Origin of the sequence: Bradyrhizobium cenepequi (assembly GCF_020329485.1) — a bacterium.
GTDB lineage: Bacteria > Pseudomonadota > Alphaproteobacteria > Rhizobiales > Xanthobacteraceae > Bradyrhizobium > Bradyrhizobium cenepequi.
In genome coordinates this window covers 1-55,262 of sequence record NZ_JAGKJI010000030.1, presented here as the reverse complement: position 1 = coordinate 55,262, position 55,262 = coordinate 1, and the positions used below count along the sequence as shown (strand labels likewise).

Genomic DNA, 55,262 nt, shown 5'->3' with positions numbered 1-55,262 from the left:
CAGTCCAGATGGGCCATCTGGCAGGGATGATGGGCGACGTCTCCGGTGAGCAGCCCTTCCTCGCCGTCGGAGCGGATATGGATGCTCATATGACCCGGGCTGTGGCCGGGCGTCGGGATCAGCATGATCTCGTCCGTCAGGCGATGGTCGGACGGCACGAGGTCCGCCCGGTCGGCATCCGCGATGGGCTCCACGGAATCGGTAAACACCGCGATGTGATCGGGCGATTTGCCGTGGTCGCGCCAATGCTCGAATTCGGTCCGGCCGAACACGTAGCGGGCCTTGGGGAAGGTCGGCACCCATCGGCCGTCGACGAGCTTCGTGTTCCAGCCGACGTGGTCGACATGCAGGTGCGTGCACAGCACGGTGTCGATGCTCTCAGGCGGAAAGCCCGCCGCTGTCAGGGTCTCCAGGAAGGGATGCTTGCGGTTGTTCCAGGTGGGCACGTTGCGGCCCTGCTTGTCATTGCCGAGCCCGGTATCGACAATAATCCGCCGCGTCGGCGTCTCCAACAACAGCGAATGGATCGACATTTTCAGCCGGCCTTCGTCAGTGGCGAAATGGGGAATGAGCCAGGGCAGCTTCTGGATTTCTTCAGAGGTCGCGAGCGGCAGGATGAAGCGGGTATGCCCGACCGTCTCCAATTCGACGACCTTCGTGATCTTGACCCCGCCTACTTTCCACGCCATCCGCCGCTTCCTTCTTTTTGTGACGCTTTGTTACCGCGGAAGATGCTGGTTTCCGCTGGCCCGCGCAATGGATCATCCCGCACGATCCGGCGTTATCGGATCGATAAAGCAGGAGCGCGCGTAATGCCGGAACTGTCAATATCGACCGATAAAGTCGGCTTTTTGATCGAGAAAGCGCGGGAATTCGATGTCAAGGAAGCGGCGTCGGACCCGGACTCCGGCTCGAATGCCGCCGATGACGAGATGGTCGATGTGCTGGAAGACAATGGTCGCGACCCGGTCGAGCGGGAAATCAGGGGCTTCATCCGCGCGCTTTCCGAAGACGAGCAGATCGATCTCGTCGCCCTGATGCGGCTTGGCCGTGGCGATCGTCGGATCGAGGAATGGGACGAGCTGCGGCGAGAGGCCGCCGATCAATATAACGATCGTACCGCGCGCTATCTGCTCGGCGAGCCCATGCTGGGCGATTTGTTGGCGGAAGGTCTGGAAGCGTTCGGCCGTCCATGGGATGGCGAGCATACCTCAGCCGATTCCTCCAGCGAGAGCGAGCGTTCGGTCAACGAGCGCAATCAACAATAACCGTGCCGAGCTTATCGCCCTTTTCGACCGCCAGGTGAGCCTGCGCCGTCTGCGACAGTGCAAATTGCCCGGCGATGTTATGAAGGCGCGATGCGGCCGCGAGCCATTTGGTGATGTCGGCCTGCGCCGCGGCGAGCAGCGGTGGCGGCAGCGCGAACAGCACCAGGGCGCGCAAGGCGATGCACTTCTCCATCAATTCGCGCATCGGCACGATCGGGTTGCGATTGCCGTTGGTGGCGTAGACCGCGATCGTGGAATTGACCGCCATCAGCTTTAGCGTGGTTGCAAGATTGCCGCCGAAATCGACATCGACCATGCGGTCGACGCCACGCTGATGGGTGAACGCCATCGCCTTCGCAACGACGTCTTCCTCTTTGTAGTTGATCACGAGATCGGCGCCCGCGCGCCGCGCCTGCTCGGCCTTGAACGATGAACTGACAGTCGCGATCACCTCGGCGCCGCCCCATTTCGCCAGTTGTACAGCGTAGTGGCCGACTGCACCGGCGCCACCGGTGACCAGCACCGTCTTGCCCATGATCGGTCCATCCGCAAACAGGCAGCACCATGCGGTCATGCAGGGGATGCCGAGGGTGGCGCCTTCCGCGAATGAGAGATCATCCGGCAGCGGCATCACGAGGTGCTCGGCGAGGGCGATATATTCCGCGGCGGTGCCAAAGGCGCGGCCGTTGCGCTGGCCGTTGAACAGCCAGACCCGGTCACCGACCTTGAACCGCTTCACGCCGTCGCCGATCTGATCGACGATCCCTGCGCCGTCGCTGTTCGGGATCACGCGCGGATATTCCATCGCCCGATAATTGCCGCCGCGGCGGCCGACATCGGCGGGATTGACGCCGGAGGCTTCCAGGCGGATCCGCACCTCGCCCGCGGCTGCCGCCGGCGTCGGCATCTCGCCAAAGGTCAGGACCTCCGCCGCCGGCCCGGTCCGCTCGTACCAGACCGCTCTCACAGCGTGACCATCTTCACAGCGTACCTGGGAAGGCGCCGCCGTCGAGCAGGATGTTCTGGCCTGTGATGAAGCCGGCCTTGGCGCCGCACAGGAACGCGCAGGCGTAACCGAACTCCTCGGGATCGCCGAAGCGGCCGGCGGGATTGAGCTTGGCGCGCTCGGCCAGCAGTTGCTGGGGCGTGATGCCGCGCTTGTCGGCTTCAGCTTTCGCTGTGCCCAGCAGGCGGTCGGTCTCAAACGGCCCTGGCAGCAGCGCATTGATGGTGACGTTGTTGATGACGGTCTTGCGCGAAAGGCCGGCGATGAAACCGGTGAGGCCGGCACGCGCGCCGTTGGAAAGCCCAAGGATCTCGATCGGCGCCTTCACCGCGGCCGAGGTGATGTTGACGATGCGGCCGAATTTCCGTGCCATCATGCCGTCGACGGTGGCCTTGATCAGCTCGATCGGGGTCAGCATGTTGGCGTCGATCGCCTTGATCCAGTCGTCGCGGGTCCAGTTGCGGAAATCGCCAGGCGGCGGGCCGCCGGCATTGTTGATCAGGATGTCCGGATCGGGGCAGGCCTTCAGCACGGCCTCGCGGCCCGCGGGCGTCGTGATGTCGCCGACGATCTCGGTGACAGTGATAGCAGGGTTCGCCTTGCGGATCTCATCCGCCGTCTTCTTCAGCGCTTCGGCGCCGCGCGCCGTCAACGTGACGTGGACGCCCTCATTGGCGAGCGCGATGGCGCAAGCGCGGCCCAGACCCTTGCTTGAAGCGCAGACGATGGCACGGCGGCCTTTGATCCCAAGATCCACTGTTTCACTCCCGTGATGTCAGGTGAGTTTCTGAAAGGTTCGATGCGGCCAGTTTAGCCAACGCCGCGCGGCCTGATAAGTCCTGCGGCGTTGCGCCGGCCGAAATCGTAGGTATCAATGTGCGCATATCAAAGTTTGGGAAGCACAGCATGTCCGATCTGTTCGATGTCAGCCAGGAAACCATCTTGATCACGGGCGCGAGCCAGGGGCTCGGGCGGCAATTCGCCCGCGTCCTTTCCGCGCATGGCGCGGCCGTCGTCCTGGCGGCGCGTCACACCGGCAAGCTGAAGAGCCTGGAGGAGGAGATCAGGGGGAAGGGCGGCCGCGCCGCCGCGGTGCAGATGGACGTCACTGACATCACCGGCATCGGCAAGGCACTGGACGTCGCCGAAGCCGCATTCGGCCCGGTCAGCGTGCTGATCAACAACGCCGGCATCGCCATCGAGAAACTGTCGACCGAGCAGACCGAGGCGGATTGGGATGCCGTGATCAACGCCAATCTCAAGGGCGCCTATTTCCTGGCGACCGAACTGGCGCGGCGCATGATCGCGCGCAAGCAGGAAGGCAACATCGTCAACATCGCCTCCGTGCTCGGCCTCGGCGTGATGAAATTCCTCTCGCCCTACACGGTCTCGAAGGCCGGCATCATCCAAGCTACCAAGGTGATGGCACTGGAGCTCGCCGGCAACAACATCCGCGTCAACGCGCTGGCCCCCGGCTATATCGACACCGAGATGAACCACGATTTCTGGGCGACTCCGGCAGGTGAGAAACTGACCAAGCGGATTCCGCAGCGCCGGGTCGGCGCCGAATCCGATCTCGATGGCGCGATCCTGCTGCTGGCCTCAAAAGCCTCGCGGTACATGGCCGGCAGCGTGGTGACGGTCGACGGCGGATTCTTGCTGAATTGAACCTTCCAGCCTGCTGTGCCTCCACTTTTGCGGCCTTTCTGGCAAGATTGGTTCCCAAGGCCGGTTTCGCGCGAATCCGGTCCATTTGGCCGTCACAAAACCTCAAAAAACCTGTGTCGAAGGGCTTTCCAAAGCGGATGAGCATTGATACATACGCCTCGCGCCCGGGTTGCCCTCGGCCCCGGGTCGCCTTCTCAGGAAGTCTTCGAACGGATCGAGCGGCGCCTCTTCAAGCGTTGTCCGCTTTACGTTCGGCCTCTCTCCATGCAAGGCGGATATTCAGTTTAACGCGGGGTGGAGCAGCCCGGTAGCTCGTCAGGCTCATAACCTGAAGGTCATAGGTTCAAATCCTATCCCCGCAACCAAGTTCGACAAAACCCCAGCAATCTCGGTAGATTGTTGGGGTTTTGTTTTGGCGTTGGAATCATCCCAACAATATCAACCACTTGATTGTAGGTTCAAATCGCCCACCCACCAATTGTAATTGGTGTAAGCGCGGGTGGCGAATGATTGCGCCTTTTTTCACGTCAACGAGGCGGTCCTAATACCATCGCCGAATTTCATCAGGATCGATGCGGCGTGACAAACAATGGAATCGCCGTTGTTTTTATATTGCACCTAGAAGCTCGAAACAGCGGGTCAGGAGTTCGAAGCAGCAGGCTGCAGCTTATGTCTCGAAAGGAAAACGGCAGCGTGCCGTATCAGCCGGTTAGACCTGCCCTGCGTAACCCATCGAGGAAGTGTTCGCGGTCGGCGGGATCCCTGTACCTTCCGGCTCGCGCCTGAGCAAGATCAAGCGTGTTCGCGGGTAAGGCGTCACCATTCTCGTTCAGTTCACGAGAGCGTTCCCTCACGAATGCCTCCGCTTCAAACCGCGCCTCGCCGAGCCGGCCCATCTGCGCATAGCAGGCCGCAAGGAGTCCGTGCGACCACCTATCGAGGGATCGCGCCTCCATCAACGCTTTGACCGCCCGCTCGTACTCGTGCCCCGAATAAAGCGCGAGCGCGTGATACCAATGGTACAGGTTGGGCGGAAAGGGGTTGAGCCGTTTGGCCGCCCCGATCCGTGTGAGCGCCTCGCGCCACCGCCCCCAGTAGACCAGGATATTGGCGAAAACGGCGGCGACATCGGCGTCGTTTGGATTGAGCGCGAGAGCCCGGCTGAAATGGATTTCGGCCTTGGCGTCCTCGTTTCGCAGGAACAGCAGCTGCGCGAAGACGCCATGAGACCAGGCGTCGCCGTCGTCGATATCGAGCGCGGTTTCGATCTCGCGAAGCGCCTCGTCCAATGTCGCGGTGGCGGGTGATTCGAGAAACACGTCGCAGACGATCGTCCAGGCGATGTTGACGTGGGCGCGGGCATATTGGGGGTCAAGCGCGACGGCGTTCCGGAAATACTCCCTGGCCTCCGCCATACCCTTCATGGTCAACTGACGCCACCGCGCGTTCCCCAGCAGAACCAAATCATAAGCGGTAATGCTCGAAGTCCGCTTGCGTCTGGCGGTCTCGCGGCCAGCGTCCTCCAGTCGGCCCGGCAGGGCCGCGACGATCGCCCGGACGATCTCGTCCTGCAGGGAGAAGATGTTTTCGAGTTCACGGTCGTAGCGTTCGGTCCAGAGATTATAACCGCTCCCGGCATCGAGAAGCTGGACGGTCACTCGCACCCGGCTGCCGATCTTGCGCACACTCCCTTCGGCCACGTACCGGACGCCGAGCTCGCGGCCGACCCGTTTGATCTCGGCCGACCTGCCCCTGTAGGCGAAGCTGGAGTGGCGGGCGACGACGAACAGCGACCTGAACCGCGACAATTCGGCGATGATGTCTCCCGTGATCCCGTCGGAAAAATAATCCTGCGCGGGATCTCCGCTGAGATTGGAAAACGGAAGCACCGCGAGCGACGGCCTATCGGACGCTGCATGTGCCGGTGACGTGGGCAGGTCGGCACCGGATTCGGCGGTGACCACCGGCGGCCCGACATAACGGTAGCCGCGGCGCGGCAGCGTCTCGATCCAGGTCGCGCCCCCGTCGACCTCGGCAAATATCCGCCGCAGGGCGGCGATCTGCACCGTCAGATTGCTCTCCTCGACGGCAAGCCCCGGCCATGCCGCCTGCATCAGTGCGTCCTTGGAAACTGGCGTTCCGGCCCGTTCGACAAGCAGCCGAAGCAGCATCACCGCGCGCCGTCCGAGCGCGATCGGTTCGGACTCTTGAAAGAGCATCTCGGCCTCCGCGTCGAGGCGGTAGGAACCGAATTCGTGGATCGTCATGGCTTGGAGATTACATTTTTTGCAACTTTTTCGGAACGGATTCAGGACCGCCCGGAAACGGACGATCATGCTGCGCCGGCCTAAGAAAACGTCGAGGACTGCCTAATGCGCGATTCCTGCGATGCGATGGAGACGGACGACCTAGTGGCCCGTCCCGGTGCGGACGTGATTGCCGGTGCCTCGGACCCGGGGTGCCGCCTGCTCGAGGCCGTCCAGGCGCTAGCCCCGCTGACCGCTGCGCAACGCAGCGAGTTCGACGGCGGCCGGCGCTTGCCCGACGCCGTTTTCGCAGCGCTCGCCGATGCAGGCCTGTTTCGCCTGTGGCTACCCGAAGCGCTCGGCGGGCCCGAGCTGTCTCCCTTCGAGTTCATGAGCGTCGTCGAGGCCGCCTCGGCGCTCGACGGCTCGGTCGGCTGGCTCGTCGGCAACGGCGGCGGCATGAGCCGGATCGGCGGCTACCTCAGTGAGGCCGTCGCACGCGATTGGTTTGCCGACCGGCATAGCTTTGTCGCCAGCTCGACCGGTGCGGTCGGCACAGCGATCCCCGTCGATGGCGGTTATTGCGTTTCCGGGCGCTGGCCGTTTGGCAGCGGCGCGCATCACGCGACCCGATTCATGGTGCTGGCCAGCGTCAATCCCGAGGATCCGGACTCGCCCCTCATCTGCTGCTATCCCGGCCGGGGCGACGTGACGATCCTCGACAACTGGCATGTGTCCGGACTGCGCGGCACCGGAAGTTGCGATTTCGAGGCACGGGATATTTTCGTGCCAGCCGCTCACGCCCATCCCTTTCTCGGATTGCAACCGACCCAGGCCGGACTGCTGTATCGCATGCCGCCGTCATCGGTGTTCGCGTGGAGTATCTGCGGGGTGCCGCTCGGCATCGCGTCGGGCGCCATTGCCTCGTTCGCGGAGCTTGCCTGCCGGAAAAGCCGCCTGGGCACCCGGGCGTTGCTGCGCGATCGTGAAACCGTTCAGGCGACGGTCGGGCGGACGAGAGCGATGCTTCGCGCCGCCCGCGCCTTCCTGATCGATGCCATGAGGGGCTTGATGGCTGCGACCGAGATGGACGGCGAACGGCTGGTGGAGGCGCGCGCGACCATTCGGATCGCCAACGCCCATGCTGCCGAGACTGCGATGTCCATCACCGACATGCTGGCGGCCAGCGCGGGCGCGGCCGCCATCTTCGAGACCTGCGCCCTGGAGCGTGCGGTCCGCGATGTGCACGCTGCAGCGAAGCACATCGCGATGAGCCCGAACAATTACATTATCGCCGGACGGCTGGCGCTTGGGCTCGATCCCGGCACGGCGAGGTTTTGAACGTTACGCAACCATCCAACGGAGTTGCCCGATGTCTGTGGTTTGCCGGCCGGCACGTGCGCAGGATCTGGAATTCGCAGACACCCTCGTCGTCTCCAGCATCAACGATCTCACGGAACGGCATGGCTTCGGGTCCATGGCCGTTTCCTCTCCTCCCAGGTTTCAGTTGTTTTCCTTGGAGGACGATGCCGACGGCTTGTGGGTGGCGGAAGAGGACGGCCGGATCCTCGGCTTCGCCTGGAGTTGGGTCTGCGGTGACATGTGGTTTCTGGCGCAGCTGTTCGTGTCGCCCGATCACCAGGGGCGGAGCGTGGGCAACGAGCTGATCAAGCGCACTCTGGAGCACGCCAAGACATCGGGCGCTTCGAACAGGGTGCTCATCACCTTCAGCTTCAACACGGTCTCGCAAGGGCTCTACATCCGCCACGGACTGCTTCCGCGATTTCCGATCTACAGCGTCAGCGCATCGCGAGAGCATTTGATCGGCCGCTTGCAGGGCCCGCAATTCGACTTCACGCTGATCGAGGAAGAAGCTTCGACCCTGCGTCGCCTCGCGCAAGCGGACGAGCGGGTTCTTGGCGTGTCGCGCGAAAAGCATCACCGCTATCTGATCAACGATAGCGGGACGAGAGGGTTCAATCTCTACGACGGAAGCGATTGGGTAGGCTACGCTTACGTGGACGCCGGCGGACACATCGGACCGCTCGCCGTCACGGAGTCCCGCGCCGTCGCTCCTGCGTTGAGAACGGCGATGCGCCTGGCGGCAGAGAGCGGCTCGTCGCGGATATCGGCATTCTTGCCTGGCGCAAGCGAGGCGGCTCTCAACACCGCGATGGAGCATGGAATGCGCATCAAGTTTCCGATGTTGCTGATGTCGTCGCGTGAATTCGGCAACTGGGTCCAGTATCTACCGCGCAACCCGGGCTTCATGTGATCGCGAAGGATCCCTCACCGGCGCAGTCAAATCGCAACTTGAACCGAATGTCGGTATCGGTGGTTGCGCCTCCCCGCAACCAAGTTGGCAGAGCCCCAGCAATTTCAGTGAATTGCAGGGGCTTTCTTTTGGCGACCGAGTTGACCCGAATGGTCTGACCCGGCCCCCAGGTTCAATCATCTCGCAACTACGCTGCGCACAGTCGGAAGCTTCTTCGACGCACGGGCGGACGTTGCGTGTGAACGGTCAGCCCGCTAAGGCGGATTAGCCGGGGCGCCGCTTTCATCCCCCGATAACATCCTTTGGAGGATTTCCTCGATCGAATGTGGGGAAATGCCAAGCTCGGCAAATCCAGCCATCTTTGGTGATGGCACGGTGTCGATCTGCATCAGCTCCACCTGATGAGGAGCAAGGGGTGGGGCAGGGAGCATTTCGGAGGCCCATGCCAGCGCATGCCAAACGACAAACGGGACTGGAATCAGGAGAGGGGCGAAGCCGGCTTGATGGGCGATCGCTCTGAGCAGTTGCTCGTAAGAGTAGGGGGTCGGGCCGCCGAACTCGAAGATGGTCGGGTGGGTCTCGGCTCGCGCCATGAGCCGGGCAACCGCTTCCGCAACATCTTCCACATAGACCGGTTGCAATCTGGTCTGGCCGCGGCCGAACATCGGATAGATCGGAAGCCGACGAAGGAGGTTGAGGATGGTGTTGAGAAACGCGTCGTCCAGTCCAAACATCACAGCCGGGCGAATGAGATAAGCATCGCGGAATTCTGCGCGGACCGCCCGTTCGCCTTCGCCGCGCTTGCGGACATAGCGGGACGGCGCGGCGGCATCGGCGCCGATCCCCGAAACGTGAACAAGCCGTTTGACTCCAGCCCGGTGGGCCTCGGCTGCTACCCGTTGAGCCGCCTCGACGTGAACGGAGTGAAAAGTCTCTGTCCCGCGCTCGCGATAAAGGCTGACCGCGTTTATGGCGCCGTAGGCGCCGATCAGCGCATCGGCGACTGATCGCGCATCGTGAATGTTGGCCTCTACGAATTGAAGCTGCGGCTTCTCAGCACCAGGCTGCCTGTGTCCCCGGTCCGGATGCCTTGACGCGATCCGGACCGGAAATTGGTGATTGGAGAGATGGCGAACGATGCGGCTGCCGACAAAGCCGGTTCCGCCGAACACGGTGATGGTGTGACCGTTCGTGGTTGCTTCGGCTAGCGTTCGTGACTCCACGGGAAGAGGGATGCCGGGAAATCTGCCGCATAGCGGTGACCTATCGGCGTGCGGGGCTGCTCGTGTGCGGGATTCGGGTCGGGCTCCACCACCTTCCGATAGAGATGCCAGGTGGCATGACCGAGCACCGGCAGCACGACAGCGAGGCCGAGGAACAGCGGCAGCGAACCGATCACCAGGAGTGCCGCAACAATCAGCCCCCATGCGGCCATTACAAATGGATTCTCCTTCACGACCCGCAGCGATGTCCGGATGGCGTCTATCGCAGTGGCATGTCTGTCCAGCATCAACGGAAACGATACAACACTGACGCACAGGGACACGACGGCGAACAGGAAGCCGACGCCGCAGCCGATGATGATGAGCGACCAACCTTCCGGCGTCGTCAACACGCGTGTTGCGAAATCAGGGATGCTTGCGGCCGCGGCATGGCCGAACGTGGCAACGTAGATGGCGTCCGCGGCAGCGATCCAGACCCCGAACAGAACTAGCAGGAGCACGCCTAGTCCGAGAATGGCGCCGAACGATGGTGCACTCAGCACGCGCATCGCGTGCCATGCGGCGGCTTCCTCGCCTCGCTCGCGGCGACGGCTGAGTTCGTAGAGGCCGAGCGCGGCAAAAGGACCGATCAACGTGAAACCGGCGGCCAGTGGAAAGAGCAGCGGCAGCACGGAATAGCCAACGACTAGTCTGAACAGGACAAGACCAAGAACGGGATAAATTGCGCACAGGACGACAGCGTGAGTTGGGATGGCCTGGAAATCTTCCCAGCCCAGGCGCAACGCGTCGCGCAAGTCGGAAAGGCTGACCTTGCGAACGACATATGCGGTGGAGACGCCGAAGAATTGCAGGTGAGGTCTTGCAAAATACTGAGTGGCCATGGTGCCGGTCTCCTTGCTCGTGGTCGCAGGAGGAACGGCGCGGCCTTCAACTCGCGCGCATTCGCCTCATGCGCGAAAATCGCGATCGAGCCCGGCGAACCAATTCAGAAGGAGCTTTGCCGGACAACACCTGTCGCGACCAGTGCAGGAAGCTTAGCGCGATGAGCGCAAGACAACAATGCTCACGGTTGGGTGAATTGTGCGTCTGCACAATCCTTTTGTTGCGCTGCACCGCCAAACCAGCGGAGCCAGCGACAATTGCCGGTTGGCGCAGCGTCGGTAACGCACGGGACGAGGCCGCGGCTTCCTCCACTATTGACGCCCGGCTCAACGCGTACCATGTTGCTTTCGACGCCCCCAGCTCCGATGAGACTTGCGGCCGTGGCGTGCACTCGGCGTCGCGACCGGTGGAATGGGCGAGGTAAGAGGCACGACGACAGCGGACGTGAGTCCGCCATCGCGACAGACGTGAGCTCCGCCCTCCGGTTCGTATCCGCAGCCTTTAGCGGCAAGGATGCATGAGGGATGGCTGTAGCAATCATACTGCTTTTGGTCGCGATCGCCTCGGTGGTGTTTCACCTTTTCAGCCCGTGGTGGTGGACGCCACTTGCCTCAAACTGGGGCTACATCGACCACACCATCACCCTGACGTTCTGGATCACCGGAGCGGTCTTCGTCGCGGTCGTCGGGTTCATGGCCTACTGCGTCTTCCGCTTTCGCCATCAGGAAGGAAGGCAGGCGGACTACAATCCCGAAAACAAGCGGCTCGAATGGTGGCTCAGCGTCGGGACTGCAATCGGCGTTGCGGCGATGTTGGCACCCGGACTGTTCGTCTGGCACCAGTTCGTCACCGTTCCGGCCGGCGCGACCGAGGTCGAGGTCATGGGACAGCAGTGGCAATGGAGCTACCGGCTTCCTGGAAAAGACGGCCGGCTTGGGACCTCCGATGCCCGCCTTGTCAGTGCCGACAATCCGATGGGGTTGAATCCCGACGATCCAAACGGAAAAGACGACGTCGTTATTCAAAACGACGATCTGCACCTGCCGATCGGGAAACCGGTGAAGGTGCTGCTCCGCTCAATTGACGTGCTGCATGATTTCTATGTGCCTGAGTTCCGGGCGAAGATGGACATGATACCGGGCTCGGTTACCTATTACTGGTTCACGCCCACCCGCACCGGAACATTCGATGTTCTCTGTGCAGAGCTCTGCGGTGCCGCGCACGCGCAAATGCGCAGCAAGGTCATCGTCGAGGAAGAGAAAGAATATCACGCGTGGCTGGAGAAGCAGCGGACGTTCGCCGGGTTGTCGGAGCAGGGCAATGTATCGAAGGCGGCGTACAAGACAGGTCGCGAATGAACACACCGACGGGAATAGGCCGGATTTCGTGAGCCAAACTCGTCGCTGAACAGAAGACCAAGGAGGGTATTCCGATGGTCGATGTCCCGTTTGACACAGTCGCAGGCGTCCCGCCCGCCGAAGTGGGTGAGGTCGAGCTCTATCACCCGAAGAGCTGGTGGACGAGGTACGTTTTTTCGCAGGACGCCAAGGTTATCGCCGTCCAGTACTCGATCACAGCAATGGCGATCGGAATGGTCGCGCTGGTGCTGTCTTGGCTGATGCGACTGCAGCTGGGATTTCCCGGCACATTCTCCTTCATCGATGCCAACCAATATCTCCAGTTCATCACCATGCATGGCATGATCATGGTGATCTACCTGCTGACCGCGTTGTTCCTTGGAGGGTTCGGCAACTATCTCATCCCGCTCATGGTCGGCGCCCGGGACATGGTGTTCCCCTATGTGAACATGCTGAGCTATTGGGTCTACCTGCTCGCGGTCCTGGTGCTGGCCTCGACCTTCTTCGTGCCTGGCGGGCCCACCGGCGCCGGCTGGACGCTCTATCCGCCGCAGGCAATTCTCTCCGGCTCCCCCGGGCAGGATTGGGGCATCATTCTCATGCTGGCTTCTCTGATCCTGTTCATCATCGGCTTCACCATGGGCGGGCTCAACTATGTGGTGACGGTGCTGCAGGCGCGTACGCGCGGCATGACGTTGATGCGGATGCCGTTGACGGTGTGGGGCATTTTCACTGCCACCGTCATGGCGTTGTTGGCCTTCCCCGCGCTATTCGTCGCCTCGGTGATGCTGCTGCTCGACCGTCTGTTGGGGACCAGCTTCTTCATGCCGACACTCGTCGAGATGGGCGAGCTGACGAAATATGGCGGCGGCAGCCCAATCCTGTTCCAGCACCTTTTCTGGTTCTTCGGCCATCCCGAAGTCTATATTGTCGCCTTGCCGGCCTTCGGCATCATTTCCGATCTGATCAGCACCCACGCGCGGAAGAACATCTTCGGCTATCGCATGATGGTCTGGGCCATCGTGGCAATCGGCGCTCTCAGCTTCATCGTATGGGCGCACCACATGTATGTGAGCGGCATGCACCCGTATTTCGGGTTCTTCTTCGCCACCACGACGCTCATCATCGCCATCCCGACCGCGATCAAGGTTTACAACTGGGTGCTGACGCTCTGGCGCGGCGATATTCATCTCACCATCCCGATGCTGTTCGCGCTGGCGTTCATCATCACGTTCGTGAACGGCGGACTGACCGGCCTGTTTCTCGGCAACGTGGTCGTGGACGTTCCGCTGTCAGACACGATGTTTGTCGTGGCACACTTTCACATGGTGATGGGCATTGCACCGATCTTGGCCGTGTTCGGCGGGATCTACCATTGGTATCCGAAAGTCACGGGACGAATGCTCAATGAGGTGCTCGGACGATTCCACTTCTGGGTCACGTTCCTCGGTGCCTATGCGGTTTTCTTCCCGATGCACTATCTGGGCCTTTTGGGCATGCCCCGCCGCTATCACGACATTGGCGAAACGTCTTTCATCCCGGCATCTGCTCATGATCTCAATGCGTTCATGAGCGTGGCGGCCCTGATTGTCGGCTTTGCCCAGCTTGTCTTCATATTCAATCTGATCTGGAGCCTGTTCAAAGGCAAAGAGGCGGGCGGCAATCCCTGGGGAGCCACGTCGCTGGAATGGCAGACACCAGAGACCCCGCCGGGGCATGGCAACTGGGGCAAGGAGCTCCCGATCGTCTATCGCTGGGCCTACGATTACAGCGTACCCGGCGCCGCCAGGGACTTCGTGCCGCAAAATGAACCGCCGACCAGACTGTCGGCGCAGGGGGCCCATCCGTGAGCGCCATTATCCTGTTCATGGCTGGAGTCGCGGCAATTGCGGGATGGTGGCTCTCGCAGCAACGGCTGACTGCCAAACCCTGGCTGGAGGAGGGAGTGATCGTCGACCTTCGCGAGGAGAGCGGATCGTCGCCGCAGGCGGCGAAGATCGGATTAGGGGTGTTTCTCGCGGTCGTCGGCTCGCTGTTTGCACTTTTCATCAGCGCTTACTCCATGCGCATGAACATGGTGGACTGGCGGACGCTGCCGCTGCCGGCGCTGCTGTGGTTCAATACGGGCGTGCTGGTGTTGAGCAGTGTCGCGCTGCAATGGGCGTACATCGCCGCGCGCCGCGACAATATGGACGGCGTAATTCTCGGCTTGGTCGGTGGGGGAGCCTCCGCCGTTACGTTCCTGGTTGGGCAGCTTCTGGCGTGGCGACAGCTGAATGCTGCTGGATATTTCGTGGCGTCCAACCCGGCCAATTCTTTCTTCTACCTAATAACGGCGGCGCATGGGTTGCATCTGATGGGCGGTCTCGTGGCACTCGGCAGAACGACTGCCAAGGTGTGGCGCGGAGCTGAGGTCGCGCAGGTGCGCGTGAGCGTGGAGCTCTGCGCGATCTATTGGCATTTCCTGCTGCTGGTCTGGCTGGTCTTGCTTGGCGTGCTGACGGGCTGGACCGACAATTTCGTCGACATCTGTCGCCAGTTGCTCAGTTAGGGAGGGCGCGGACCGATGGCGGAAGCTGCACTGACAAACATTGGAGCATCCCCTGCGCGGCTTTCGGGCTGGCGGGGGATCGCCGCCGACTGGTCCTCGGATCAGCGCGCTTTCAAGAATGTCTCCTGGGGGAAGGCCATGATGTGGATCTTCCTCCTGAGCGACACCTTCATCTTCAGCTGTTTCCTGCTGTCGTACATGACGGCGCGAATGTCCACCACAGTGCCGTGGCCCAACCCCAGCGAAGTCTTTGCGCTCAATATCGGGGGAGCGCATATCCCGCTCATCCTGATTGCCATCATGACGTTCATCCTGATCAGCAGCAGCGGCACGATGGCGATGGCGGTCAATTTCGGTTACCGCCGCGATCGCGTCAGAACGGCAGCCTTGATGCTGGCGACCGCCGCATTCGGCGCCACGTTTGTCGGAATGCAGGCCTTCGAATGGACCAAGCTGATCATCGAGGGTGTCCGGCCCTGGGGCAACCCGTGGGGCGCGCCGCAGTTCGGTGCCAGCTTCTTCATGATCACCGGCTTTCACGGCACCCACGTGACCATCGGCGTGATTTTCCTGATCGCCATCGCACGAAAGGTTTGGCGGGGAGACTTCGATGTCGAAAGGCGTGGCTTTTTCACAAGCCGGAAAGGCTATTACGAGATCGTCGAAATCACGGGCCTGTACTGGCACTTCGTCGATCTTGTGTGGGTTTTCATTTTTGCCCTTTTCTATCTTTGGTGAGGTCGGCGCATGACAGAAGCCGCGATACATGTAGAAGCCCAACAACCTTCGCTGCAGCTTCACGCCCATGCGCCGGGAGCCACGCAGGCAAAGGGCCAGCAGCACCCGATCAGACTCTATCTCGTGGTCTGGGGATGGCTGTTCGTCCTTAGTGCCTGCTCCTATCTCGTCGACTACTTTGGCATCCATGGCCATCTCAGATGGTCGCTGATTCTGCTGTTCATGATCTTGAAGGCCGGTCTGATCGTCGCCGTGTTCATGCACATGGCCTGGGAACGGTTGGCCTTGGCCTATGCCATCCTGCTTCCGCCGGCGCTGGTGCTGGTGTTCGTGGGTATCATGGTGTTCGAATCCGAGTACACGCATCTGCTGCGGGTCGTATTTTTCGCTCCCACGGCGTAGCTGCTATTGCTTCGCAGCGAAGGAGAACGGCAATGACGAGGGACACCGTAGCGGCACAAGAGGAGATTTGGGGATGCAGTTTACCGTTGGGTTTAAGCTAAGAGAAAAAACGGACCATGTCGTCCTGGATGGAGAGGACGCGCTCGCGGCCGCGCTGAAGGTGAAGACAGAGCTTCCGGAAGCAGTCATCATGTACGTGCGTCCACAAAATCGGCGTGGTGACACACGTCATCCGTCACGTGCGCTCGCCGAAGACGTTCTTCGATGAGAGGTCAGCGGATTCGTTACGCCTCCCCGCAGTCAGCTTTCTCCAGCGATTTCAATAATTTTGGCCCGCCTCTGGCGGGGCCTTTCGATGTCAAGCGTTCCCCCGGGCCATTACGGCGCACCTTCGCATCGGTCATGTCACGCCGCATCCTAGACGACGGAGCGGAACGCGTTGAGTAGATCACCGTCGAGCTTGTTTCCCATGTCCTGCATGATGCTGAGCGCCTTCATTGGCGGCAGCGACCGGCGGTACGGCCGATCTTCCACCAGTGCAGAAAAAATCGGCAATTGTGATTACGCGTACGAGATCTGCGATTTGCGCGGCACGAAGCTGATCCGGATAACCCGATCCATCGAGCAGTTCGTGGTGATGAAGCACGCAGTCAAGGATCTCGGCTGGAAAGCCACCTTGTTGCGTGAGCAGGTCATATCCGTATCGGGGATGCTTTTTTATCTGCTCCATCTCGTCGTCGGTCAATTTTCCCGGCTTGTCGAGAGTATCGGGTGGAATGAACGATTTTCCGACGTCGTGCAGCAGCGCCGCGTGCGCGATACGTCGTTGGTCTTTGGACCGCATCTTTAGCTTCTGCGCGAACGCAACGGCAAAGCCGGTCACCAACAGGCTGTGTCTGTAAGTGCCGCCATGATGCCTCCGCACGGTTTCCATCCAAGGACCAATTCCCCAGGCTTCGAGCGCCTCGAGGATCAGCGGAGTGTTGGCTTCGAGAGTTTCGAATGGAGACGAGCTTCTATTGTGCGGCGGAGGCAGCACATCTGGAGCTTACATCTTCGGACGACATTCTGCCTGTCCATGAGGTCGCCCTGAAATGGGGCTTCACGCATATGGGACGCTTTGCGGAGATATATCGCAAGACTTACGGTCTCCTTCCATCTCAGCTTGCCGGACTGCGAAAGCGGAATGGCTGATCGGTGCCGGTGGCGACATTGGTCCGCATCGCGCCATCTCCGCTTTCGATTTCAGGGCAAGAATCGGAGTTTGGTTTCCTTCGGTCAAGCGTAGGTCTTTGTCGAGATCACCGATTGATCTCGGTGATCCCCTTCGAGACACAAGGAGTCATTCCAATGAGCAAGGAAGAAGATAACAAGGCCGTCGTCGGTCGCTGGTTCACGGAATTCTGGGGCAAGGACGTCAACCTTGCGGTCGTCGACGAGATCGCCGCGCCGGACATGCTGCTCAAATACTCGCTGCATGAGCCCCGCCGCGGCCGCGCCGACATCAAGGCGTTCATGACCGATTTCCGTGCTGCATTCCCCGATCTCAGTTTCTGGGGCACGGCGGATCTGATCGCCGAGGGCGACTATGTCGTCGGCCAATGGGAAGGCGGCGGCACCCACAAGGGGCCAGCCTTCAACGACTTCCTGATTGGTGGTCTGCCGGCTGCAACGGGCCGCAAGATGCACTTCACCGGCACCACAGTGCTTAAGGTGATCGACGGCAAGATCGTCGAGGAGATCGGTCTCGACGACGGCGTGACCGCGCTGACCCAGCTCGGGTTGCTTAAGGCCGCCTGATCGGAACAGGCATCTGCGCATCCGCCAACGAGGTCCGCACGCCCCGTGCGGACCTCGTTTCGCCCGCTGGCGGAAATCGGGTGGCATTGCCCGGTATCGTCGCCGACAATCGGGCAATGCGTGACTTACGCGCCGCAGCCAGGATTCGGGCACAAGAATCGGAGTGTGATCGGCGGGAATTGGCGGCATCCTCGATTCCGGCACAATACAGGGCATGAAAGAAGATGACGGCGACGCCCGCTAAGACCCCGAAGTCAACGCCCCCATCGATGGCGGATGATCCTCGATGGGCGCGGATTGTCGCGCGTGACAAGACAGCCGATGGCCATCTCTGGTACTCGGTTGCGACGACAGGCGTCTATTGCCGGCCGTCGTGTCCCTCGCGCATTGCCAACCCCAGGAACGTGCAGCTCCACGACAGCCTGGAAAGCGCCAGGGCGACAGGTTTCCGGCCTTGCAGGCGCTGCAATCCTGACGGCCTTTCGACCGAATCCGAAAACGCGGCCTTGATAGCGAAGGTGTGTCGGATCATCGAGCAGAGCGAAGAAGAGCCTTCACTGGAGCAATTGGCAGCCGCAATCCGCCGGAGCCCGAGCTATTTCCATCGCGTGTTCAAGGCGGCCACCGGGCTGACACCGAAGGAATACGCCGCCGCCCATCGTGCAGGCAAAGTGCGTCAGGGGCTGGCCTCCGGCAACAGCGTCACCGAGGCGATCTATGACGCCGGCTTTAATTCCAGCGGGCGCTTCTATGAGAAGTCCACGGACATGCTCGGCATGACTCCATCGCAATACCGCGCCGGGGGTACGAACGAGGAGATCAAGTTCGCTGTCGGGCAGACCTCGCTCGGCGCCATCCTGGTCGCCTCGAGCACGAAGGGCGTGGCCGCGATCCTGCTGGGCGACGATCCGGACGAGCTGGTCCGCAATCTCCAGGATCGTTTTCCGAAAGCACATATCATTGGTGCAGACCGCGACTACGAGACGCTGGTTGCCCGGGTTGTCGGCCTTGTTGAAGCGCCGGAGATCGGCCTGGACCTTCCCCTCGACGTCCGCGGCACCGCCTTCGAGCAACGCGTGTGGCAGGCCCTGCAGGCGATTCCCGTGGGCGAAGCCGTTTCCTATGCCGAAATCGCTGAGCGTATCGGCTCTCCAAAGGCCGTGCGCGCGGTGGCGGGCGCATGCGCGGCGAACAAGCTTGCGGTTGCCATTCCCTGTCATCGCGTCGTTCGGAAAGATGGCTCGCTCTCGGGCTATGCCTGGGGTGTCGAACGCAAGCGCGTTCTGCTCGACCGGGAATCCGCGCAGGGCACATGAACATCGCCGACGCCAAACACGTAGGTCTCGCTTACGCCGATCCGGCGAAGGCTCGCGTGATGGCCTATTTCCGGCGGCTCGTGGCCGACGGCTATGCCGAATGGCAGATGCTCGAGAACGGAGACATTCGGCTCCGCTTTCGCAGCGGCGAGACCTATCTTCTCGCGCAAACGGCGGTCATCCGCATCGCATGAACCGGCTGAAGCTCTGATGAAAGCTTTCTCGATTTGAGAGCAAGCATCGGAGTTCCGGCCAGCGCGTCGCGGATTACTTTTCGCTCGAACTGATCAGGAAGGACGCCATGGCATGACAGCCCGTTCATCCACCATCTCCCGTGCCTCTGCGGTTACGTCTGCAGAGGCGCGGATTGCCGCTTACGACTGGCAGGTGCTCGCAGGCGAACTCGACAATTATGGCTGCGCCGTCCTGCCGAAGCTGCTTTCGCCGGAGGAGTGCCGCGCCATCGCTGGCCTCTATCCCGACGAGAGCCATTTCCGAAGCCACATCCACATGGCGCGGCACGGCTTCGGCAAGGGCGAGTATCGCTACTTCAAATACCCATTGCCCGACCTCGTCGGCTCCTTGCGAACCGCCCTCTATCCGCGCCTTGCGGGCGTTGCCAATGAATGGAACGGTCGAATGGGAATTGACGGGCGCTATCCGGGCGACCACGCATCCTTCCTCAAGCAATGCCACGACGCCGGCCAGACGCGCCCGACGCCACTTCTGCTGCAGTATGTCCCGGGTGACTTCAATTGCCTCCACCAGGATCTCTACGGCGATCTCGCATTCCCGATCCAGGTCGCAATTCTGCTCTCGCAGCCCGCCACGGACTTCACAGGTGGCGAGTTCGTTCTGACCGAGCAGCGGCCGCGGATGCAGAGCCGCGCTGAGGTCGTGCCGCTCCGGCAGGGCGACGCCGTGGCCTTTGCGGTCCATAACCGGCCAGTGCAGGGATCAAGGGGCAATTACCGCGTGAACCTTCGCCACGGTGTGAGCCGCGTGCGTTCCGGCATGCGGCACACGGTCGGGATTATCTTTCACGACGCGACCTAGCGGTACGGCGGATAATACTCCTGCCCGAATGGAGAAAGCCATGAAGCTAGTCAGGATGAGCGAGGAGAAAGTCGGCCTCCTGGTGCTTCTTCCCGGTGGCCTGCATATGATCGACATCGCGAACAGTCTCGGTGTATTTGCGCCGCATGATCCCCTGTCGAACGGCCTTCTGAACGGCGCGCTCAAGGACGGTTGCAATTGGTCCCTGATCGTTAAGCATTGGGCTCACTTGCGGTCGCCGCTCAAAAAGCTGGCGAACGTCGCTACAGCCACTCCAGACCATCCGTGCCTGGCCATGCAGCCGCTTACGGAACAGCCGCAAATAAGAGATGCCATCGACCAGATCGTTGCGATCGACATAACTGACACTGAACGCCTCGAAGAGCAGGATCCGACAGGCCGGCGCGCCATGGCGCGGCAGTTCAGGGAGCTTCCCGAGAACAAGATCCAGCGCGATGCGCCTTCGGCAGCAGGAGCCGCGCAGGTCATCGACTTCTCGCATCACAAACTGATTGGCGACGCCTGAGTTCTGCCGCTCCGCCGTTTTTCGATTTGAAAGCAAGGACCGGATCGGCCGCGCCATCGCCGGCTCTTAATCTCGCCGCAGACAAATTCAAAAGGAGCGCAAGATGCGCGAGATCATCCGCTTTGCATGGGGCAACAGTTCCCTCGGCGACTTCTTGGTGGCCATGTCCGGCAAGGGGCTTGTGGCCCTCGAATTCAGCTCGAACCGCTCTAGGGCGGAGGACGCATTGCGCGGCCGCTTTCCGGAGGCCGACATCATCGGCAGCGAGCACGAATTGACCGATGTCCTGGAGAAGGTGCAACGCGCGATCGAAGCGCCAGGTTTCGATCCCGCGATTCCGCTCGACTTGCGCGGGACGCCGTATGAAATCGAAGTCTGGTCGATGCTGCGTGCAATACCCGTCGGCGAGACGACCAATTACGGCGCCCTGGCGGCCAAACTAGGTACCCGCGACGCACGCGATGTGACCGAGGCGATCGCCTGCAATCCTGTCGCGGTCCTCGTGCCGTGCCATCGCGTCGTCAAGAAGGACGGCGCGATTTCCGGCTATCGCTGGGGCGTCAAGCGCAAACGCGAGCTATTGGCTCGCGAACGGCGTTTCGGGACGGTCCGACCTGTCTGAAAACCGTATTGCAACGAAGCTGGGTCAGGCCGCTTCGTTGGCGTGCTTCCAGGCAGGAAACGGATCGGTCAGGCTGGCCAGGCCTGCGTATTCATGCCGGGCTTTCCTTTGACGAGGCAGGCATCGAGGCGTGCACGGATGGCGGCCTCATCCATGTTCGTGCCGATGAAGACGAGTTCTTGGCGACGGTCGCCATAGAGATCGTTCCAGCTCTTCTTCAACATTCGTTGCCACTCGGCATCCCGGGGCCATCGTTCGCGCGGGATCGCCGCCCACCAGAATCCCAGGGCCTCGGTCTTGGTGATGGCGCCCGCCTGGCTCATTTCGCCGACCCACTGCGGACGCGTGGCAATCCAGAAATGCCCCTTGGCGCGAATGACACCTGGCCAGGCGTCATGAAGGAAGTGATGAAATTTCATGGGCTCGAACGGCCGCCGTGCACGATAGACGAAGCTCTTGATGCCGTATTCCTCGCTCTCCGGCACATGGTCGGCGAAGCCGTACAATTCCCTGAACCACAGCGGATGCTGTTGCGCCTTCTGGAAATCGAAGCGCCCGGTATCGAGGGTCCGATCGAACGGAACCTTGCCGTGATTGGCCTCCAGGATCTCGGCTTCAGGATTGAGCGTCCGGATGATCTTGCGGGCGGCATCACGCTGCGCGGGTGTTGCGTCATCCACCTTGTTCAGCACGACGACATCGGCAAATTCGATCTGTTCGACAAGCAAGTCGACCAGCGTGCGCTGGTCGTTGTCGAGGGCTTCGCCGCGCTCGCTAAGGAAATCGGTGGAGGAATAGTCCTTCAAGAGATTCACCGCATCGACGACCGTGACCATCGTGTCGAGCCGCGCAATGTCGGACAGACTCTCGCCCTGCTCGGTCCGGAAATCGAATGTGGCCGCGATCGGCAGCGGCTCGGAGATGCCGGTCGATTCGATCAGCAGATAATCGAACCTTCCGCTTTCGGCCAGTGCTCGCACTTCTCTCAGCAGGTCGTCGCGCAGGGTGCAGCAGATGCACCCGTTGGTCATTTCAACCAGCTTCTCGTTCGTCCGGGAAAGATTCGCACCGCCATCGCGAACCAGGTCCGCATCGATGTTCACCTCGCTCATGTCGTTCACAATCACGGCCACCTTCAGGCCGTGACGGTTGTTGAGCACGTGGTTCAGCAAAGTGGTCTTTCCAGCCCCGAGGAAGCCGGACAAGACGGTGACGGGCAGTTTTTGCATGGAGGTCGAACAGCCTTTGCAGCTTGAGGAAGTTTCGCCCGGGAGAGGGCATCAGGTAACATTATGTAATGTTATAACATTACATAAGCGCGGCCGTTTTCGATTGTCAAGCTGCGCTGGCTGGAGGTGACGTTTGATGCGCGTTGCCCTCGATTACATGGCGTCTGTGCGCGCTTTCGCCGCAATGGCGACGGTGCCATGCGAGGTTATGTTGGATGCGTTATGACATATGCACCCGACATCGATCCGCGCATCGCGCGCTTCTGTCTACATGCCGGCCGCCTGCACGCAGGCACTTAGCCGGACGGCCGATTGAGCCGTCCGGATTCTGTTCTCATCGATATCTGAGTTCGTGGCTTCTATGCAGGAGCCCGATTCATCTTGAACAGAAGGAACGAGCCGTGCTGCCTCCATCAAAGACCCACGCCGCATCCGATGATCGCCGCTGCGAGCGCACGCGCGAAAGCGCCAAGCAAACCAAGCCGAATGTCGTGCCGCTGTTCCGCGCGCCAGTGGTCGCGAAAGGTGACGCGATCGACGACGATTCAGGGCCTACCGCTGCATGAACGCCAAGGTGACAGCAATGAGCAAGAAGACCGAACCCGATCTGCCGCCGATCCTCGTCACAACGGAGGAGAAGCGGCGGCTGAGCGGGCTTGCGAACTCCAGCATGGAGCTTTTTCCGCGCGTGGCACACTTCCTCGCGCGCGAGATGGAGCGTGCGAGCATCGCACCTGACGACGCAGATTTGCAAGACGTGGTCCGGATGGGCTCCCAGGTCGGTTATCGTGACGATAGCAACGGCGAGGCGAGGGAGGTGGTGCTGGTCTATCCGCACGAAGCCGACATCTCGCGCAAGCGCATTTCGGTGCTGACCCCTGTCGGCGCCGCGCTGATCGGCCTGTCAGTCGGCCAGACCATCGAATTTCAAACGCCGGATCGCCGAACGCGAGCACTGACTGTATTGCGCGTTTCACCTTGAGCGGGAGCCTTGTAGCCATGCGCGACCGTTTGTTTGAGCAAGCGGGGCTGATCGTGATCTGCATCACAATCGGGCTGATCGGGCTCGTCGGCGGCGTGGCTTACCTCGCGCGGCTGTTCATGTGAGGCTTGGCCATGCCACAATCCAGTGACGCTCGATCAAGGCGCCCGGGTTCGATCCTGCAATCGAACGCGTTATAGTTGCGTATCGCTTCGGGTGAGAACCTTGTCATGCCGCAGCAGTGGTACTTCGTCTGGATCGAAGGTCCGCGCGGACCCATGCCACAAAAGTGGTCTTCGGAAGGACTCTGGGGGCAGGTCAATCGTCAGGACGTCATCGTACGCTTCGCGCTGACGGAACGCGAAGCGGAACTTTCGCTCGATCAATTGGCCAGGTTGCATCCTGTTCCCGACGAATGAACCTTTACGGAGCTCGCGAATTTAATGCGGGTGAGGGGTTGAACCGGTGAACTCGGACCCAATGTCCCGGACTTCACGTTCGTTGAACTGCGATCGAGAGGGGTCGTGTTCGGCGAAGAGCCGGCGGCAGGATGGCAATTCCAAGAAAATCATCCTGCGACGGCACAAGTGAAGCTCCAGCGCGTCGTCGTGCTGGCGGGATGGCTGTCCCGCGAACGCGGCGACCGCGTGCTGCTTAGGCCGTCGCGCGGTGCAACCCTCCAATCCAGAGGAGCGAGGAACATGAAACTGAACTCAACGCAGGTCGAGCGGGCATTGAGCCAATTCGATGCCCACTGCCTTCCCGATGATCATCCGGCGGTCTCTCAATTGAACCGCTTGTTCGGTGATCACACCTATTTCCTCGACACCAACGGGCTCAACGTTCTCGAGCCCAGCGAATCCACCGAGACGGACACCCAGATAGGCAAGATCGTGAACCTCGCCCATTGGAGCGACGATACCTTGACGAATTTGATGCCGCACGAGCCTGAGCCGACCGGCGTCATCGTCAGTCTTGGCTCCAAGCACTGATGGTTCCTGATTGATCAAGGTGAAAGCCCGCCTCTGGCGGGCTTTTGTTTTTCGGCACTCGCCAGGGCGCTTTGGATCCAGCTGAATAGACGCACCGGAAGCGGATGTACATGGCCTGGAAACTGGGCGGCTTCCATTGCATGCTACGTCGTGTCTTCCAAATGGAGTGAGGCCGATGTCCCTCTGGACTTGCGAACAATGCGGCGCGCAGCTTCCCGAGAGCGATGCGCCGCCCGCCTCATGCCGGATCTGCGAGGACGAGCGGCAGTTCGTGAACTGGAACGGACAGGTCTGGCTCAGCCGCGAGGAACTGACGAAGCGCTATCATCTCGTCTGGCGCGACGATCTCGGGCTTATTGGCGTCGCGGTTGAGCCACGCCTGGCCATCGGCCAGCGCGCGCTGCTGGTGCCAGATGGCGACGCGCTTGTGATGTGGGATTGCATCCCGCTCGCGACGCGTGAGGCGATCGACTACGTCAAGTCGCGCGGTGGGCTGAAGGCGATCGCGATATCGCATCCGCATTATTATGGCGCGCTCGCCGATTGGAGCGAGGCGTTCGGCAATGCGCCGGTCTATCTCCATGGCGACGACGCGTCATGGATTACGCGGCCACATCCGTCGATCGTGCCGTGGCGAGGCGAGGCGCTCGCGATATCGGACGATCTTCGGCTGGTCCGCGGCGGCGGCCATTTCGCCGGCGCGACCATGCTGCATTGGCGCGCCGGCGCGGACGGCCGCGGCGCCCTCCTGACCGGCGACATCGCGCAGGTGGCGATGGACCGCCGTCACGTCAGCTTCATGTATTCCTATCCGAACTACACGCCGCTGAACGCTGCCGCCGTGCGCCGCATCGCGGAGGCGATCGCGCCGCTTTCATTCGATCGCATTTACGGTGCCTGGTGGGGACGCAATATCGAGCGTGAGGCGAAGGCGGCGTTCGATGCGTCCGTCACGCGCTATCTCGCGGCGATCGCCGAATGACGCCAGAGGCAGGCCGATCACGCTTTCCCAGCCCGGCCCGCGACCGTGCACAGGTCCCTTGCCGCCCGAACCAGCATTGCTATATCAGGGGCTTCCCACCGTTTCGTTGACCTGTCAGCCAAGCGATTTGCCATGACCACCACGACCGCCCCTGAATCCCAGCCGTTCCAGGCCGAGGTTGCCGAGCTCCTGCAGCTGATGGTGCATTCGGTCTATTCGGAAACCGATATCTTCCTGCGCGAACTGATCTCGAATGCCTCCGATGCTTGTGACAAGTTGCGTTACGAGGCGATCGCCGCGCCGGACCTGATCGCCGATGGCGCGCCGCCGAAGATCTGGATCCGGCCGGACAAGAAGGCCAATACGTTGTCTGTGATCGACAGCGGCATCGGCATGGACCGGCAGGAGCTGATCGATAATCTCGGCACCATCGCGCGCTCCGGCACCAAGTCGTTCCTCGAGCGGCTCACTGAGGCCAAGGACGGCACCAACCTGATCGGCCAGTTTGGCGTCGGCTTCTATGCCGCCTTCATGGTCGCCGAGAAGATCGTCGTGATCAGCCGTCGCGCTGGAAGCGACCAGGCTTGGACCTGGACCTCCTCGGGCGGCAGCGCCTTCGAGATCGCTCAGGCCAGCGAGGAGGACGCCAAGCGCGTCACCCGTGGCACCGAGATCGCGCTTCTTCTGAAGAAGGACGCCGCAAAATATCTCGAGACCTACGAGATCGAGCGCATCGTCCGCGCCTATTCGGACAATATCCAGTTCCCGATCGAACTGGTGCCGGAGGAGGGTGAGCCGCGCCAGATCAACTCCGCGAGCGCGCTGTGGCAGCGGTCGAAATCCGAATTGTCGGCGGAGGACTACAAGGAAGCCTACAAATCGATCGCCGGCGCCTTCGACGAGCCGGCAATGACCCTGCATTATCGCGCCGAGGGCCGGCAGTCCTATGCCGTGCTGTTGTTCGCGCCGTCGACGAAGCCGTTCGACCTGTTCGAGCCCGCGCGCAAGGGCAGGGTGAAGCTCTATGTCCGCCGCGTCTTCATCGCCGACGATGCCGATCTTCTGCCGGCGTACCTGCGCTTCATCCGCGGCGTGATCGACAGCGAGGATCTGCCGCTCAACATCTCGCGCGAGATGCTGCAGAACAACCCGCAGCTCACGCAGATCCGTAACGCCGTGACCGGCCGCGTCGTCGGCGAATTCGAGCGATTGGCGGACAAGGAGCCGGAGGCGTTCGCCAAGATATGGGATGCGTTCGGCCCGGTCCTCAAGGAGGGCCTGTGGGAAGATTACGAACGGCGCGAGAAACTGTTGGGCATTGCGCGCTTCACGACGACCACGGGCGAAAACCGCTCGCTCAAGCAATATGTCGAGGCCATCAGGCCGAACCAGACCGACATCTATTATCTCACCGGCGACAGCATCGAACGGTTGAAGTCGAACCCGAAGTTAGAGGCGGCGAAAGCTCGCGGCGTCGAGGTGCTGCTCCTGACCGATCCCGTGGATGCGTTCTGGACCTCGGCGCCGATCGATTTCGGCGGCAAGCCGCTGAAGTCGCTGAGCCAGGGCGACGTCGATTTCAGCCTGATCCCGTCCATTGACGAGAAGGAGGACGAGCCGGCGGCGGATGAGGCCACGACGATTGCGGCGATCAAGGAGGCGCTCGGCGAGCGCGTCGCCGACGTCCGCGCCTCGCAGCGGCTCACCTCGAGCGCGTCGTGCCTGGTCGGTGGCGGCCGCGACCGCATGCTGGAGCGCCTCCTCGCGCAACAAAACCGCGGCGCGATGACAAAGCCGATCCTCGAGGTCAATCTGCGCCATCCCCTAGTGGCCGCGATCGCACGCAAAAAAGACGCGGCGAAGGATCTGTCGCTGCTCCTGCTCGAACAGGCCCAGATCCTCGAGGGCGAATTGCCGGAAGATCCAGCCGCCTTCGCAAGCCGTCTCAACCAACTCGTGCTGCGCGGGCTGGCGAAGGGATAACCACGATCCGCATCCGTCATTGCGAGCGGAGCGAAGCAATCCATCGTGCCGCAAGCGGAGAAATGGATTGCTTCGTCGCTATCGCTCCTCGCAATGACGGTTACGGGCCACATGCAACCGATCCCAAACGCGTCCGTATCTGCTAGACAGTCTCCGGCAACTGAGTGATCGATGGTGGCGGCAGGCGGCAGCGAGATCTTCTACGGCGGCATCCCGGTGTTCCGCGGCTTTGCGCGCCTGATGGAGCCGTCGCTGTATTCACCTTTGCCTGACGATTGGACCATCGGCGTCGCCGACATCGTGGAATCGACCAAGGCGATTGCCGCGCAGCGCTACAAGTCCGTCAACATGGCGGGTGCGTCTGTTATCGCTGCCGTCACCAATGCACTCCAGGGGCGCGAATTCCCCTTCGTGTTCGGCGGCGACGGCGCGAGCTTTGCGGTCGCGCCCGCCGATCTCGACGCCGCGCGCGCGGCGCTGGCGGCGACCGCGACCTGGGTGAGGGACGATCTCGATCTCATCATGCGCGTGGCGCTGGTGCCGATGGAAGCAATCCGTGCGCAAGGCCTTGACGTCCGCGTCGCGCGCTTCGGGCCGTCGGCCAATCTCTCTTATGCGATGTTCTCCGGCGGCGGGCTTGGCTTCGCGGAAGCCGCGATGAAGCGGGGTGAATTCGCTGTCGCGCCGGCGTCACCGGGCACGCAGCCCGATCTCAGCGGGCTCTCCTGCCGGTTCGAGGAAATCCCCTCCGCGCGCGGTGTTATCCTGTCCGTGCTGGTGGCGCCCGTGAGGGGCAGCGATCCCGATGCCTTCCGCAGGACGATCGAGGATGTCATAGCTCTCGCCGAACAGAGCCCGGATGCTGGCCGCCCCGTGCCGTCGGGTGGGCCGGCGTTGCGCTGGCCGCCGCAGGGCCTCGACTTCGAGGCGCGCACCAAGCGCGGCGGCCCGCTGTTCGCGCGGCGCCTTCTGGTGCTGGCGGTCACGCTATGGGTCACCACCATCATGCGCTTCGGCATCAGGATCGGCAAGTTCGTGCCAAGGGACTATGTGCGGCAGGTGGTCGAGAATTCCGACTTCCGCAAACATGACGACGGCTTGCGGATGATCCTCGACTGCAGCGAGGAACTGGCGCAGGCGCTCGCCGAACGCCTCGCGCAGGCCTCGGCCAGCGGCGTCGTGCGTTACGGCCTGCACCGGCAGGATGCCGCGATGATGACCTGCTTCACGCCGTCGGCGATGCGCAGCGACCACGTGCATTTCATCGACGGCGCCCGCGGTGGCTACGCCTCCGCCGCGACGGCGCTGAAGGCGATGTCCACCTCCCCTTGAAAAGGGGAGGTCGGTTTGCGCGCAAGCGCAAACCGGGTGGGGATCTCTCTCCACGAGCACCTGCGCTCGTGGCTTGACCCCCATCCCGACCTTCCCCCTTTCAGGGGGAAGGAGAAGTGAGTCAGCGTCTCACCCGCGTCCAGGTTTCGCCGCCGCAGAGCGCGCCGACGCAGCCTTCGACCCGCAGCGTGTCGGGGCCGGCCAGCGAAATGTTGCTCGCATAGGTGCCGCCGTCATCGGCGTTGTAGATCTGGCCGGTCCACTTGCCGCCGGCCGGCCGCATGCCCGAGAACAGCGGCAGCCCGATAATGGGGCGGGTGGTGAGCGCCGGATTCGGATTCTTGTTGTCGAACTGTGGCCTGCTGGTCGCGGGATCGATCGGCTCGCGCAGGGAGACGATCACGCCGCAAATCCCGCCGCCGCATTTGCTGATCTTGACGCGGGCATCGCCCGCCTGCGTCTGCCAGACCCCGGATGGATCGGCCGCCGCGCTTTGCGCGCACGCCATCGGTGCGCCAAGTAATACCGCCAGCATCGCTGCGATGAGAGCTGATCTGCAAGCCATGATTCGTTCCCCAAAAAGCAGGCCTGCATAGCAACCAATCAGTTTTGTGCAATCTCACTTCCGCGCGTTCGCGCGCGATCATTTGCCCCAGTTCGTGATGCGCACCATGCGTCACTGCGCGGCCGGCCTCATGCAGGGCTCACCATGGCAGGCCGCATAGGTCGATGGTCCCCATATCAGGCGCGCGTTTGATGTCGAACACGAACGGCGCCATCGCCTCGAAGCGGATGCGCTCGCCCGGCTGCTCGCAATAGACCTCGCCGGCGAAGGGCCGCCAGCCACGCGCCTGGTAGAACGCGAAATTGTGAGGCTCACAGAACAGCAGCATGAAGCGAGCCGCTTCATTGGCACGCACGGTCTCCGCCGCGGCGTTGAGCGCGATCGAGGCATAGCCGCGGCGCCGGCAGTCCTCGCGGGTCGCAACCCCGCCGATGCCGCCGATATGGATCTGGTGTCCGTTCCAGATGATGGTGCGAAAATAAATGCCGACATGGCAACCGACACCGCCCTCGGGCGCGTCGATCAGGACGCGCAGGTCGGCGTGAGCCCATTCGATATGGCCCCATGGTAATTTCGCGACCGCTTCGCGCGGCCAGACCGCCTGAAACAGCGCTTCGACCGTCTTCCAGGAAGCATCGCCGTTGAGGACTTCGATCTCGATGCTCACTTTGGTGGGTCCTTGCGTTCCGTTGACGTGATCTTACTTGCACGAACGGGGAAAGGCACCTGGGCCCGCATCCTGCCGTTGGGGCTGATCTTAAGCATTTCATTCCCAACAGTATTTTGCAGTTGGTTCGTTGCGCTGACGTTTGCAAACCGCTTGCACGGCCTGCATGGCTCGCGCCGAAAATGCGGTGTTTAACTGTGATGGAACCTTCTATAAGAGGTCTCCGTTAGTGTCGTCTCCCATCATGTTGGACATCACACCATGACTTTCACACTACCCGACCTTCCCTACGCCCACGACGCCCTCGCGCCCTACATGTCGAAGGAAACGCTGGAGTACCATCACGACAAGCATCATCAGGCTTACGTGACCAACGGCAACAACGCGATCAAAGGGACCGAATTCGAGGGCAAATCCCTCGAGGAGATCGTGAAGGGCTCGTACAACAAGAACGCCGCCGTCTTCAACAATGCCGGCCAGCACTACAACCACATCCATTTCTGGAAGTGGATGAAGCCGAAGGGCGGCGGCAGCAAGCTCCCCGGTCGGCTGGAGAAGAAGATCAACGAGGACCTTGGCGGTTTCGAGAAGTTCAAGGCCGATTTCGCCGCCGCCGGCGCCGGCCAGTTCGGCTCGGGCTGGGCCTGGCTGCAGGTCAAGGGCGGCAAGCTCGAAATCTCCAAGACGCCGAACGGCGAGAACCCGCTGGTCCATGGCGCGGTGCCGATCCTCGGCGTCGACGTCTGGGAGCACTCCTACTACATCGACTACCGCAACCGCCGACCGGACTATCTGAAGGCGTTCGTCGACAACCTCATCAACTGGGACTATGTCGACGAGCTGTTCGGCAAGGCGTGAGCTCTTTAGCAGCATCATCACGCGCGATTGTCACCCTCCCCTGAAAGGGGAGGGTCAGTTCGCATGCAGCGCAGCGGAATGCGAACCGGGGAGGGGTCAGCTCTCTCCACTCGGGCACCGTTTTCAGCGGAGAGACCTGACCCCTCCCCGCCGCTCATTTCATTCGCGTCGACCCTCCCCTTTCAGGGGAGGGTGAATGCACACATCATTCAGATGAGGGGTTGCACAGTCCCTCTCGACGGCACACCAGTGGGGGCAGTGGTGGGAACGGCAGCAAGCTATTTTCTGGTCTTCTTCGGCGGCGGCTTGGGTGCGATGCTGCGCCATTTCGTCAATCTCGCCTGCGCCCGCGGCTTCGGCACCGCCTTTCCCTACGGCACCTTCATCATCAACATCACCGGTTCGACCGTGATGGGCTTGATCGCGGGCTATCTCGCGTTCAAGGGCGAGGCGTCGCAGCTGTGGCGGTTGTTCCTGATGACCGGCGTCCTCGGCGGCTACACCACCTTCTCCGCCTTCTCGCTCGACACCGCGCTGCTCTACGAACGCGGCGAACTCGCGCTCGCGGCATTCTACGTGCTCGGTTCGGTCGCGCTGTCGATCGCCGGCCTGTTTGCCGGACTGGCGCTGGTGCGTCATCTGACGTGAGCCGCTCCGTCGGGGCGCGCGAAAGCGCGAGCCTGGAATCCATTGGGCCACATACACGGGCGGTGAAATGGATGCCGGGCTCGATGCTGTCGCATCGCCCCGGAATGACGGATCGAGAGAGCGTCGCACCCGCGCATGGCCATAGCCTGCGTGCGCATGGATGCATGGCCAGCTTCCGTTTGCGTGGCCTTTGTGACGGGACTAAGCAGGACGAAAATTCTCCACCCGCCGCAGACCTATTGCCTTGTCAGATGCACCGCTGAAAGATCCGCCGCCGGCCGGTGGCGCCGCGGAGGCCGAGCCGCCTCCCGGCCGCGTGCGCAAGCCGATCGGCTGGTCGATGATCTCAATCCTCGCGCTGGTCCTGGTCAGCGCCGGCTTGGTGTGGCGGCGCGACGGCGCCGAGGGCGTGGTCGAGATCCTCAGCCACGATCTCTCGCTGTTCGGAGGCATCCTGCCGCGTGTGCTCGCGGGCTGCCTGCTGGGCGCGTTCATCGCGGAAATTCTGCCGCACGAAAAAGTCTCGCGCTCGCTCGGACCGAAGTCGGGGTTGAAGGGCCTTCTGATCGGCACCGCGTTCGGCGCGATCCTGCCGGGCGGTCCCTTCACCGCTTATCCGGTGGCGGCGGCCCTGCTCACCGTCGGCGCCGATTTCGGCGCGACGATCGCGATGGTCGTGAGCTGGACCTTGATCGGCTACGGCCGCGCGGTTGCCTGGGAATTGCCGATCATGGGCACCGAGTTCACGCTGTGGCGGATCGTGATCTCGCTGCCGCTGCCGGTGCTCGCCGGTGCCCTTGGCCGCTTCGTCTATGCCCGCGTCTATCCGAACGGCGCGCCGGAATGAGCGCCGCGCTCCTGATCGACATCCTGCTGTGGGGGTCTGTCGCAGGCGTCGGCTTCATCGCCTGGCGGCGCGGACGCTCCGTGCTGGTGTCGTCCTTGCGCGAGGGCTCGCTCGAGTTTGCGGGCATCATGCCGCGGATCGCGATCGGCGTGGTCGGGTCCGGCTATATCGCCGCCGTGATCCCGCAGGAGATCATCACCGGCTGGCTCGGTCCGGACAGCGGCTGGCTTGGCGTACTGACCGCCGTGATCGCGGGCGCGGCGACGCCGGGCGGACCGGTGGTCGGCTTTTCGATCGGCGCGGTGGCGCTGAAGGCCGGCGGCGGCCCGCCCCAGGTGATCGCCTATGTCGTGGCCTGGGCGCTGTTCGCCTTCCAGCGCGTGATCCTGTGGGAGATCCCGTTCATGCCGGCCCGCTTCGTCTGGTTCCGCGCCGCGGTCTCGGTGCCGTTTCCGTTCCTGGCTGCGGCCATCGCGATGGCGATCGGTAAACCGTGAACGGCTGCCAAGGTGGACTCGCGTAATGTTATAATGTAACGTTTAGGGCAAATGGCTCACGCGCATACCCATACCCACCATCAAGTCCACGGACATGCCCACGACCATGTCCACAGCCACGATCCGGCCGCGCCGCATCCGGCACAGGCGGCGTCCTGGTCGATCCTGCGCATGACGGTCGCCGCGCGGCTTGCTGCGGCGCTGGCGATCTGTGCGGCCCTGTGGGCCTTCGTGCTGCTCGCGATGAGGTGAGCTGTGCCCGCGCAACTGCAATTCCGTAATGTCACGCTCGGCTACGACCGCCACCCGGCGGTGCATCATCTCAACGGCGAAGTGGCCTCCGGCGCGCTGCTGGCGGTGATCGGCCCGAACGGGGCCGGCAAGTCGACGCTCTTGCGCGGCATCACCGGCATCCTGAAGCCGCTCTCCGGCTCGATCCATCTCGGCGGCCTCGACCACAGAGATATCGCCTACCTGCCGCAGTCGGCCGAGATCGACCGCAGCTTTCCGATCTCGGTGTTCGATTTCGTCGGCACCGGCCTGTGGCGTGGCATCGGCCTGTTCGGCGGCATCGGCAAGGACGCGCGCGACAAGGTCCTTGCCGCGATCGCCGCCGTCGGCCTCAACGATTTCGAGAACCGGCCGATCGGCACGCTCTCCGGCGGGCAGATGCAGCGCATGCTGTTCGCGCGTGTGCTGCTGCAGAATGCGCGGCTGATTGTGCTCGACGAGCCCTTCAACGCCATCGACGCCAAGACCACCACCGACTTGCTGGCGCTGGTCAAGCGCTGGCATGCCGAGGGCCGCACCGTGCTCGCGGCGCTGCACGACCTCGACATGGTGCGCGCCAACTTCCCGGAAACGCTGCTGCTCGCGCGCGGGCCGGTGGCATGGGGGCCGACCGCCGAGGTGCTGACGCCAGACAATCTGACGGTGGCGATGCGGATGTGCGAAGCCTTTGACGACCGCGCCGCCGCCTGCGCCGTGGATACCTCGCGCGCCGCCTGAAGCCCGATGAAATCCGATCGAATCGTATCCGCGATGGACGCTGCGCTCCCTCTCCCGCCTGCGGGAGAGGGTCGGGGTGAGGGTGTCTCCGCGAAGGGACTATCCGTGTGGAGAGAGCCCTCACCCGGCGCTACGCGCCGACCTCTCCCGCAAGCGGGAGAGGTGAAGTGAAGCCATGCTCACTGACGCGCTGATCGCACCCTTCACCGAGTTCGAGTTCATGCGCCGCGCGCTTGCCGCCGTGGTCGCGCTCTCGCTTGGCGCGGCGCCGATCGGCGTGTTCCTGATGCTACGGCGGATGAGCCTGGTCGGCGACGCCATGGCGCATGCGATTCTGCCGGGAGCGGCGATCGGCTTCCTGCTCTCCGGGCTCAACCTGTTCGCGATGACGATCGGCGGCCTGATCGCGGGATTTGCGGTGGCGCTGCTCGCCGGCCTTGTTGCGCGCAACACAGAGCTGAAGGAAGACGCCTCGCTCGCCACCTTCTATCTGGTCTCGCTGGCGCTCGGCGTCACCATTGTCTCCATCAAGGGCACCAATATCGACCTCTTGCACGTGCTGTTCGGCGACATTCTCGCGATGGACAACCAGACGCTGCTGGTGATCACCTTCAACGCCACCATCACGCTGCTCGTACTCGCGGTGATCTACCGGCCGCTGGTGATCGAATGCGTCGATCCGGTGTTTCTGCGCACCGTCAGCCGCGCTGGCGCGCCGGCCCATCTGGCGTTCCTGGCGCTGGTCGTGGTCAACCTCGTCAACGGCTTTCATGCGCTCGGCACGTTGCTCGGCGTTGGATTGATGATCCTGCCGGCCGGCATCGCGCGCTTCTGGTCGCGCGACATCACCGGCATGATCTGCATCGCGGTCGCAAGCGCGATTCTCTCGGGCTATGCCGGGCTGGTGCTGTCGTTCCAGACGCGGATTCCCTCCGGTCCCGCGATCATCCTGGTCGCGGCCGGGCTCTATCTGGCCTCGCTCCTGTTCGGCAATGTCGGCGGTCTGGTCCGCCAGATGTTCCCCGGCCGGCATCTGGAGGCGTAGCGGCGATGCGACGGTGGTTCTGGATCGCGCTGCTCGCGCTCGTCACGCTTGTCGGTCCGGCGCGCGCGCAAGACCGCTCCGCTCAAGAGCGCCTCAACGTCGTCGCGAGCTTCTCGATCCTGGCCGACTTCGTACGGAACGTCGGCGGCAACGGCGTCAATGTGGCGATGCTGGTTGGCCCCGAGGGTGATGCCCATGTCTACAGGCCGACGCCGGCCGACGCCAGGAAGGTCGCGGAAGCGAAGCTGCTCTTCATCAATGGGTTCGGGCTGGAAGGCTGGCTGCCGCGGCTGGTGCAAGCCGCCGGTGGCAAGGCGACCGTCATCACCGCGACAAACGGGATTACGCCGCTCCTGCTCGGTTCGGCGCCCGATCCCCATGCCTGGCAGTCCGTCGCCAATGCGAAGATCTATGCCGCCAATATCCGCGATGCGCTCGTAGCCGTAGCCCCCACGGACGCCGCAGCCTTTCGCGCCAATGCGGAAAACTATCTGGCAGAGCTCGACGCGCTGGACAGGGAAGTGCGGCAGGCGATCGCCACCATCCCGGAAGCGCGCCGCAAGGTGATCTCGACCCACCGTGCCTTCGGCTATTTCGCGGCCGCCTACGGCATCGAGGTCATCGCCCCGGCGGGGGTCTCGACCGAATCCGAGCCCAGCGCCCGCGACATCGCAGCCATCATCACCCAGATCAAGACAGCGAAAATTCCCGCGATTTTTCTCGAAAATATCAGCGATCCGCGCCTGATCCGGCGGATCGCGGATGAGACCGAGGCCAGGGTCGGCGGGACCCTCTATTCGGACAGTCTCACTGCCGAAAAGGGCGAAGCACCCACTTACATTGCGATGGTCAGGCACAATATAAAGGCCCTGACCAGCGCGCTCAGCCACTAGGGCGGGGGCCCTCCCTGCCGGCCCGGGCAGCGCATTCTTTAGTTCCGCCCCCGGAGTTGCCATGCCAGAACCTTCTTCGCAAAAGATCCCTGTGACCGTACTGACGGGCTATCTCGGCGCCGGCAAGACCACGCTGCTCAACCGCATCCTGTCCGAGAACCACGGCAAGAAATACGCCGTCATCGTCAACGAATTCGGCGAGATCGGCATCGACAACGACCTGATCATCGGCGCGGACGAGGAAGTGTTCGAGATGAACAACGGCTGCATCTGCTGCACCGTTCGCGGCGATCTCGTCCGCATCATGGACGGGCTGATGAAGCGCAAGGGCAAGTTCGACGCCATCATCGTCGAGACCACGGGTCTCGCCGATCCGGCGCCGGTGGCCCAGACCTTCTTCGTCGACGAGGATGTGCAGAAGAACGCCCGGCTCGATGCCGTCGTCACGGTGGCCGACGCCAAATGGCTCAGCGACCGGCTGAAGGACGCGCCCGAGGCCAAGAACCAGATCGCCTTCGCCGACGTCATCGTGCTGAACAAGACCGACCTGGTGTCGAAGCCGGAGCTCGCCGAGGTCGAGGCCCGCATCCGCGGCATCAACCCCTATGCCAAGCTGCATCGGACCGAGCGCTGCAAGGTGGAACTCGCCGACGTGCTGGAGCGCGGCGCCTTCGACCTCGACCGCATCCTCGACATCGAGCCGGACTTTTTGGAGGCCGACGAGCATGATCATGACCATGACCACGATCATCACCACCATGCCCACGACCATCACCACCATGATCATGGCCACGGCCTGAAGCACTATCACGACGAGGACATGCAATCGCTGTCGCTGCGCACGGACAAGGCGCTCGACCCCACGAAATTCATGCCGTGGCTGCAGAACCTGGTCGCCACCGAGGGCCAGAAGATCCTGCGCTCCAAGGGCATCCTCTCTTTCGCCGGCGATGACGACCGCTACGTGTTCCAGGGTGTCCATATGATGTTGGAAGGCGACCATCAGCGGAAGTGGAAGGAGGGCGAGCCGCGCGAGAGCCGGCTGGTCTTCATCGGCCGCGAATTGCCGGAGCAGGCGATCCGCGACGGCTTTGAGCGCTGCATCGTCTCGTGATGAGCGAGTTCGATCCGGGCGAACTGCCCTCAATCGCCTCGATGACCGACCAGGTACGGCCAGTGCCGCTCGGCATGGCCGTCACGTCAGTGCATTTCCTCGGCGACACCGCTCACTTCGTCGGCGCCGAGGAGAATGTCGCTGTCGTCAGCGGGAAGGGCGAAGTCTCGCAGACGCCAGTGCACGGCGGCGCGATCCTCTGCTCCGTCTGCGATAGCGAGCGGATCGTCATGGGCGGTGACGACGGCAAGCTGGTCGCGCTCAACGCCAAGGGCGAGGTTTCGACATTGGCGACGGACCCGAAGCGGCGGTGGATCGATACCGTGGCGCTCCATCCCGATGGCGCGGTGGCATGGTCGGTGGGCAAGACCGCCTTCGTTCGTTCCGCCAAGGGCGAGGAAAAATCCTTCGATGCGCCGTCAACGGTCGGCGGTCTTGCTTTTGCGCCAAAGGGCTTGCGGCTCGCGATAGCGCATTATGGCGGCGCGACGCTGTGGTTTCCAAACATGGCGGCCAAGCCGGAATTCCTGGAATGGGCGGGCTCGCATCACGCCGTCACTTTCAGTCCGGACAACAAATTCCTGGTCACTGCGATGCACGAACCGGCGATGCATGGCTGGCGGCTCGCCGACAACAGGCACATGCGCATGAGCGGCTATCCCGGCCGCGTGCGGTCGATGTCGTGGAGCGCTGGCGGCAAGGGGCTTGCCACCTCTGGCGCCGACACCGTCATCATCTGGCCCTTCACCTCCAAGGACGGCCCGATGGGCAAGCAGCCGGCGATGCTGGCACCGCTGCAGGCGCGCGTTTCGGTCGTCGCCTGCCATCCGAAGGACGACATCCTGGCCGCCGGCTATGGTGATGGCACCGTGCTGATGGTGCGGATGGAGGACGGCGCCGAGATCCTGCTCCGTCAAAACAAGGGCGCGCCGATTTCCGCGCTGGCCTGGAACGCCAAAGGTACGCTATTGGCATTCGCGGACGAAGACGGCGACGGGGGCCTGTTGCAGTTTTAATCACCTGTCGTGTCCAAGCCGTATTGAGGGGCCATGCGGTTTCTGACGACCTTCCAACTCGCTGATTTCTTCGACACGCTGGTGAGCCTGACCGCAGCCTTCGTGCTGGGCACGCTGATCGGCGCCGAGCGGCAATATCGCCAGCGCACCGCGGGGCTGCGCACCAACGTGCTGGTCGCGGTCGGTGCTGCCGCCTTCGTCGACCTCGCGATGCGCCTGTCGGGCGCGGACGGCGCCGTGCGGGTGATCGCCTATGTCGTCTCCGGCATCGGCTTCCTCGGCGCCGGCGTCATCATGAAGCAGGGCATCGACGTGCGCGGGCTCAACACGGCGGCGACCTTGTGGGCGTCGGCCGCGGTCGGCTCCTGCGCCGGCGCCGATATGGAGGCGCAAGCCGCGGCGCTCACCGTGTTCATCCTCGCCGGCAACACGCTACTGCGGCCGCTGGTGAATGCAATCAATCGCATCCCGCTCGACGAGCGGGCGTCCGAGGCGACCTACTATTTCAAGCTCGCGGTCTCCACAGAGGCCTTACCCGCCATGCGCGACCAATTGGTGGAAAAGCTCGAGGCCGCAAGCTACCCGGTTGCCGATGTCGAGGTCCAGGAGACCGGTGACGATCTCCTGGAGATCGTGGCGACGTTGGTGAGCACGTCAGTCAAACCCAACGAGCTGAATGCCGTCGTCGTCGACCTGCAGCGTCAGGCGGGCGTCCGCCACGCCACCTGGGAAGTCAACACAGCCGATTAGGGCGTGGGCTCATAAGGGCGCTGACGTCATCTCCTGGGCACTAGAGCATGATCCGGAAAAGTGGAGACCGGTTTTCCGAAAAGATCATGCTCAAATAAAGAGCCTAGGCGCAAACCTTCCGCTCAACAGGAGCATGGTCGCTTTTCACCCATTGCGGTGCTGGCGTTCCGTTTCGATTTCAATGATGGGCGACGCGTACTAGAATTCTCGCTCCTGCTCATTCAAAGGCGACGTAGATGCCGGTTGAGCTTCCCTCGCGTACCCTCGTTTGTTTCGGAATGGCAGTACTTTCGGCGCTCTGTGCGTTTCACGTCGTGCATGCAGGCTCGCTGGTGCACGATAGCGTGTCTCTCAGCGAGTCCACGATTACGTGGAGCACCGTCAAATATGCGACCGACGCGGAGAACGGATTTCTCAGCGGGTCGCTCGACAAGGCCACGATTGTCGATCGTACGTTCAGGTCCCACGTGCTCGAGAATCGATATCTGAAGGTTACACTCGTGCCCGAATTCGGCGGGCGCATTCTTTCCATCATTTACAAGCCGGCCGGCCACGAAGAACTTTATCGCACGGATGTCGGTGTGCCCTATGGAATCAAGGCCGGAAATTTCTACTACGACTGGCTGATGGTGTATGGCGGCATCTTCCCCACATTCCCGGATGCCGAGCACGGCAAGACGTGGCTGAAGCCGTGGGCTTTTGAGGTGGTGAAGGAGCGCGCCGACGAAGTGACGGTCGCGATGTCGCTTAAAGACAATTTCGATTATTCCGCGCGACCTGACAAATTCAGGGGTTCAACCGGCATCGAAGCGACATATTATGTCACGCTGAAAGCCGATCGGGCCGCACTCGATGCGCGTGTGGTGCTGAAGAACCCGTACGACAAGGCGATCCAATACGAGTACTGGACCTGCACGACGCTCGCGCCGGGATCGGATCCGAAAGCCCCTAAAACGACCGCCGGCGCCGAAATCATCGCGCCGATCCGGACTTACAGCACGCCGGGCTGGTCGGCCAGCCTGGCAGAGGGCGACGAGAGCGCGGGCATGGGCAGGCGGCGCTTCGAAAACCTGCGCTACTTCAAGAACTGGCCGACGATGGGCATCGCCTACGCGGCGCCCGATATGCAGGGCAGGAATTTCTGGGGCGTGATCAACCATGACAACGAAGAAGGCATTATTCGCATCGCGGACAATACCCTCACGCGAGGCTTGAAAATGTGGACGTGGGGATTTCACTCGTTCACTGGCGAAACCGATCCCCGCAAGGAGCCGAACGAGTGGCGACCGTACATCGAATTGTGGGCGGGCGTGTCAGATCAGTTCTTCCATAGCGCTGACTTTCCCGCGCTCGGCGAGGTCTCGATTCCGGAAACCTACAGTCCGACTGTCGGCATGAGTAACGTGACGCATGCAAATGAGAATATCCTGATCAATCTCTCGGCCAAGGCGTCTGGTGTGACTCTTCAGTTCTTCAGCATCGAACCGGTCACGCCGTTGCGCGTAACGTTGAAACGCGGCGACATCGCAATGTTCAACGAAGTCGTGAAAGCCGATCCGAAAAATGGAAATCGCATATCGGTGACGGTTCCTGCCGGGGCCAGCGGCGAACAGGTGCAGTTGACGATCAGGACCACGGAGGGAAAAGAGCTGATCGCGGCTGAGACGACAATAAATTGATTTCTCTCCGATGCTCGCGGAGCAGCGAAGCTTGTCCTGGCCGCAGCCAAGTCAAGCTCGCCATTCTGCCGCACCATAGCGGATTGGGATGCTTCGGGCTGTCGATCTCCCTCCCCGCCTGGAGCCAACTAGAGCATGATCCGGAAAAGTGTGAAGCGGTTTTCCCTCGCGACAAACGCGAAGCGTTTGCGCGGAGATCATGCTCAAACAATAAGCTAAAGCGCGATGATGATTCATCTTCATCTCATCGCGCTTTAGCTGTTCGGCTCTCCCGATCGCGCGACATCAGCCCTTGCGCATTTTGCTGAGCAGGTAGTTGTCGTAATAGTTTTCCGCGATCTGCGTGTAGAAGAGCACCTCCTTCATGTACGCGTCGTGGCTCTCTTTTGTTTTCTTGAAGAGCGGGCTCTTCTCGGCAATCTCGTTCAGATGGTCTTGCGTGGCTTTGTAGCTCGCGTCCATCACCGGTTGCGGGAATGCGCGCAGCTCCGCCCCATTCGCGACAAGCCGTTTCAAGGCCGCAGGGTTCACGCTGTCGTATTTCTCGATCATCCACGCGCCCGCTGCCGCACCGGCCTGGGTGAGGATCGACTGGTATTGCTTGGGAAGGCCATTCCACTTCTCGTCGTTCACGACCATGTGCAACATGGCTCCGCCTTCCCACCAGCCGGGGAAATAGTAGTATTTCGCTACCTTTTGGAAGCCGAGCTTCTCATCATCATAGGGACCGACGAACTCGGCGGCATCGATCGTCCCCTTCTCGAGTGCTGGATATACATCACCGCCAGCGATCTGTTGCGGCACGACGCCGAGCCTTGCGAGCACATGACCGCCCATGCCCGCGATGCGGAACTTGAGGCCTTTGAGGTCATCGACCGTCTTGATCTCCTTGCGAAACCAGCCGCCCATTTGCGTGCCGGAGTTGCCGCACAGAATCGCATGTGCCTTGAAAGGTTTCAGGGCTTCGTTGCAGAGTTCGGCACCACCGCCGAATGACCACCAGGAATGTTGATGGCGATGGTTCATGCCGAAAGGCGCGCCCGTCGCATAGGCAAGCGCCGGCTCCTTGCCGATGTAGAAATAGAGCGGCGTCTGCGCGATCTCGACGGAGGCGACGCTCACGGCATCAAGCGCCTGCAAACCGGGCACGATCTCGCCGGCCGCAAAAGTCTGGATCTGAAACTTGTTGTCGGTGGCCTCTGCCACGTATTTCGCAAAGGTCTGCGCCGTGCCGTAGATGGTATCGAGCGACTTCGGGAAGCTCGACGTCAGGCGCCACTTGATCTCGGGCATCGACTGCGCAACCGCAGGGGCCGCAACCAGCGTCGCCGCGCCGGCCACGGCGCTGCCTTTGAGGAACGTACGGCGTTTCATGATGTGCTCTCACTCACTTAGATTGCAAGTCGATTGGGCAGGGCAAGGCGCCTTCCGGACCGCGTCCGCGGTGGCCTGGCTCCCGGAATTACCTCAAGGTCCAGCCGACGTCCAGAATGGTCTACAGCCAGCCCAAAGCCTTGGCATCGCATGGGTCTCAGTTGGTTGCGCGCACGCGGCGCGGCTCGATCCACACCCAGCCTGCAAGGCCGGCAAGTGCCGCGCAACTTGCGGGCACCAGCATGATCGCGCGTAGCGCGCGCTCGAATGCGGCTATTGCCCCCGCATCAGCATCGGGCTGCCCCGACATCAGGGCATTCAGGACCTCATTGGCTTGCGAAGGCGTCGTTCCGGCAAGGTGATGCAAGAAGTTTGCAAAAAGCACCGCCCCGAGCGCTGCAACCGCGAGCAGGCCGCCGACTCGAGCGACCGCATTGTTGATGCCCGAAGCAATGCCGGCATGGGCTTTGCCGGCGGCGCCCATCACGGTCGACGTTAGCGGCGGAACCGTAATTGCCATTCCCACGCCGAGCAGGAACATCGGCGGAAACACGCCAATCCAGTAAGGTTGCCTGAGATCGACAAAAGCAAGCATCGCCAATCCGCAGGCCGCGACGATGGGCCCGACAGTGAGCAGCAGCCGCGGCCCCAAACGGTCGGCAATGGTGCCGGCGAATGATGCCCCGAATCCCATTATCAGGGCAAAAGGCAGCAATGCCGCGCCGGCTTGTGTCGCGGAGTAGCCACCGAGGCGAATCAGGCCGAACGGCAGATAATAGAGCGCACCTCCGAGCGCAAAATAGAGTAACAGCGTCAACGCATTCGTTGCTGAAAAATCGCGTGATCGATAGAGCGACAGCGGCATCATCGCCCGCTCATGGAGACGGGCTTCGATCACGACGAACAACGCCAGGAAAGCGGTTCCCGCTCCCAGGCCAGCCAGCACTGTTTTGTCGCGAAATCCCAACTCCGGAATGGAGCTCAGAGACCACGTAATCGCAGCAAGGCCGATCGCGACTGAGGCGGCGCCACTCCAGTCGAGTTGCTTCGCCCGGCGATCGCTGCTTTCGCAGCCGAAGCGAAGCGCAAGTCCAGCTGCGGCAATGGCGAGCGGGATATTGAGGAGGAAGATTGCCCGCCACGATACCTGATCGACCAGCCAGCCACCCAGCAACGGACCCGCCGCCATCATCAGTGCACCTGCGCCCGCCCATATACCGATCGCCTGACTCCGCTCCTGCTCGCTGAAGGCCGCCCCTAACATTGCCAGACTGGCTGGCGTTAAGAGAGCGGCGCCAAAGCCCTGAACCGCGCGGCTGACGTTAAGCACCATAATGTTCGGCGAGAGCCCGCAAACGATGGAGGCGGCGGTGAAGACCGCGATGCCCAAAACAAACATCCGACGTCGGCCGTAAAGGTCGGCAGCCGAGCCACCGATCAGCACGAGCGCGCCGAGCAGCAGCAGGTAGGCGTTGACGATCCACTGTGTCGCTGCCGCATCCGCATGCAGCGCCTGCTGGATTGTGGGTAGCGCGATGTTCACGACTGAGCCGTCCAGGAGGGCCATGCTCGATCCGACTACGGTCGCCGCCAGCGTAAGCCGCTTGCCTTTCTCGGATAGGGCCGCGTCAAAAGCCGGTGTCGCCTCGATGACCCCGACATCGCAGGGCGGCCGTGTGAATCCAATCATTGGATGCTCGAGAAGGACGGTTATCGCGGGTTAGGGTGCACCCGGCGCATACCGTTTGCAATCTGTCGGTCGCTGAGAACAAGCGCGATTGGACCGCCAACCTCTCAAGCTATCGCACTCCGTTCAGCCTTTAACTATTTGCCGATTGGCCCGACCTGGATCTCCAGCGATTTCCGTTTTCGCGCTCCTGTTAGAGGATCAGCGGGCATCAAACGCGTCCTGATCCGCGCAGCGTTCCGATCTGGTGACCACACGTCTAGCAGGCACGGTTCCAGCCGCCCCTGCGCGCGGAACCAGCCCTCGCCAGGATCGTTGACCCCGCGGACAATGAAGCGGGTAGAACGAGATGACGACCGATAAGCAGCGCGCTTTCCGGAACGATCTTCTGATCGCATCCGTTCTGTTTGTGAGCGGACTTGCGATTTCCGGCCTTTCGCTGGCCGCGATTGCCGCGCGCCAATCCCAGGACGTGGCGCAGGCGACGCCGCCAACGCAGTCTTCCCCGCCCGAGCCGCAGACGAAACCCGCCGAATCCAAGCCCGGCGGTGAGCGTCCGACCACGCCGCCCCCCGAACCTGCGCGTCCTGACCCGGACGCGCAGAAGACCGGTGCGCAGCCTGTGCTCCCACCCGCGCCGGCGGAAAAGACCGCGCCGCCCGTTCAGCAGAAGAAATAGGCTCTGTCACGTCGGAGAATCCGCCGGATCACAGTCGCGGCTGCGACATGGATTTGGGGTCTGACATGCAGCGTGCTGTGATGCTGATTACTTCAGATCGACAGCATTCGCTTCCTATCTCCCGATCATCCGCTCGTTTTCGCGCGGCTGTGGGCAGCGGAAACGAGAACTTGGGCCGTGAAGTCATGGCCGAAGTAGACCAATACGCTAAGGTTCTTGCTCCTTCCGTGACTCACAGTGAAGGAACGGGAATTGTTGTGATTCTTCTTGAGAAAGAAAGCGCAGCCCGATGCTATCAGGCGACGCCCGCCATGCACTCTTCGCAGCCCGAGCCGAAACCCGCCGAATCAAAGTCGGGCGGCGAGCGTCCGACGACCCCGGCGTCCGAACTCGCGCGTCCTGACCCGGACGCGCAGAAGGCCGGTGCACAGCCCGCGTCGCCGGTTCAGCAGAAGTAGTCGTGCCCATGGTCATTCCGGGGCGCGCGCAAGCGCGAGCCCGCAATCCATCGGGCCACAGGCGCGGGCGGCGACATGGATTCCGGGCCTGACCCTTCGGGTCATCCCGGAATGACGAAAGGCGAGCGCGCGTCAGCGCACCAGGATATTTCGGAACTGCCAGGGATCGGACGTGTCGATATCCTCCGGGAACAGGCCGGGCCGGTCGATGAGCGGGGTCCAGTCGGTATAAAAACCCTTCACCGGGCCGAGATAGGGCCGCTGGATTTGCAGGCAGCGATGGAAGTCCATCTCGTCGGCTTCGACGATGCCGGCTTCCGGATTTTCCAACGCCCAGACCATGCCGGCGAGCACGGCTGACGACACCTGCATGCCGGTGGCGTTCTGGTAGGGCGCGATGCGGCGGGTCTCCTCGATCGAGAGCTGCGAGCCGTACCAATAGGCGTTCTTGGCGTGGCCGTAGAGCAGCACGCCGAGCTCGTCGATGCCGTCCTCGATCTCATTCTCATCCAGGATGTGCCATCTCGGCTGCATCTTGCCGGCCGCGCCGAACATCTCGTGCAGCGACAGCACGGCATCGTTCGCCGGGTGGTAGGCGTAGTGGCAGGTCGGGCGATAGATCACCTTCTCGCCGTCGCGCACCGTGAAATAGTCCGCGATCGAGATCGACTCGTTATGAGTGACGAGGAAGCCGTATTGCGCGCCGGGCGTTGGGCACCAGGAACGCACGCGGGTGTTGGCGCCGGGCTGCTGCAGGTAGATCGCGGCCTGGCAGCCATGCGCGTGCGTGCGGCCGTTCTCCGGCATCCATTTCTCATTGGTGCCCCAGCCGAGCTCGGCCGGCTGCAGGCCCTCGGAGACGAAGCCCTCGACCGACCAGGTATTGACGAAGACGTTCATCGGCTTCGGCTTCTTCGAGCGCTGGGTGTCGCGCTCGGCGATATGGATGCCCTTGACGCCGAGCGTGTGGGCGAGCTGGCCCCAGCCCTCGCGGCTCTTCGGCTCGTTGAACTCGACGCCGGTGTCGCGGGCGATGTCGAGCAGCGCCTGCTTGACGAACCAGGACACCATGCCGGGATTGGCGCCGCAGGTCGAGACCGCGGTGGTCCCGCCCGGGCTCTTGCGCTTGGCGGCGAGCAGCGTCTCGCGCAGCGCATAGTTAGAGCGCGCTTCGATGCCTAGGCTCTTGTCGAAATAGAAGCCGGCCCACGGCTCGATCACGGTGTCGATGTAGAGCGCGCCGATCTCACGGCACAGCGTCATGATGTCGACCGAGGAGGTGTCGACCGAGAGGTTGACGCAAAAGCCCTGACCGCCGCCGGCGGTCAAGAGCGGCACCAAGAGTTCGCGGTAATTGTCGCGGGTGACGCCGTCCTTGATGAAGCGCACGCCATGCTTCTTGGCGAGTTCGCCGTCCTCATGCGGATCGATGATGACGAAGCGCGACTTGTCATAGTCGAAATGCCGCTCGATCAGGGGCAGCGTGCCTTTGCCGATCGAGCCGAAGCCGATCATGACAATGGGGCCGGAAATCTTTGCGTGGATCTGCGAGGAGGGGCTCATCTAATATCTCCAGGAGATTGGCTCGAGCGGGTGGACAGGTTTTGGTGGATTCAGGCGGTGCGTCGCTTCGCGGTGACTTCGATCTCGACCTTCATCTCGGGCTTCAAGAGTCCCGCGACGATCAAGAGCGTGCCCGCTGGGCGAATATCGCCGAGAAACTCGCCGCAAACCGCGAAGTGGGCTTCCGCGTCCTTCGCGTCCGTCAGGTAATAGGTCGCGCGGACGATGTCGGTCAGCGCGAAGCCGCCTTCCTTGAGGGCGGCCTCGATGGTCTTGAAACAGTTCCGTGACTGGCTCGTGACATCATCAGGCATTGTCATCGTGGTGTAGTCATAGCCGGTGGTGCCGGCAACGAAGGCGAAATCGCCGTCGATCACGGCGCGGCTGTAGCCGGCGGTCTTCTCGAAAGGCGAGCCGGTCGAGATCAGGCGGCGGGACATTTCAAGATCTCCTATCTGAGCGTTGCGCGATATCCGGGTGCCTGCGCGGTTTACGGGATTTTCCCGGCCGCGCAAACCTCGGTTCTGGTTTCGCGGGTCAGCGGGAGTGCTGGGTCGTGTCGGCCGCTGGAGCGGACGGCGAGCTCCAGCGGCGCACGAAGATGTCCCTGACGATCATGACCGAGATCAGGATCAGGACGATGGTGGTGATGACGCTGCGCAGACGTGGACGCGCGACGTCGGTTGCGGGAAGGGTCTCGGCCATGATCGCAACCGTCACGCGGCCTGCGGCACGGCGCGCAATGTCTTCGCGCGTGCCTTGCGTTTGAGCAGCAATGCGCCGGTCGCGGTGATCATGCCGCAGGCGCCGTCGAGTGCGCCCTCGGCGAGTTCGAGGCCGAGCAGCCGGTCGCGCTCGAACGGGCCGGGCAGCGCCACGTCGCTCATCTTCTCGGGCGAGAAGCCGAAGCGGGCGTAATAGGGCGCGTCGCCCAGCAGGATCACCGCGCCATGGCCGCGCGTGCGTGCGAGCTCGAGCGCGCGATCCATCAGCGCGGCGCCGACGCCGAGGCCGCGGCAGGTGGAATCCACCGCCAGCGGCCCCAGCATCAGCGCAGGTCTGCCCCCGGCGCTGACGTGCCACAACCGCACGGTACCGACCAGCCGGCCGCTCGCGACCGCCGACAGGGCAAGGCCTTCGGCGGGCGCACGTCCGTCGCGCAGGCGCTGGCATGTGCGCTGATGGCGGTTTTCGCCAAAGCAGGCATCCAGCAGCATTTCACGCGTCCGGGCGTCCGAGGAACGTTCCGCACGGATCACGAACGGAGCGGCGCTCGGCATGAGGGCAATGGTGGTCGTCCGCAAAGCAGTCATGGCACGTCAGTCCCCGCTTCCAACGGCGGGGCACACCGGTGGAAGCGTCGTTCAGAATTCGCAAACAGCGGGGAGGGAGCCGGCTGGCCGGCTCCCGGTTCTCTTGCTCCCTCTCCCGCGAGCGGGAGAGGTGAGAGACCTCAGATGTGGTAGGTCTTCAGCGGCGGGATGCCGTTGAAGGCCACCGACGAGTAGGTCGACGTATAGGCGCCGGTGCCTTCGATCAGCAGCTTGTCGCCGATCTCGAGCGTCACCGGAAGCGGATACGGCAGCTTCTCGTACAGCACGTCGGCGGAGTCGCAGGTCGGGCCAGCGAGCACGCACGGCGTCATGTCCGCCCCGTCATGCGGGGTGCGGATCGCGTAGCGGATCGACTCGTCCATTGTCTCGGCGAGACCGCCGAACTTGCCGATGTCGAGATAGACCCAGCGCACCTCGTCCTCGTCGCTCTTCCTGGAGATCAGAACGACTTCGGTCTCGATGACGCCGGCATTGCCGACCATGCCGCGGCCCGGCTCGATGATCGTCTCCGGGATCTGGTTGCCGAAATGCTTGCGCAGCGCGCGGAAGATCGACCGGCCGTACTGCACGACCGGAGGAACGTCCTTCAGGTACTTGGTCGGGAAGCCGCCGCCCATGTTGACCATGGACAGGTTGATCCCGCGCTCGGCGCAGTCGCGGAACACGGTCGAGGCCATCGCCAGCGCCCGGTCCCACGCCTTCACCTTGCGCTGCTGCGAGCCGACATGGAAGGAGATGCCGACCGGCTCCAGCCCCAGCCGCTTGGCGAGGTCGAGCACGTCGACCGCCATCTCCGGGTCGCAGCCGAACTTGCGCGACAGCGGCCATTCGGCGCCGGCGCAGTCGTAGAGGATGCGGCAGAACACCTTGGCGCCGGGAGCGGCACGGGCGACCTTCGCGACCTCGGCGGCGCAGTCGACCGCGAACAGGCGAATGCCGAGCGCAAAGGCGCGCGCGATGTCGCGCTCCTTCTTGATCGTGTTGCCATAGGAGATACGATCCGGCGTCGCGCCTGCGGCCAGCGCCATCTCGATCTCGGCAACGGTTGCGGTATCGAAGCAGGAGCCCAGCGAGGCGAGCAGCGACAGCACTTCCGGTGCCGGGTTGGCCTTCACCGCGTAGAACACGCGGCTGTCCGGCAACGCCTTCGCGAAGCTCTGGTAGTTGTCGCGCACGATTTCGAGGTCGACGACGAGGCACGGCTCGGTGTCGAGGCCCTCGCTGCGGCGGTGACGCAGGAATTCCTGGATGCGCTCGGTCATGGCACTCTCCCAAACGACCCCAGCGACGGGGCCGCATTTCGAAAACAAGACGTCCGATAGGAGCGCTCTGGCCGCATTGCGCGATGGAGGCGCAACGAAGCCAAAAAACTCAAACCAGACTGTGCTGCCGTGGATTGGTTGGGAGATTTCCCGCCCGCTCACCTGGCAATGAAGGACAAGCCTTTTCAGTAGCCCGCGCCGGCGTTGGACTGCCGGTAGAGACCAAAAAAGCCCGCTCCGTCGTTGCTTTAAGTCGCGTCCCCCGTTGAGAGCGAGGTGCGCCGGTTCGCCTCCGGCTGCCAGTCACGGTTGCAAGAGATGGAGAGACCTTCATCGGCATCCCTTGAGAGAGATGCTGGCCGCATCTAGAGGCGACCCTCGGTTCTTCATCCCTTGGCGGCTGTCCGGCCTCTTGTCCGGATACCTACCGACTGACACACGACCACAGGCACGTGCGAAATTGGGCAAGGCTGGAAATAAGTGTTTTGACTTAGCTGCGCAAGAATTTTTTTGGGATGAGCGCAGATTTCCCTAACGCGAGCTTGCGATTGTTTGTCACTGCGCGCGCAGGCGACGCCGAACATGAACGGACGTTAAGAGAACCTAACAGTCGGTTGCGCGTTTACAGCCTTCTGCCACAGTGTTTTCGCAGTCGTGCCTCAGGCGCGGCGCGTGAACGGCTCGATGCGTTGCGCCGCGCGGATGAACGCGATCATCACGAGGACGCCGAGTGCGAACAGCACCGCTTGCAGGATGTGTGCGCCGGTGTCCTCGAGCCCAAGCAGGATCGCGAGCGCCCAGCCGCCAGCGAACGCCGCACCGAACACCTCCGCGCCGATCAGGATCGCCGCGCTGATCACGGTGATCACGCTCGGCCAGGCGATCGCGCGGTTGCCGGTGGAGGAGGGCTGGATGTTCATGGAAGAAGGTCCTTTTTGAGGGGCGCAATGTCCCTGAAATGGGTCCTGCGATCAAGCGCAAAAGGCCCAAAATTGCCGCATCGCATGGTATAGATTGCCGCAATATGTTGGACAAAAATGGGATTTCGCATGTCGGCAACCTCGCACGTTTCAGCCGCCCCGGAAGGTTCGGCCAATCCGCTTCTGCAGGGCTGGCAGACCTCGTTCGAGACGCCGCCCTTCGACGAGATCCAGCCCGAGCACTTCCTGCCGGCCTTCGAGCAGGCCTTTGTCGATCACTCCGCCGAGATTGCCGCGATCGTTCATGATCCGGCGGCGCCGGACTTCGCCAACACCATCATCGCGCTGGAGCGCTCAGGCAAGCTGCTCTCCAAGGTCTCGGCGGTGTTCTACGACCTGGTGTCGGCGCATTCCAACCCGGCGATCCTGGAGATCGACAAGGAAGTCTCCTTGCGTATGGCGCGGCACTGGAACCCGATCATGATGAACGCTGTGCTATTCGGCCGCATCGCGCTGTTGCGCCAGAACCGCGCCTCGCTCGGCCTGAGCGGCGAGCAGCTCAGGCTCCTGGAACGCACCTATACCCGCTTCCGCCGCGCCGGCGCCGGCCTCGACGACGCCGCAAAGCAGCGGATGGCAGAGATCAACGAGCGGCTCGCCCATCTCGGCACCACCTTCAGCCACCATCTGCTCGGCGACGAGCAGGACTGGTTCATGGAACTCGGCGAGGACGACGGCGCCGGCCTGTCCGACAGCTTTGTTGCCGCGGCCAAGGCTGCGGCGGAGGAGCGCGGAATGGTCGGCAAGGCGATCGTGACGCTGTCGCGCTCCTCCGTCGAGCCGTTTCTGAAGACGTCCGCGCGACGCGACCTGCGCGAAAAGGTCTTCAAGGCTTTTGTCGCGCGCGGCGACAATGGCAACGCCAACGACAACAACGAGACCATCGTCGAGATCCTGGCGCTGCGTGAGGAAGCCGCCAAGATCATGGGCTTTTCGAATTACGCCGCCTACCGGCTCGAGGACTCCATGGCCAAGACGCCGGACGCCGTGCGCAACCTGTTGGAGCGGGTCTGGAAGCCGGCCCGGGCGCGGGCGCTCGCCGACCGCGACGCGCTGCAGGGGCTGATCGCGGAGGAGCGCGGCAATTTCACCCTGGCGCCCTGGGACTGGCGCTACTACGCCGAGAAGCTCCGGCAGATCAGCGCCAATTTCGATGACGCCGCGATCAAGCCGTATCTCGTGCTCGACCACATGATCGAGGCCGCCTTCGACTGCGCCACCCGCCTGTTTGGCGTCACCTTCGAAGAGCGCAAGGACGTCCCGGTCTGGCACCCGGACGTGCGGGTCTGGGACGTGAAGGACCGCGACGGCAAGCACAAAGCGCTGTTCTATGGCGACTACTTTGCCCGGTCCTCGAAGCGTTCCGGCGCCTGGATGACCTCGCTGCGCGACCAGCAGAAGCTCGACGGCGCGGTTGCCCCGCTCGTCATCAATGTCTGCAATTTCGCCAAGGGCGCGGACGGCGAGGCCGCGCTGCTGTCGCCTGATGACGCCCGCACCCTGTTCCACGAATTCGGCCACGGCCTGCACGGCATGCTGTCCAACGTGACCTATCCCTCGCTGTCAGGCACCTCGGTGTTCACCGATTTCGTCGAGCTGCCCTCGCAGCTCTACGAACACTGGCAGGAACGGCCGGAGGTGCTGCAGCGCTTCGCACGGCACTACCAGACCGGCGAGCCGCTGCCGGAGGATCTCCTGCAGCGCTTCCTCGCCGCGCGGAAGTTCAACCAGGGTTTTGCCACCGTGGAGTTCGTTTCCTCGGCGCTGATTGACCTCGAATTCCACACCCAGCCGGCCGCAGCCAGCCGCGACGTCCGGGCTTTCGAGAAACAGGAGCTGGAAAAGATCGGCATGCCCGCCGAGATCGTGCTGCGGCACCGGCCGACCCAGTTCGGCCACATTTTCTCCGGCGATCACTATGCCGCCGGCTATTACAGCTACATGTGGTCGGAGGTGATGGACGCGGATGCCTTCGGCGCCTTCGAGGAGGCGGGCGACATCTTCGATGCCGCGACCGCCAAGCGCCTGCTCGACGACATCTATTCGTCGGGCGGCTCACGCGATCCGGAGGAGGCTTACGTCGCCTTCCGCGGCCGCGAGCCGGAGCCGGATGCGCTGCTCCGCCGGCGCGGCTTGCTTGAGCCGGCCGAGGCCGCCTGAGGTGAGGCGCATTTCCCGCAAATGGCTTGGTCTGCTGGTCGCCGGAGCAGCGATGCTCGGCGCGGCGGCCGCCGAAGCCCATCCGCATGTCTGGATCACCGCCCGGAGCGAGTTGATCTATGCGCCCGACGGCACCATCACCGGCGTCCGCCACGCCTGGACCTTCGATGACATGTTCTCGACCTATGCGCTGCAGGGCATCGAGGCCAAGACCAAGGGCGCCTACACCCGCGAAGAGCTGGCGCCGCTCGCGCAGACCAATGTCGAGTCGCTGAAGGAATTCGCGTATTTCACCTTCGCCAAGGCCGACGGCAAGAAGCAGAAATTCGCCGAGCCGGTCGACTATTTCCTTGAATACAAGAACACGGAGTTGACGCTGCACTTCACGCTGCCGGCGAAGACGCCGTTCAAGACCAGGCAGCTCGCGCTCGAAGTGTTCGATCCCGCCTTCTTCATCGACTTCAAATATGCCGACAAGGACCCGGTCAAGCTGGTCGGCGCGCCGGCCGACTGCAAGATGCAGTTCCAGCGGCCGAATGACGGCACCGCGAGCGCGCAACAGCTCGGGGAGCAGAACTTCCTGAACGGCGACAGCGCCAACTTCGGCGCGATGTTCGCCAACAAGATCGTGGTGGAGTGCCCATGAAGCAGCAATCGTCCTTCGCACGGGGGCTCGCGATTACCGTCGTGGCGCTCGCAGCCTTCGTGCTGGCCGATGCCGCGCTGCATGCGCTATCAGCGCAAAATCCGTTTGGCGGTCCGCGGCCGGCGGCCGAGCCGCGGGTCGGCGGCATCGTCGGCTGGCTGCTCGCCAGGCAGTCGGAATTCTACCGCGAGATTTCTGCGACCATCCGTGCCGCCAAGACTGATGGCTATGCGGTCTGGACGCTGCTTGGGGTCTCCTTCGCCTATGGGATTTTCCATGCCGCCGGTCCCGGCCATGGCAAGGCGGTGATCTCCTCCTATCTGGTTGCGAACCGGGAAACGGCATGGCGCGGCATTGCGCTGTCGTTTGCATCGGCCCTGATGCAGTCGCTGGTCGCGGTGGTGATCGTCGGCGTCTTCGCCTGGGTGTTCAACGCCACCGCCAAGACCATGTGCGGGGCAGAGAAGGCGATCGAGATCGTCAGCTATGCCCTGATCGCGGCATTCGGCGCGCGGCTGGTCTGGAGCAAGGGCGGCGGATTCTTCCGCGCGCTGCAGGTGCGCTTGCCGCAGCCCGCCTTGGCCGGCGTTCCGCACCACCATGATCACGACCACCACCATCACCGCGATCATCACCATGATCATGACCACGATCATGATCATCACCACGGCCACCAGCATGATCATGCGCATGTCCATGACGAGCATTGCGGCCACTCGCATGGCCCGGAGCCGAGCGAGCTCGCCGGCCCTGGCGGCTGGCGGCGCGGCCTGAGCGCGATCGTCACCGTTGGCATCCGGCCTTGCTCGGGCGCGATCCTGGTGCTGGTGTTCGCGCTGGCCCAGGGGCTGTTCTGGGCCGGCATCGCCGCCACCTTCGTGATGGGGCTCGGCACCGCGATCACGGTGGCCGCCATTGCGATCGTCGCCGTCTCCGCCCGCGGCGTTGCGCAACGCCTGAGTGCCGGACGCGATGGCAGCGGCGTGCTCTTCATGCGCGGCATCGAATTCGGCGCGGCCGGCCTGGTGCTGCTGTTCGGGCTCGGCCTGTTGTTCGGCTACCTCGCCGCCGAACGCGTCACGTGCCTGTGATGTCACCTCCCCCGCGTGCGGGAGAGGTCGGCGCGTAGCGCCGGGTGAGGGTTCTCTCCGCGAACACAACTTTCACTTTTTTCGCGGCGAGAGCCCCTCACCCCAACCCTCTCCCCGTAAGAACGGGGAGAGGGAGAAGGCAGGCGAGAACTCACGCCGTCAAATACCCCCGGATCGCCGGCAGGAAGAAGATCGCGACGTTGATCGCAAAACCGATGGTCCAGAGGATCGAGCGCAAGGTCGGGCGGTTGCCGAGATAGGTGAAGACATAGGCGATGCGCACGATCAGGAACAACACCGCGAGCTCATCGATCAGCCGTAAGGGGCCCAAGCGGAATTCGGCCAGCAGCACGGCGACCGCAAAGAACGGAAAGGCCTCGATCCCGTTCTGGTGGGCGCCAAGTGCGCGGGCGCGGATCGGGTCGTCATAGAAAGCTGGATCGCGCGGGTTCGAATTGTCGAAGCGGCCGATCGCGGTCCACTTGGCGGCTGCGATCGTCAACAAATACAGCATCAGCGTTCCGAACACGCACCATTCGGCAACCGTCATGGCTTCTCCCCGCGTTGCGCCGGGAGCCTATCTAACGCGCGGTTGTCTTGACAAGATTGGGGCAACGCGCGAAGCCGTTCTGGTCATGACCGTGGTCGCCCCAGTCGGAAACACGACGCCGGCAGCGCAAGCCAAGCCGGATCGCATCGGCGTGCTGCTGGTCAATCTCGGCACGCCCGACACCGCCGATGCCCAGGGCGTCCGCGTCTACCTTAGGGAATTCCTGTCCGATCCCCGTGTGATCGAGGATCAGGGGCTGGTGTGGAAGCTGATCCTCAACGGCATCATCCTGCGCACGCGTCCCCGCACCAAGGCGCTCGACTACCAGAAGATCTGGAATACCGAGAAGAACGAGTCGCCGCTGAAGACGATCACGCGCTCGCAGGCGGAAAAGCTCGCGGCGGCGATCGGAGAAGACCATGTCGTCGTCGATTGGGCGATGCGCTACGGCAATCCCTCGATCCGCGAGCGGGTCGAGGCGTTGACGGCGCAAGGCTGCAACCGGGTGTTGGTGGTGCCGCTCTATCCGCAATATTCGGCCGCGACGTCGGCGACCGTTTGCGACGAGGCGTTCCGTGTGCTCACCAGCCTGCGCGCACAGCCGACCTTGCGGATATCGTCGCCGTACTATGACGATCCTGTCTATATCGAGGCGCTGGCGGTATCGATCAATGCGCATCTGGCGACACTGCCGTTCGAGCCGGAATTGATCGTGGCGTCCTTCCACGGCATGCCGCAGAAATATGTCGACCAGGGCGATCCCTATTTCTCCCACTGTGTCGCAACGACGGAAAGCCTGCGCAGGCGCTTAGGGCTTGATGCCTCGAAGCTGATGATGACGTTCCAGTCCCGCTTCGGCAACGACGTCTGGCTGCAGCCCTATACCGACAAGACCGTCGAAAAGCTCGCCAGCGACGGCGTGCGGCGAATTGCCGTCGTCACGCCCGGCTTTTCCGCCGACTGCCTGGAGACTCTGGAAGAGATCGCCCAGGAGAACGCGCACATCTTCAAGCAGAATGGCGGCGAGCAGTTTGCCGCGATCCCCTGCCTGAACGACAGCGAGCCCGGCATGGACGTGATCCGCCAGCTCGTGCTACGCGAACTCCAGGGCTGGATCTAGAGCATAACGGACGATGGTGCGCTCCCTCTCCCGCTTGCGAGAGCTTTGCTTAATTGGCTGAGCGGGAGTGGCAGCCGATGTCAGGCATTTTTTTGCGCTGCCTCAGGCGGTACGCGAGGGTTGAGGGCCGCGTTTTCAGGGCCGTCCGATGGCAGCGGGCGGTGGCGGTCACGCCGCAGCTCCCACGGGCTGCAGCACCGCCCATCGTTTGAGGTTCATGGCGAGGCAGATAAGACGCAGATGCGTCTGGTTGCGTCTCAGGCCCAGATAGCGGGCGCGCGCCCAGCGGTAGACGCCCTTGAGACGCGCGAAGACCTGCTCGACCGGCGCGCGG

General features: G+C 62.7%; 60 protein-coding genes, 1 tRNA gene and 2 pseudogenes (1 of these 63 running past the window's edge). 41 read left to right on the top strand and 22 right to left on the bottom strand.

Going from position 1 to position 55,262, the window contains the following annotated elements:
* On the bottom strand, positions 1–689 hold the 5' portion of the coding sequence (locus J6497_RS26795) for an MBL fold metallo-hydrolase (protein WP_225707277.1). It extends 160 nt beyond the left edge of the window; the window shows 689 of its 849 coding nt (coding positions 1–689); its start codon is at positions 687–689; its stop codon lies beyond the left edge, outside the window.
* 123 nt (positions 690–812) lie between these two features.
* Here J6497_RS26795 and J6497_RS26790 point away from each other — a divergent pair, with 123 nt between their 5' ends.
* Complete coding sequence (locus J6497_RS26790) at positions 813–1,268, top strand: DUF3775 domain-containing protein (RefSeq protein WP_225707276.1); 456 nt, start codon at positions 813–815, stop codon at positions 1,266–1,268.
* Here J6497_RS26790 and J6497_RS26785 read toward each other — a convergent pair.
* Positions 1,246–2,235 (bottom strand): NADPH:quinone reductase, encoded by a 990-nt coding sequence (locus tag J6497_RS26785; RefSeq protein ID WP_225707275.1) that lies wholly within the window; start codon positions 2,233–2,235, stop codon positions 1,246–1,248. The genes J6497_RS26790 and J6497_RS26785 overlap by 23 nt on opposite strands.
* Before the next feature lie 13 nt (positions 2,236–2,248).
* A complete protein-coding gene (locus J6497_RS26780; RefSeq protein WP_225707274.1) occupies positions 2,249–3,031 on the bottom strand; it encodes an SDR family oxidoreductase in 783 nt (260 codons plus the stop codon).
* Positions 3,032–3,180: 149 nt separating this feature from the next.
* On the opposite strand from J6497_RS26780, the gene J6497_RS26775 reads away from it, so the two are divergent.
* Together J6497_RS26775 and J6497_RS26770 are read left to right on the top strand one after the other, a co-directional pair.
* Positions 3,181–3,942, top strand: coding sequence for an SDR family NAD(P)-dependent oxidoreductase (locus tag J6497_RS26775; protein WP_225707273.1), 762 nt, complete (start codon positions 3,181–3,183; stop codon positions 3,940–3,942).
* Positions 3,943–4,230: 288 nt separating this feature from the next.
* Positions 4,231–4,307, top strand: a tRNA-Met gene (locus J6497_RS26770).
* A 336-nt stretch (positions 4,308–4,643) separates the two neighbouring features.
* On the opposite strand, the gene J6497_RS26765 is transcribed toward J6497_RS26770, so the two are convergent.
* Positions 4,644–6,161: a winged helix-turn-helix domain-containing tetratricopeptide repeat protein gene (locus J6497_RS26765; protein ID WP_225707272.1), complete on the bottom strand. Its 1,518-nt coding sequence runs from the start codon at positions 6,159–6,161 to the stop codon at positions 4,644–4,646.
* A 153-nt stretch (positions 6,162–6,314) separates the two neighbouring features.
* Here J6497_RS26765 and J6497_RS26760 point away from each other — a divergent pair, with 153 nt between their 5' ends.
* Positions 6,315–7,529 carry an acyl-CoA dehydrogenase family protein gene (locus J6497_RS26760; protein WP_225707271.1) on the top strand — a complete coding sequence of 405 codons (1,215 nt, stop codon included), beginning with the start codon at positions 6,315–6,317 and terminating at the stop codon, positions 7,527–7,529.
* Positions 7,498–8,463, top strand: a complete 966-nt coding sequence (locus J6497_RS26755) for a GNAT family N-acetyltransferase (protein WP_312010360.1) — start codon at positions 7,498–7,500, stop codon at positions 8,461–8,463. Before J6497_RS26760 ends, J6497_RS26755 begins: the two co-directional genes overlap by 32 nt.
* Before the next feature lie 254 nt (positions 8,464–8,717).
* Here J6497_RS26755 and J6497_RS41285 read toward each other — a convergent pair whose 3' ends face one another.
* From J6497_RS41285 to J6497_RS26745, 3 genes and pseudogenes are all read right to left on the bottom strand, one after another.
* Entirely contained in the window at positions 8,718–8,852 is a 135-nt protein-coding gene (locus tag J6497_RS41285; RefSeq protein WP_283845096.1) for a hypothetical protein, read from the bottom strand.
* 216 nt (positions 8,853–9,068) lie between these two features.
* A pseudogene (locus J6497_RS26750) lies at positions 9,069–9,635 on the bottom strand (NAD(P)H-binding protein); the annotation flags it as partial.
* 32 nt (positions 9,636–9,667) lie between these two features.
* A complete protein-coding gene (locus J6497_RS26745; protein ID WP_225707270.1) occupies positions 9,668–10,567 on the bottom strand; it encodes a DUF2189 domain-containing protein in 900 nt (299 codons plus the stop codon).
* Positions 10,568–11,092: 525 nt separating this feature from the next.
* Here J6497_RS26745 and coxB point away from each other — a divergent pair.
* The 6 genes from coxB (at position 11,093) to J6497_RS26715 (ending at position 15,885) form a co-directional block, all read left to right on the top strand.
* A complete protein-coding gene (gene coxB, locus J6497_RS26740) occupies positions 11,093–11,926 on the top strand; it encodes a cytochrome c oxidase subunit II (RefSeq protein ID WP_225707269.1) in 834 nt (277 codons plus the stop codon).
* 74 nt (positions 11,927–12,000) lie between these two features.
* Entirely contained in the window at positions 12,001–13,776 is a 1,776-nt protein-coding gene (gene ctaD / locus J6497_RS26735) for a cytochrome c oxidase subunit I (protein WP_225707268.1), read from the top strand.
* A complete protein-coding gene (locus J6497_RS26730) occupies positions 13,773–14,477 on the top strand; it encodes a cytochrome c oxidase subunit 3 (protein WP_225707267.1) in 705 nt (234 codons plus the stop codon). Before ctaD ends, J6497_RS26730 begins: the two co-directional genes overlap by 4 nt.
* A 15-nt stretch (positions 14,478–14,492) precedes the next feature.
* A complete protein-coding gene (locus tag J6497_RS26725) occupies positions 14,493–15,215 on the top strand; it encodes a heme-copper oxidase subunit III family protein (protein ID WP_225707266.1) in 723 nt (240 codons plus the stop codon).
* A gap of 9 nt (positions 15,216–15,224) precedes the next feature.
* Complete coding sequence (locus tag J6497_RS26720; protein WP_225707265.1) at positions 15,225–15,617, top strand: cytochrome C oxidase subunit IV family protein; 393 nt, start codon at positions 15,225–15,227, stop codon at positions 15,615–15,617.
* A gap of 73 nt (positions 15,618–15,690) precedes the next feature.
* Positions 15,691–15,885 (top strand): hypothetical protein, encoded by a 195-nt coding sequence (locus J6497_RS26715; RefSeq protein ID WP_225707264.1) that lies wholly within the window; start codon positions 15,691–15,693, stop codon positions 15,883–15,885.
* A 180-nt stretch (positions 15,886–16,065) separates the two neighbouring features.
* Here J6497_RS26715 and J6497_RS26710 read toward each other — a convergent pair whose 3' ends face one another.
* Positions 16,066–16,551: an HD-GYP domain-containing protein gene (locus J6497_RS26710; RefSeq protein WP_225707263.1), complete on the bottom strand. Its 486-nt coding sequence runs from the start codon at positions 16,549–16,551 to the stop codon at positions 16,066–16,068.
* Between the two features lie 416 nt (positions 16,552–16,967).
* On the opposite strand from J6497_RS26710, the gene J6497_RS26700 reads away from it, so the two are divergent.
* From J6497_RS26700 to J6497_RS26685, 4 genes are all read left to right on the top strand, one after another.
* Complete coding sequence (locus J6497_RS26700) at positions 16,968–17,417, top strand: ester cyclase (protein WP_225707261.1); 450 nt, start codon at positions 16,968–16,970, stop codon at positions 17,415–17,417.
* 224 nt (positions 17,418–17,641) lie between these two features.
* Positions 17,642–18,733 carry a bifunctional DNA-binding transcriptional regulator/O6-methylguanine-DNA methyltransferase Ada gene (gene ada, locus J6497_RS26695; protein ID WP_225707260.1) on the top strand — a complete coding sequence of 364 codons (1,092 nt, stop codon included), beginning with the start codon at positions 17,642–17,644 and terminating at the stop codon, positions 18,731–18,733.
* Positions 18,730–18,927, top strand: coding sequence for a hypothetical protein (locus J6497_RS26690; protein WP_225707259.1), 198 nt, complete (start codon positions 18,730–18,732; stop codon positions 18,925–18,927). Before ada ends, J6497_RS26690 begins: the two co-directional genes overlap by 4 nt.
* 112 nt (positions 18,928–19,039) lie before the next feature.
* Complete coding sequence (locus J6497_RS26685) at positions 19,040–19,789, top strand: 2OG-Fe(II) oxygenase (protein ID WP_225707258.1); 750 nt, start codon at positions 19,040–19,042, stop codon at positions 19,787–19,789.
* Positions 19,790–19,835: 46 nt separating this feature from the next.
* Here J6497_RS26685 and J6497_RS26680 read toward each other — a convergent pair whose 3' ends face one another.
* Complete coding sequence (locus J6497_RS26680) at positions 19,836–20,372, bottom strand: hypothetical protein (protein ID WP_225707257.1); 537 nt, start codon at positions 20,370–20,372, stop codon at positions 19,836–19,838.
* Positions 20,373–20,418: 46 nt separating this feature from the next.
* Here J6497_RS26680 and J6497_RS26675 point away from each other — a divergent pair, with 46 nt between their 5' ends.
* Positions 20,419–20,937, top strand: a complete 519-nt coding sequence (locus J6497_RS26675) for a methylated-DNA--[protein]-cysteine S-methyltransferase (RefSeq protein ID WP_225707256.1) — start codon at positions 20,419–20,421, stop codon at positions 20,935–20,937.
* A 24-nt stretch (positions 20,938–20,961) separates the two neighbouring features.
* Here J6497_RS26675 and zigA read toward each other — a convergent pair.
* Positions 20,962–22,166 (bottom strand): annotated as a pseudogene (gene zigA, locus J6497_RS26670) (zinc metallochaperone GTPase ZigA).
* A gap of 401 nt (positions 22,167–22,567) precedes the next feature.
* Between zigA and J6497_RS26665 the strand changes: the two are divergent.
* From J6497_RS26665 to J6497_RS26635, 7 genes are all read left to right on the top strand, one after another.
* Positions 22,568–22,732, top strand: a complete 165-nt coding sequence (locus tag J6497_RS26665; protein WP_225707255.1) for a hypothetical protein — start codon at positions 22,568–22,570, stop codon at positions 22,730–22,732.
* A 17-nt stretch (positions 22,733–22,749) separates the two neighbouring features.
* Positions 22,750–23,148 carry a nucleoside diphosphate kinase regulator gene (gene rnk, locus J6497_RS26660; protein WP_225707254.1) on the top strand — a complete coding sequence of 133 codons (399 nt, stop codon included), beginning with the start codon at positions 22,750–22,752 and terminating at the stop codon, positions 23,146–23,148.
* Positions 23,149–23,378: 230 nt separating this feature from the next.
* Positions 23,379–23,567: a hypothetical protein gene (locus tag J6497_RS26655; protein WP_225707253.1), complete on the top strand. Its 189-nt coding sequence runs from the start codon at positions 23,379–23,381 to the stop codon at positions 23,565–23,567.
* 105 nt (positions 23,568–23,672) lie between these two features.
* Positions 23,673–24,140 carry a hypothetical protein gene (locus J6497_RS26650; protein ID WP_225707252.1) on the top strand — a complete coding sequence of 156 codons (468 nt, stop codon included), beginning with the start codon at positions 23,673–23,675 and terminating at the stop codon, positions 24,138–24,140.
* Positions 24,141–24,315: 175 nt separating this feature from the next.
* On the top strand, positions 24,316–25,122 hold the full coding sequence (locus tag J6497_RS26645) for an MBL fold metallo-hydrolase (RefSeq protein WP_225707251.1): 807 nt from the start codon (positions 24,316–24,318) through the stop codon (positions 25,120–25,122).
* Between the two features lie 132 nt (positions 25,123–25,254).
* Positions 25,255–27,105 carry a molecular chaperone HtpG gene (gene htpG / locus J6497_RS26640; protein WP_225707250.1) on the top strand — a complete coding sequence of 617 codons (1,851 nt, stop codon included), beginning with the start codon at positions 25,255–25,257 and terminating at the stop codon, positions 27,103–27,105.
* 171 nt (positions 27,106–27,276) lie between these two features.
* The gene (locus J6497_RS26635; protein ID WP_225707249.1) at positions 27,277–28,437 is read left to right on the top strand and encodes a DUF3095 domain-containing protein; all 1,161 of its coding nucleotides are present in this window, start codon (positions 27,277–27,279) and stop codon (positions 28,435–28,437) included.
* A 121-nt stretch (positions 28,438–28,558) separates the two neighbouring features.
* On the opposite strand, the gene J6497_RS26630 is transcribed toward J6497_RS26635, so the two are convergent.
* Both J6497_RS26630 and J6497_RS26625 read right to left on the bottom strand, forming a co-directional pair.
* Positions 28,559–29,002 (bottom strand): DUF2147 domain-containing protein, encoded by a 444-nt coding sequence (locus tag J6497_RS26630; protein ID WP_225707248.1) that lies wholly within the window; start codon positions 29,000–29,002, stop codon positions 28,559–28,561.
* A gap of 139 nt (positions 29,003–29,141) precedes the next feature.
* The gene (locus J6497_RS26625; RefSeq protein WP_225707247.1) at positions 29,142–29,669 is read right to left on the bottom strand and encodes a GNAT family N-acetyltransferase; all 528 of its coding nucleotides are present in this window, start codon (positions 29,667–29,669) and stop codon (positions 29,142–29,144) included.
* 261 nt (positions 29,670–29,930) lie between these two features.
* Here J6497_RS26625 and J6497_RS26620 point away from each other — a divergent pair, with 261 nt between their 5' ends.
* From J6497_RS26620 to J6497_RS26565, 12 genes are all read left to right on the top strand, one after another.
* Complete coding sequence (locus J6497_RS26620) at positions 29,931–30,527, top strand: superoxide dismutase (RefSeq protein WP_225707246.1); 597 nt, start codon at positions 29,931–29,933, stop codon at positions 30,525–30,527.
* A gap of 261 nt (positions 30,528–30,788) precedes the next feature.
* Positions 30,789–31,175 carry a fluoride efflux transporter CrcB gene (crcB, locus tag J6497_RS26615; RefSeq protein ID WP_225707245.1) on the top strand — a complete coding sequence of 129 codons (387 nt, stop codon included), beginning with the start codon at positions 30,789–30,791 and terminating at the stop codon, positions 31,173–31,175.
* A gap of 244 nt (positions 31,176–31,419) precedes the next feature.
* Complete coding sequence (locus J6497_RS26610) at positions 31,420–32,022, top strand: permease (protein ID WP_225707244.1); 603 nt, start codon at positions 31,420–31,422, stop codon at positions 32,020–32,022.
* Positions 32,019–32,519 (top strand): hypothetical protein, encoded by a 501-nt coding sequence (locus tag J6497_RS26605; RefSeq protein WP_225707243.1) that lies wholly within the window; start codon positions 32,019–32,021, stop codon positions 32,517–32,519. The genes J6497_RS26610 and J6497_RS26605 overlap by 4 nt, the downstream gene beginning before the upstream one ends.
* A gap of 51 nt (positions 32,520–32,570) precedes the next feature.
* Positions 32,571–32,771, top strand: a complete 201-nt coding sequence (locus J6497_RS26600; RefSeq protein WP_225707242.1) for a hypothetical protein — start codon at positions 32,571–32,573, stop codon at positions 32,769–32,771.
* Between the two features lie 3 nt (positions 32,772–32,774).
* Positions 32,775–33,527 carry a metal ABC transporter ATP-binding protein gene (locus J6497_RS26595; RefSeq protein ID WP_225707241.1) on the top strand — a complete coding sequence of 251 codons (753 nt, stop codon included), beginning with the start codon at positions 32,775–32,777 and terminating at the stop codon, positions 33,525–33,527.
* Positions 33,528–33,702: 175 nt separating this feature from the next.
* Positions 33,703–34,572, top strand: a complete 870-nt coding sequence (locus J6497_RS26590; RefSeq protein WP_225707240.1) for a metal ABC transporter permease — start codon at positions 33,703–33,705, stop codon at positions 34,570–34,572.
* A 5-nt stretch (positions 34,573–34,577) separates the two neighbouring features.
* Positions 34,578–35,465, top strand: a complete 888-nt coding sequence (locus tag J6497_RS26585) for a metal ABC transporter substrate-binding protein (protein ID WP_225707239.1) — start codon at positions 34,578–34,580, stop codon at positions 35,463–35,465.
* Between the two features lie 61 nt (positions 35,466–35,526).
* Positions 35,527–36,579 (top strand): CobW family GTP-binding protein, encoded by a 1,053-nt coding sequence (locus tag J6497_RS26580; RefSeq protein WP_225707238.1) that lies wholly within the window; start codon positions 35,527–35,529, stop codon positions 36,577–36,579.
* The gene (locus J6497_RS26575; RefSeq protein WP_225707237.1) at positions 36,579–37,595 is read left to right on the top strand and encodes a WD40 repeat domain-containing protein; all 1,017 of its coding nucleotides are present in this window, start codon (positions 36,579–36,581) and stop codon (positions 37,593–37,595) included. Before J6497_RS26580 ends, J6497_RS26575 begins: the two co-directional genes overlap by 1 nt.
* Before the next feature lie 33 nt (positions 37,596–37,628).
* Positions 37,629–38,345 carry an MgtC/SapB family protein gene (locus tag J6497_RS26570; protein WP_225707236.1) on the top strand — a complete coding sequence of 239 codons (717 nt, stop codon included), beginning with the start codon at positions 37,629–37,631 and terminating at the stop codon, positions 38,343–38,345.
* 236 nt (positions 38,346–38,581) lie between these two features.
* The gene (locus J6497_RS26565; protein ID WP_225707235.1) at positions 38,582–40,024 is read left to right on the top strand and encodes a DUF5107 domain-containing protein; all 1,443 of its coding nucleotides are present in this window, start codon (positions 38,582–38,584) and stop codon (positions 40,022–40,024) included.
* Between the two features lie 285 nt (positions 40,025–40,309).
* On the opposite strand, the gene J6497_RS26560 is transcribed toward J6497_RS26565, so the two are convergent.
* Positions 40,310–41,398 (bottom strand): TRAP transporter substrate-binding protein, encoded by a 1,089-nt coding sequence (locus J6497_RS26560; RefSeq protein WP_225707234.1) that lies wholly within the window; start codon positions 41,396–41,398, stop codon positions 40,310–40,312.
* Positions 41,399–41,555: 157 nt separating this feature from the next.
* Entirely contained in the window at positions 41,556–43,088 is a 1,533-nt protein-coding gene (locus J6497_RS26555; protein WP_225707233.1) for an MFS transporter, read from the bottom strand.
* Between the two features lie 346 nt (positions 43,089–43,434).
* Between J6497_RS26555 and J6497_RS26550 the strand changes: the two genes are divergently transcribed.
* Positions 43,435–43,764, top strand: coding sequence for a hypothetical protein (locus J6497_RS26550; RefSeq protein ID WP_225707232.1), 330 nt, complete (start codon positions 43,435–43,437; stop codon positions 43,762–43,764).
* A gap of 65 nt (positions 43,765–43,829) precedes the next feature.
* The gene (locus tag J6497_RS26545; protein WP_225707307.1) at positions 43,830–44,222 is read left to right on the top strand and encodes a hypothetical protein; all 393 of its coding nucleotides are present in this window, start codon (positions 43,830–43,832) and stop codon (positions 44,220–44,222) included.
* A 132-nt stretch (positions 44,223–44,354) separates the two neighbouring features.
* On the opposite strand, the gene J6497_RS26540 is transcribed toward J6497_RS26545, so the two are convergent.
* From J6497_RS26540 to J6497_RS26515, 6 genes are all read right to left on the bottom strand, one after another.
* Positions 44,355–45,785, bottom strand: coding sequence for a homospermidine synthase (locus J6497_RS26540; protein WP_225707231.1), 1,431 nt, complete (start codon positions 45,783–45,785; stop codon positions 44,355–44,357).
* A 50-nt stretch (positions 45,786–45,835) separates the two neighbouring features.
* On the bottom strand, positions 45,836–46,225 hold the full coding sequence (locus J6497_RS26535; protein WP_225707230.1) for a RidA family protein: 390 nt from the start codon (positions 46,223–46,225) through the stop codon (positions 45,836–45,838).
* 97 nt (positions 46,226–46,322) lie between these two features.
* A complete protein-coding gene (locus J6497_RS26530; protein ID WP_225707229.1) occupies positions 46,323–46,490 on the bottom strand; it encodes a hypothetical protein in 168 nt (55 codons plus the stop codon).
* An 11-nt stretch (positions 46,491–46,501) separates the two neighbouring features.
* Entirely contained in the window at positions 46,502–47,098 is a 597-nt protein-coding gene (locus tag J6497_RS26525; RefSeq protein ID WP_225707228.1) for a GNAT family N-acetyltransferase, read from the bottom strand.
* A gap of 140 nt (positions 47,099–47,238) precedes the next feature.
* A complete protein-coding gene (locus J6497_RS26520) occupies positions 47,239–48,381 on the bottom strand; it encodes a type III PLP-dependent enzyme (RefSeq protein ID WP_225707227.1) in 1,143 nt (380 codons plus the stop codon).
* Between the two features lie 659 nt (positions 48,382–49,040).
* Positions 49,041–49,301: a hypothetical protein gene (locus J6497_RS26515; RefSeq protein WP_225707226.1), complete on the bottom strand. Its 261-nt coding sequence runs from the start codon at positions 49,299–49,301 to the stop codon at positions 49,041–49,043.
* Between the two features lie 129 nt (positions 49,302–49,430).
* Between J6497_RS26515 and J6497_RS26510 the strand changes: the two genes are divergently transcribed.
* The 3 genes from J6497_RS26510 to J6497_RS26500 are packed head-to-tail and all read left to right on the top strand — an operon-like array spanning position 49,431 to position 53,258.
* Positions 49,431–51,521 (top strand): M3 family metallopeptidase, encoded by a 2,091-nt coding sequence (locus tag J6497_RS26510; RefSeq protein WP_225707225.1) that lies wholly within the window; start codon positions 49,431–49,433, stop codon positions 51,519–51,521.
* 52 nt (positions 51,522–51,573) lie between these two features.
* Positions 51,574–52,167 carry a DUF1007 family protein gene (locus J6497_RS26505; RefSeq protein ID WP_225707304.1) on the top strand — a complete coding sequence of 198 codons (594 nt, stop codon included), beginning with the start codon at positions 51,574–51,576 and terminating at the stop codon, positions 52,165–52,167.
* Positions 52,164–53,258 carry a nickel/cobalt transporter gene (locus tag J6497_RS26500; RefSeq protein ID WP_225707224.1) on the top strand — a complete coding sequence of 365 codons (1,095 nt, stop codon included), beginning with the start codon at positions 52,164–52,166 and terminating at the stop codon, positions 53,256–53,258. Before J6497_RS26505 ends, J6497_RS26500 begins: the two co-directional genes overlap by 4 nt.
* A gap of 151 nt (positions 53,259–53,409) precedes the next feature.
* On the opposite strand, the gene J6497_RS26495 is transcribed toward J6497_RS26500, so the two are convergent.
* Positions 53,410–53,808 carry an MAPEG family protein gene (locus tag J6497_RS26495; protein WP_225707223.1) on the bottom strand — a complete coding sequence of 133 codons (399 nt, stop codon included), beginning with the start codon at positions 53,806–53,808 and terminating at the stop codon, positions 53,410–53,412.
* Between the two features lie 85 nt (positions 53,809–53,893).
* Between J6497_RS26495 and hemH the strand changes: the two genes are divergently transcribed.
* Entirely contained in the window at positions 53,894–54,928 is a 1,035-nt protein-coding gene (gene hemH / locus J6497_RS26490) for a ferrochelatase (RefSeq protein WP_225707303.1), read from the top strand.
* 168 nt (positions 54,929–55,096) lie between these two features.
* Here hemH and J6497_RS26485 read toward each other — a convergent pair.
* Positions 55,097–55,262, bottom strand: a 166-nt coding sequence (locus J6497_RS26485) for a transposase (RefSeq protein ID WP_225707302.1), incomplete at its 5' end; no start/stop codon positions are given.

Bases quoted from the DNA above. Each gene is read 5' to 3' on its own strand.
- J6497_RS26790 (WP_225707276.1), top strand. From the start codon at position 813: ATGCCGGAACTGTCAATATCGACCGATAAAGTCGGCTTTTTGATCGAG.
- J6497_RS26775 (WP_225707273.1), top strand. From the start codon at position 3,181: ATGTCCGATCTGTTCGATGTCAGCCAGGAAACCATCTTGATCACGGGC.
- J6497_RS26765 (WP_225707272.1), bottom strand. From the start codon at position 6,161: ATGCTCTTTCAAGAGTCCGAACCGATCGCGCTCGGACGGCGCGCGGTG.
- J6497_RS26760 (WP_225707271.1), top strand. From the start codon at position 6,315: ATGCGCGATTCCTGCGATGCGATGGAGACGGACGACCTAGTGGCCCGT.
- J6497_RS41285 (WP_283845096.1), bottom strand. From the start codon at position 8,852: ATGCAGATCGACACCGTGCCATCACCAAAGATGGCTGGATTTGCCGAG.
- J6497_RS26745 (WP_225707270.1), bottom strand. From the start codon at position 10,567: ATGGCCACTCAGTATTTTGCAAGACCTCACCTGCAATTCTTCGGCGTC.
- coxB (WP_225707269.1), top strand. From the start codon at position 11,093: ATGGCTGTAGCAATCATACTGCTTTTGGTCGCGATCGCCTCGGTGGTG.
- ctaD (WP_225707268.1), top strand. From the start codon at position 12,001: ATGGTCGATGTCCCGTTTGACACAGTCGCAGGCGTCCCGCCCGCCGAA.
- J6497_RS26725 (WP_225707266.1), top strand. From the start codon at position 14,493: ATGGCGGAAGCTGCACTGACAAACATTGGAGCATCCCCTGCGCGGCTT.
- J6497_RS26720 (WP_225707265.1), top strand. From the start codon at position 15,225: ATGACAGAAGCCGCGATACATGTAGAAGCCCAACAACCTTCGCTGCAG.
- J6497_RS26715 (WP_225707264.1), top strand. From the start codon at position 15,691: ATGCAGTTTACCGTTGGGTTTAAGCTAAGAGAAAAAACGGACCATGTC.
- J6497_RS26710 (WP_225707263.1), bottom strand. From the start codon at position 16,551: ATGGAAACCGTGCGGAGGCATCATGGCGGCACTTACAGACACAGCCTG.
- J6497_RS26700 (WP_225707261.1), top strand. From the start codon at position 16,968: ATGAGCAAGGAAGAAGATAACAAGGCCGTCGTCGGTCGCTGGTTCACG.
- ada (WP_225707260.1), top strand. From the start codon at position 17,642: ATGACGGCGACGCCCGCTAAGACCCCGAAGTCAACGCCCCCATCGATG.
- J6497_RS26690 (WP_225707259.1), top strand. From the start codon at position 18,730: ATGAACATCGCCGACGCCAAACACGTAGGTCTCGCTTACGCCGATCCG.
- J6497_RS26685 (WP_225707258.1), top strand. From the start codon at position 19,040: ATGACAGCCCGTTCATCCACCATCTCCCGTGCCTCTGCGGTTACGTCT.
- J6497_RS26680 (WP_225707257.1), bottom strand. From the start codon at position 20,372: ATGGCGCGGCCGATCCGGTCCTTGCTTTCAAATCGAAAAACGGCGGAG.
- J6497_RS26675 (WP_225707256.1), top strand. From the start codon at position 20,419: ATGCGCGAGATCATCCGCTTTGCATGGGGCAACAGTTCCCTCGGCGAC.
- rnk (WP_225707254.1), top strand. From the start codon at position 22,750: ATGAGCAAGAAGACCGAACCCGATCTGCCGCCGATCCTCGTCACAACG.
- J6497_RS26655 (WP_225707253.1), top strand. From the start codon at position 23,379: ATGCCGCAGCAGTGGTACTTCGTCTGGATCGAAGGTCCGCGCGGACCC.
- J6497_RS26645 (WP_225707251.1), top strand. From the start codon at position 24,316: ATGTCCCTCTGGACTTGCGAACAATGCGGCGCGCAGCTTCCCGAGAGC.
- htpG (WP_225707250.1), top strand. From the start codon at position 25,255: ATGACCACCACGACCGCCCCTGAATCCCAGCCGTTCCAGGCCGAGGTT.
- J6497_RS26635 (WP_225707249.1), top strand. From the start codon at position 27,277: ATGGTGGCGGCAGGCGGCAGCGAGATCTTCTACGGCGGCATCCCGGTG.
- J6497_RS26630 (WP_225707248.1), bottom strand. From the start codon at position 29,002: ATGGCTTGCAGATCAGCTCTCATCGCAGCGATGCTGGCGGTATTACTT.
- J6497_RS26620 (WP_225707246.1), top strand. From the start codon at position 29,931: ATGACTTTCACACTACCCGACCTTCCCTACGCCCACGACGCCCTCGCG.
- J6497_RS26605 (WP_225707243.1), top strand. From the start codon at position 32,019: ATGAGCGCCGCGCTCCTGATCGACATCCTGCTGTGGGGGTCTGTCGCA.
- J6497_RS26600 (WP_225707242.1), top strand. From the start codon at position 32,571: ATGGCTCACGCGCATACCCATACCCACCATCAAGTCCACGGACATGCC.
- J6497_RS26590 (WP_225707240.1), top strand. From the start codon at position 33,703: ATGCTCACTGACGCGCTGATCGCACCCTTCACCGAGTTCGAGTTCATG.
- J6497_RS26585 (WP_225707239.1), top strand. From the start codon at position 34,578: ATGCGACGGTGGTTCTGGATCGCGCTGCTCGCGCTCGTCACGCTTGTC.
- J6497_RS26580 (WP_225707238.1), top strand. From the start codon at position 35,527: ATGCCAGAACCTTCTTCGCAAAAGATCCCTGTGACCGTACTGACGGGC.
- J6497_RS26575 (WP_225707237.1), top strand. From the start codon at position 36,579: ATGAGCGAGTTCGATCCGGGCGAACTGCCCTCAATCGCCTCGATGACC.
- J6497_RS26570 (WP_225707236.1), top strand. From the start codon at position 37,629: ATGCGGTTTCTGACGACCTTCCAACTCGCTGATTTCTTCGACACGCTG.
- J6497_RS26565 (WP_225707235.1), top strand. From the start codon at position 38,582: ATGCCGGTTGAGCTTCCCTCGCGTACCCTCGTTTGTTTCGGAATGGCA.
- J6497_RS26560 (WP_225707234.1), bottom strand. From the start codon at position 41,398: ATGAAACGCCGTACGTTCCTCAAAGGCAGCGCCGTGGCCGGCGCGGCG.
- J6497_RS26555 (WP_225707233.1), bottom strand. From the start codon at position 43,088: ATGATTGGATTCACACGGCCGCCCTGCGATGTCGGGGTCATCGAGGCG.
- J6497_RS26550 (WP_225707232.1), top strand. From the start codon at position 43,435: ATGACGACCGATAAGCAGCGCGCTTTCCGGAACGATCTTCTGATCGCA.
- J6497_RS26545 (WP_225707307.1), top strand. From the start codon at position 43,830: ATGCAGCGTGCTGTGATGCTGATTACTTCAGATCGACAGCATTCGCTT.
- J6497_RS26540 (WP_225707231.1), bottom strand. From the start codon at position 45,785: ATGAGCCCCTCCTCGCAGATCCACGCAAAGATTTCCGGCCCCATTGTC.
- J6497_RS26535 (WP_225707230.1), bottom strand. From the start codon at position 46,225: ATGTCCCGCCGCCTGATCTCGACCGGCTCGCCTTTCGAGAAGACCGCC.
- J6497_RS26530 (WP_225707229.1), bottom strand. From the start codon at position 46,490: ATGGCCGAGACCCTTCCCGCAACCGACGTCGCGCGTCCACGTCTGCGC.
- J6497_RS26525 (WP_225707228.1), bottom strand. From the start codon at position 47,098: ATGACTGCTTTGCGGACGACCACCATTGCCCTCATGCCGAGCGCCGCT.
- J6497_RS26520 (WP_225707227.1), bottom strand. From the start codon at position 48,381: ATGACCGAGCGCATCCAGGAATTCCTGCGTCACCGCCGCAGCGAGGGC.
- J6497_RS26515 (WP_225707226.1), bottom strand. From the start codon at position 49,301: ATGAACATCCAGCCCTCCTCCACCGGCAACCGCGCGATCGCCTGGCCG.
- J6497_RS26510 (WP_225707225.1), top strand. From the start codon at position 49,431: ATGTCGGCAACCTCGCACGTTTCAGCCGCCCCGGAAGGTTCGGCCAAT.
- J6497_RS26505 (WP_225707304.1), top strand. From the start codon at position 51,574: ATGCTCGGCGCGGCGGCCGCCGAAGCCCATCCGCATGTCTGGATCACC.
- J6497_RS26500 (WP_225707224.1), top strand. From the start codon at position 52,164: ATGAAGCAGCAATCGTCCTTCGCACGGGGGCTCGCGATTACCGTCGTG.
- J6497_RS26495 (WP_225707223.1), bottom strand. From the start codon at position 53,808: ATGACGGTTGCCGAATGGTGCGTGTTCGGAACGCTGATGCTGTATTTG.
- hemH (WP_225707303.1), top strand. From the start codon at position 53,894: ATGACCGTGGTCGCCCCAGTCGGAAACACGACGCCGGCAGCGCAAGCC.